45 protein-coding genes and 1 tRNA gene are annotated in these 49,574 nt (G+C 57.1%); 20 read left to right on the plus strand and 26 right to left on the minus strand.

From position 1 onward, the window contains the following. Window positions 1–214, plus strand: a 214-nt coding sequence (locus tag ACEW8J_RS11570) for a DUF2924 domain-containing protein (protein ID WP_373491797.1), incomplete at its 5' end; no start/stop codon positions are given. Further along, window positions 207–1,826, plus strand: a complete 1,620-nt coding sequence (locus ACEW8J_RS11575) for a recombinase family protein (protein WP_373491798.1) — start codon at window positions 207–209, stop codon at window positions 1,824–1,826. The genes ACEW8J_RS11570 and ACEW8J_RS11575, both read left to right, overlap by 8 nt. Window positions 1,827–2,505: 679 nt before the next feature. Here the strand turns inward: ACEW8J_RS11575 and ACEW8J_RS11580 are convergent. Then, window positions 2,506–2,581: transfer RNA gene (locus tag ACEW8J_RS11580), tRNA-Thr, on the minus strand. Window positions 2,582–2,808: 227 nt separating this feature from the next. Between ACEW8J_RS11580 and ACEW8J_RS11585 the strand changes: the two genes are divergently transcribed. Then, complete coding sequence (locus ACEW8J_RS11585) at window positions 2,809–4,146, plus strand: hypothetical protein (RefSeq protein ID WP_373491799.1); 1,338 nt, start codon at window positions 2,809–2,811, stop codon at window positions 4,144–4,146. Window positions 4,147–4,341: 195 nt separating this feature from the next. Further along, window positions 4,342–9,018 (plus strand): NAD-glutamate dehydrogenase, encoded by a 4,677-nt coding sequence (locus tag ACEW8J_RS11590; RefSeq protein WP_373491800.1) that lies wholly within the window; start codon window positions 4,342–4,344, stop codon window positions 9,016–9,018. Here ACEW8J_RS11590 and ACEW8J_RS11595 read toward each other — a convergent pair. From ACEW8J_RS11595 to ACEW8J_RS11620, 6 genes are all read right to left on the minus strand, one after another. After that, window positions 9,015–10,220, minus strand: coding sequence for a DUF445 domain-containing protein (locus ACEW8J_RS11595; RefSeq protein WP_373491840.1), 1,206 nt, complete (start codon window positions 10,218–10,220; stop codon window positions 9,015–9,017). The genes ACEW8J_RS11590 and ACEW8J_RS11595 overlap by 4 nt on opposite strands. Window positions 10,221–10,294: 74 nt before the next feature. Beyond that, window positions 10,295–13,720: an efflux RND transporter permease subunit gene (locus ACEW8J_RS11600; RefSeq protein ID WP_373491801.1), complete on the minus strand. Its 3,426-nt coding sequence runs from the start codon at window positions 13,718–13,720 to the stop codon at window positions 10,295–10,297. Window positions 13,721–13,747: 27 nt separating this feature from the next. Next, the gene (locus ACEW8J_RS11605; protein ID WP_373491802.1) at window positions 13,748–14,932 is read right to left on the minus strand and encodes an efflux RND transporter periplasmic adaptor subunit; all 1,185 of its coding nucleotides are present in this window, start codon (window positions 14,930–14,932) and stop codon (window positions 13,748–13,750) included. A 250-nt stretch (window positions 14,933–15,182) separates the two neighbouring features. Next, a complete protein-coding gene (locus ACEW8J_RS11610; RefSeq protein ID WP_373491803.1) occupies window positions 15,183–15,446 on the minus strand; it encodes a GlsB/YeaQ/YmgE family stress response membrane protein in 264 nt (87 codons plus the stop codon). A gap of 149 nt (window positions 15,447–15,595) precedes the next feature. Then, entirely contained in the window at window positions 15,596–15,895 is a 300-nt protein-coding gene (locus ACEW8J_RS11615) for a DUF1153 domain-containing protein (protein WP_373491804.1), read from the minus strand. A gap of 121 nt (window positions 15,896–16,016) precedes the next feature. Further along, window positions 16,017–16,343, minus strand: coding sequence for a hypothetical protein (locus ACEW8J_RS11620; RefSeq protein WP_373491805.1), 327 nt, complete (start codon window positions 16,341–16,343; stop codon window positions 16,017–16,019). Between the two features lie 195 nt (window positions 16,344–16,538). Between ACEW8J_RS11620 and mnmA the strand changes: the two genes are divergently transcribed. Further along, window positions 16,539–17,672 carry a tRNA 2-thiouridine(34) synthase MnmA gene (mnmA, locus tag ACEW8J_RS11625; RefSeq protein ID WP_373491806.1) on the plus strand — a complete coding sequence of 378 codons (1,134 nt, stop codon included), beginning with the start codon at window positions 16,539–16,541 and terminating at the stop codon, window positions 17,670–17,672. Window positions 17,673–17,794: 122 nt separating this feature from the next. Here the strand turns inward: mnmA and ACEW8J_RS11630 are convergent, their stop codons facing one another. Beyond that, window positions 17,795–18,079 (minus strand): hypothetical protein, encoded by a 285-nt coding sequence (locus tag ACEW8J_RS11630; RefSeq protein ID WP_373491807.1) that lies wholly within the window; start codon window positions 18,077–18,079, stop codon window positions 17,795–17,797. A 466-nt stretch (window positions 18,080–18,545) separates the two neighbouring features. Here ACEW8J_RS11630 and ACEW8J_RS11635 point away from each other — a divergent pair, with 466 nt between their 5' ends. Beyond that, window positions 18,546–19,382 carry a DNA topoisomerase IB gene (locus ACEW8J_RS11635; protein ID WP_373491808.1) on the plus strand — a complete coding sequence of 279 codons (837 nt, stop codon included), beginning with the start codon at window positions 18,546–18,548 and terminating at the stop codon, window positions 19,380–19,382. Next, window positions 19,379–20,701 carry a cation:proton antiporter gene (locus ACEW8J_RS11640; RefSeq protein WP_373491809.1) on the plus strand — a complete coding sequence of 441 codons (1,323 nt, stop codon included), beginning with the start codon at window positions 19,379–19,381 and terminating at the stop codon, window positions 20,699–20,701. Before ACEW8J_RS11635 ends, ACEW8J_RS11640 begins: the two co-directional genes overlap by 4 nt. A 183-nt stretch (window positions 20,702–20,884) precedes the next feature. Here ACEW8J_RS11640 and ACEW8J_RS11645 read toward each other — a convergent pair whose 3' ends face one another. Continuing rightward, window positions 20,885–21,187: a hypothetical protein gene (locus ACEW8J_RS11645; RefSeq protein WP_373491810.1), complete on the minus strand. Its 303-nt coding sequence runs from the start codon at window positions 21,185–21,187 to the stop codon at window positions 20,885–20,887. A 95-nt stretch (window positions 21,188–21,282) separates the two neighbouring features. On the opposite strand from ACEW8J_RS11645, the gene ACEW8J_RS11650 reads away from it, so the two are divergent. Further along, window positions 21,283–22,425, plus strand: a complete 1,143-nt coding sequence (locus tag ACEW8J_RS11650) for a serine hydrolase domain-containing protein (RefSeq protein WP_373491811.1) — start codon at window positions 21,283–21,285, stop codon at window positions 22,423–22,425. Window positions 22,426–22,448: 23 nt separating this feature from the next. On the opposite strand, the gene ACEW8J_RS11655 is transcribed toward ACEW8J_RS11650, so the two are convergent. Then, window positions 22,449–23,243, minus strand: a complete 795-nt coding sequence (locus tag ACEW8J_RS11655; protein ID WP_373491841.1) for a PhzF family phenazine biosynthesis protein — start codon at window positions 23,241–23,243, stop codon at window positions 22,449–22,451. An 11-nt stretch (window positions 23,244–23,254) separates the two neighbouring features. Next, window positions 23,255–23,830, minus strand: a complete 576-nt coding sequence (gene pdxH, locus ACEW8J_RS11660; protein ID WP_373491812.1) for a pyridoxamine 5'-phosphate oxidase — start codon at window positions 23,828–23,830, stop codon at window positions 23,255–23,257. A gap of 104 nt (window positions 23,831–23,934) precedes the next feature. Between pdxH and ACEW8J_RS11665 the strand changes: the two genes are divergently transcribed. The 7 genes from ACEW8J_RS11665 to ACEW8J_RS11695 all read left to right on the plus strand — a co-directional run bounded on the left by ACEW8J_RS11665 (window position 23,935) and on the right by ACEW8J_RS11695 (window position 31,635). Next, a complete protein-coding gene (locus ACEW8J_RS11665) occupies window positions 23,935–24,390 on the plus strand; it encodes an ABA4-like family protein (RefSeq protein WP_373491813.1) in 456 nt (151 codons plus the stop codon). Window positions 24,391–24,459: 69 nt separating this feature from the next. Continuing rightward, the gene (locus tag ACEW8J_RS11670) at window positions 24,460–25,380 is read left to right on the plus strand and encodes a DnaJ C-terminal domain-containing protein (protein WP_373491814.1); all 921 of its coding nucleotides are present in this window, start codon (window positions 24,460–24,462) and stop codon (window positions 25,378–25,380) included. Window positions 25,381–25,397: 17 nt separating this feature from the next. Then, on the plus strand, window positions 25,398–26,333 hold the full coding sequence (locus tag ACEW8J_RS11675; protein ID WP_373491815.1) for a YihY/virulence factor BrkB family protein: 936 nt from the start codon (window positions 25,398–25,400) through the stop codon (window positions 26,331–26,333). A 66-nt stretch (window positions 26,334–26,399) separates the two neighbouring features. Further along, on the plus strand, window positions 26,400–27,203 hold the full coding sequence (gene fabI / locus ACEW8J_RS11680; protein ID WP_373491816.1) for an enoyl-ACP reductase FabI: 804 nt from the start codon (window positions 26,400–26,402) through the stop codon (window positions 27,201–27,203). Between the two features lie 70 nt (window positions 27,204–27,273). Beyond that, window positions 27,274–28,341, plus strand: a complete 1,068-nt coding sequence (gene aroC, locus ACEW8J_RS11685; protein ID WP_373491817.1) for a chorismate synthase — start codon at window positions 27,274–27,276, stop codon at window positions 28,339–28,341. 149 nt (window positions 28,342–28,490) lie between these two features. Beyond that, window positions 28,491–30,290, plus strand: a complete 1,800-nt coding sequence (locus tag ACEW8J_RS11690) for an SLC13 family permease (RefSeq protein ID WP_373491818.1) — start codon at window positions 28,491–28,493, stop codon at window positions 30,288–30,290. A gap of 106 nt (window positions 30,291–30,396) precedes the next feature. Continuing rightward, window positions 30,397–31,635, plus strand: a complete 1,239-nt coding sequence (locus tag ACEW8J_RS11695) for a dicarboxylate/amino acid:cation symporter (protein ID WP_373491819.1) — start codon at window positions 30,397–30,399, stop codon at window positions 31,633–31,635. Window positions 31,636–31,641: 6 nt separating this feature from the next. Here the strand turns inward: ACEW8J_RS11695 and ACEW8J_RS11700 are convergent, their stop codons facing one another. The 5 genes from ACEW8J_RS11700 to ACEW8J_RS11720 form a co-directional block, all read right to left on the minus strand. After that, window positions 31,642–32,226: an NADPH-dependent FMN reductase gene (locus tag ACEW8J_RS11700; RefSeq protein ID WP_373491820.1), complete on the minus strand. Its 585-nt coding sequence runs from the start codon at window positions 32,224–32,226 to the stop codon at window positions 31,642–31,644. A gap of 18 nt (window positions 32,227–32,244) precedes the next feature. Beyond that, window positions 32,245–33,534: an adenylosuccinate synthase gene (locus ACEW8J_RS11705; RefSeq protein WP_373491821.1), complete on the minus strand. Its 1,290-nt coding sequence runs from the start codon at window positions 33,532–33,534 to the stop codon at window positions 32,245–32,247. A gap of 13 nt (window positions 33,535–33,547) precedes the next feature. Then, on the minus strand, window positions 33,548–34,663 hold the full coding sequence (locus ACEW8J_RS11710) for an ATP phosphoribosyltransferase regulatory subunit (RefSeq protein ID WP_373491822.1): 1,116 nt from the start codon (window positions 34,661–34,663) through the stop codon (window positions 33,548–33,550). A 64-nt stretch (window positions 34,664–34,727) separates the two neighbouring features. Continuing rightward, on the minus strand, window positions 34,728–36,311 hold the full coding sequence (gene serA / locus ACEW8J_RS11715) for a phosphoglycerate dehydrogenase (protein WP_373491823.1): 1,584 nt from the start codon (window positions 36,309–36,311) through the stop codon (window positions 34,728–34,730). A gap of 99 nt (window positions 36,312–36,410) precedes the next feature. Further along, complete coding sequence (locus tag ACEW8J_RS11720) at window positions 36,411–37,586, minus strand: phosphoserine transaminase (RefSeq protein ID WP_373491824.1); 1,176 nt, start codon at window positions 37,584–37,586, stop codon at window positions 36,411–36,413. A 318-nt stretch (window positions 37,587–37,904) separates the two neighbouring features. Here ACEW8J_RS11720 and ACEW8J_RS11725 point away from each other — a divergent pair, with 318 nt between their 5' ends. After that, entirely contained in the window at window positions 37,905–38,582 is a 678-nt protein-coding gene (locus tag ACEW8J_RS11725; protein ID WP_373491825.1) for an extensin family protein, read from the plus strand. A 49-nt stretch (window positions 38,583–38,631) separates the two neighbouring features. Continuing rightward, the gene (locus ACEW8J_RS11730; protein ID WP_373491826.1) at window positions 38,632–39,501 is read left to right on the plus strand and encodes a TIGR00730 family Rossman fold protein; all 870 of its coding nucleotides are present in this window, start codon (window positions 38,632–38,634) and stop codon (window positions 39,499–39,501) included. Between the two features lie 18 nt (window positions 39,502–39,519). Here ACEW8J_RS11730 and ACEW8J_RS11735 read toward each other — a convergent pair whose 3' ends face one another. Beyond that, the gene (locus ACEW8J_RS11735; RefSeq protein ID WP_373491827.1) at window positions 39,520–40,158 is read right to left on the minus strand and encodes a cytochrome c family protein; all 639 of its coding nucleotides are present in this window, start codon (window positions 40,156–40,158) and stop codon (window positions 39,520–39,522) included. Window positions 40,159–40,369: 211 nt separating this feature from the next. Between ACEW8J_RS11735 and ACEW8J_RS11740 the strand changes: the two genes are divergently transcribed. Further along, entirely contained in the window at window positions 40,370–41,269 is a 900-nt protein-coding gene (locus ACEW8J_RS11740) for a prephenate dehydratase (RefSeq protein WP_373491828.1), read from the plus strand. Between the two features lie 6 nt (window positions 41,270–41,275). On the opposite strand, the gene ACEW8J_RS11745 is transcribed toward ACEW8J_RS11740, so the two are convergent. From ACEW8J_RS11745 to ACEW8J_RS11770, 6 genes are all read right to left on the minus strand, one after another. Next, entirely contained in the window at window positions 41,276–41,611 is a 336-nt protein-coding gene (locus ACEW8J_RS11745) for a hypothetical protein (RefSeq protein WP_373491829.1), read from the minus strand. A gap of 16 nt (window positions 41,612–41,627) precedes the next feature. Then, window positions 41,628–43,112: an amidohydrolase family protein gene (locus ACEW8J_RS11750; protein ID WP_373491830.1), complete on the minus strand. Its 1,485-nt coding sequence runs from the start codon at window positions 43,110–43,112 to the stop codon at window positions 41,628–41,630. Between the two features lie 78 nt (window positions 43,113–43,190). Further along, a complete protein-coding gene (locus ACEW8J_RS11755; RefSeq protein ID WP_373491831.1) occupies window positions 43,191–43,754 on the minus strand; it encodes a manganese efflux pump MntP family protein in 564 nt (187 codons plus the stop codon). A 327-nt stretch (window positions 43,755–44,081) separates the two neighbouring features. Further along, window positions 44,082–44,402, minus strand: a complete 321-nt coding sequence (locus ACEW8J_RS11760) for a DUF6481 family protein (protein WP_373491832.1) — start codon at window positions 44,400–44,402, stop codon at window positions 44,082–44,084. Between the two features lie 192 nt (window positions 44,403–44,594). Continuing rightward, a complete protein-coding gene (locus tag ACEW8J_RS11765) occupies window positions 44,595–45,344 on the minus strand; it encodes a LytR/AlgR family response regulator transcription factor (RefSeq protein ID WP_373491833.1) in 750 nt (249 codons plus the stop codon). Beyond that, the gene (locus ACEW8J_RS11770) at window positions 45,341–46,480 is read right to left on the minus strand and encodes a sensor histidine kinase (RefSeq protein WP_373491834.1); all 1,140 of its coding nucleotides are present in this window, start codon (window positions 46,478–46,480) and stop codon (window positions 45,341–45,343) included. The genes ACEW8J_RS11765 and ACEW8J_RS11770 overlap by 4 nt, the downstream gene beginning before the upstream one ends. A gap of 229 nt (window positions 46,481–46,709) precedes the next feature. Between ACEW8J_RS11770 and ACEW8J_RS11775 the strand changes: the two genes are divergently transcribed. Then, window positions 46,710–47,261, plus strand: a complete 552-nt coding sequence (locus ACEW8J_RS11775) for a hypothetical protein (protein ID WP_373491835.1) — start codon at window positions 46,710–46,712, stop codon at window positions 47,259–47,261. Between the two features lie 10 nt (window positions 47,262–47,271). Here the strand turns inward: ACEW8J_RS11775 and ACEW8J_RS11780 are convergent, their stop codons facing one another. Then, complete coding sequence (locus tag ACEW8J_RS11780; protein WP_373491836.1) at window positions 47,272–48,171, minus strand: metal-dependent hydrolase; 900 nt, start codon at window positions 48,169–48,171, stop codon at window positions 47,272–47,274. A gap of 67 nt (window positions 48,172–48,238) precedes the next feature. Between ACEW8J_RS11780 and ACEW8J_RS11785 the strand changes: the two genes are divergently transcribed. Continuing rightward, window positions 48,239–48,835 (plus strand): TetR/AcrR family transcriptional regulator, encoded by a 597-nt coding sequence (locus tag ACEW8J_RS11785; RefSeq protein ID WP_373491837.1) that lies wholly within the window; start codon window positions 48,239–48,241, stop codon window positions 48,833–48,835. Window positions 48,836–48,943: 108 nt separating this feature from the next. Here the strand turns inward: ACEW8J_RS11785 and ACEW8J_RS11790 are convergent, their stop codons facing one another. Continuing rightward, window positions 48,944–49,378 carry a VOC family protein gene (locus ACEW8J_RS11790; protein WP_373491838.1) on the minus strand — a complete coding sequence of 145 codons (435 nt, stop codon included), beginning with the start codon at window positions 49,376–49,378 and terminating at the stop codon, window positions 48,944–48,946. Beyond that, window positions 49,368–49,574, minus strand: a 207-nt coding sequence (locus ACEW8J_RS11795) for a hypothetical protein (RefSeq protein WP_373491839.1), incomplete at its 5' end; no start/stop codon positions are given. The genes ACEW8J_RS11795 and ACEW8J_RS11790, both read right to left, overlap by 11 nt.

The following is a 49,574-nucleotide window of genomic DNA, read 5'->3' on the forward strand; positions in this document are numbered from 1 at the left end:
TTCGCTGAAGACCGGAACCAGGCTAGTTCGATCATGGAACGGCAAAAGCTATCATGTACTGGTATGTGATGACGGCTTTGAGTTTGTAGGTCGCCGCTATGAGAGCCTCAGCCATATTGCCCGGGAGATCACCGGAGCCCACTGGTCTGGTCCCCGCTTCTTCGGACTGAAGAAAAGCAGCAGTTACAAACCAAAGGCAATGGCCAATGGCTGACAAACCCAAAAAACTGCGCTGTGCGATCTACACGCGCAAATCCACCGAGGACGGCCTGGAGCAGGATTTTAACAGTCTGGATGCACAGCGCGAAGCCTGCGCTGCCTATATTCTCAGTCAAGCCAGCGAAGGCTGGGAAGCTGTGACGGAGTTCTACGATGACGGTGGTTGGTCAGGCGGGAGCATGAACCGACCCGCCATCACTCAGTTACTGGATGACGTGAAATCGGGAAAGGTCGATGTCATCGTTGTTTACAAGGTGGATCGACTGACGCGCTCGCTGGCCGACTTCGCAAAGATCGTTGAGATACTCGATGAGAACGAGGCCAGCTTTGTCAGCGTCACCCAGTCGTTCAATACGACCACCAGCATGGGACGACTGACGCTGAACGTCCTGCTATCCTTCGCCCAGTTCGAGCGCGAAGTTACCGGCGAGCGGATTAGGGACAAGATTGCAGCTTCCAAGAAGAAGGGCATGTGGATGGGAGGCCCTGTTCCCATTGGATATGATCTGGATGAACGGCGGTTGGTTATCAACCATGCTGAGGCAAAAGCGGTCCGGCACATGTTCAGGCACTACACGATCCTGAAATCTGTGCCGCAGCTGGTCGAAGAACTGGCTGCGGATGGCTATCGAACAAAACCCCGACTCTACAAGGGCGAACGGATTGTTGGAGACATTCCGTTCCGGGCAGGATCACTCACCAAACTCCTCCATAACCCGATCTATATAGGAAAGGTCCGGCATAAAGACGCCATCTATGACGGCGAGCATGATCCCATCATCGATGTGGCATTGTTTGATGAGGTGCAAAGCATCTTTGCTAACAATCGCCGCGACAATGCCCTCGGCAAGAAATCTGAGAACCCTAGTCTGTTGACTGGTCTAATCTCTGATCCCGAAGGCAGGCCCATGTCACCATCCCATGCGCGCAAGGGAGCAAGGCTCTACCGCTATTATACAACCCGGCTGGAGCCAGGCGAAAAGAAGAACACGGTTTGGAGGATGCCCTGCGGTGAAATCGAACGGATCGTGATGAATGCAATCGCGGGCGAGCTTGCTTCACTGCCAGCAGCGAACGGCAAAGATGCAGAAACTTTAGCGGGACTGATTGGTCAAAACGATCAGCTGGTGGCCGATCTCCCATTAATGAGTGTATCCAACAAACGGAAAATGCTGCTGGAGCTTGATGTGAAAGTGCAAGTAGCGGCTGACACCATCGTTATCGATCTGCTCCTCAATGACCGTGAAGAACGGCACAAGTTCAGTGTCGAAGCCAAGCTGGTATCGAGGGGTATCGAACGGAAACTTGCTATTGCACCAGATCAGGGTTCGGCAACATGCGATGCTGACCCTATCCTGCTCCGGCTCATCTCACATGCCTTTGCAGCACGAGATCATCTGATCCACAATATCCCGCAGCCGATGGTGTCGGATTATTCCGCGCGCCATTTGAACCAGCTTGTTCGGCTTAGTTATCTGGCCCCCGATATCATAACAGCGATCATCAACGGTACCCAGCCGCCGGAACTTACCGGCCGCCAGATCATGCGGAAGAACAATATCCCGCTGGACTGGGCCAGCCAGCGGATCATGTTCGGGTTCAACTGAGACAGAAAGTCAGGGGAAATTACCCCTGAAAATGATCTCTACGCCAAATCCATCCATCTGCATCTGGACTCCAATATTTGGGCCATAGAGATAATCCATGAAAACTCAGTATATCCGCGGCTTCCAGAGCGTCTCTGGCACCCGAGCCGTTGCACCAACGGCGCGCAACCCTCGGACATTGCGCGACAATATTCAGGTATCCCTCTACAGCTAAGTAGTTGTTTTTAAGGGATAAAAATGGTGGTGCACCATGAAGGAAACAAACTGTCAGCATCGCCTCGTTAACCCACTGTATTTACGGGATTTAATTGGGAGCAGCGCTTCCGAGAGACCAATTTTCAAAATAATAGCCGAAGGAGCTGAGCACAAGAAGGCAGAGAACCAAAAAAAGAACTCTGGATTCGTTTCGAATTGTATGGCTTGCTTAGCGTCGCAATGGTCAGAAGATCCGGAAAAAGCCTCCCCGAAAATGATCTCTACCCCAAAACTATCCATCTGCATCTGGACTCCAATATTTGGGCCATAGAGATAATCCATGAGAACTCAGCATATCCGCCGCTTCCAGAGCGTCTCTGGCACCCGAACGGTTGAACCAACGGCGCGCAACCCTCGGACATTGCGCGACAATATCCAAGTATGCCGCTACATCTAAGTAGTTGTTTTTAAAGGATAAAAATGGTGGTGCCGCTTAGAGGATTCGAACCTCTGACCCCCGCATTACGAATGCGATGCTCTACCAACTGAGCTAAAGCGGCATCGACGAAATGGTTCGGCATTTGCGTCACGCATTTTCACTGATCGCGGGCCATTACCAGCAGAGCTGTGCCGTGACAAGTCTGCGTGATCGTTATTTCAGCTCGGCGCTACAGGCCAGGCCGCCTCGTCCCCATGCGGCGTAACGGGGTCTGCCGGGAAATTTACCAGATATTTACCATGAGTGGTGCAGACCGATGTGGAATAGACGCAATCGCAATGGGGTAACATGGAAAACCTGCAGAATTACAGCGAACTTGGCGAACGGGACTTGGCTTCGGTTCCCGACTATATGTCCTATGCCGATGATGACGCCGCGGTTGAGCCGCCGCCAGTCGTCGGTCAGGATGAGCGCCGGATGCATGTGCGCGCCTATAATTTCTGGGCCGGTTTGCTCGGGGATCGGCAATTCCCCAGCGTGGAAGATCTGTCCCCCGAAGAGGATGAGGATTTTGGACCGAACAGCGTATTGCTCGACTTCACCAATGGCATCGAAAATCCGACCATCCAGTTTCTGGGTCGGGCATTGCGCGATGAATGCGATATCGATGCTTCGATCACCGCGGTTGCCGATGTACCCGCGCGTTCTCTGCTCTCGCGCATCACCGATCATTATCTGCAGATTATCGCCAATCAGGCGCCGATCGGTTTCGAGGCCGAATTCGTCAACCAGCGCGGTACCACGATCATGTATCGCGGTATTCTGCTGCCATTCTCTACAGATGATGAAACCATCGATTTCATCTATGGGGTGATCAACTGGAAAGAATTGGTCACCGATGCCGTCCGGCAGGAAATCGAGCAGGAAGCATGCGAAGCGATGCGGTCCGTTCCGCTGCGCAAAAGGGCAGGGCCGGTTTGGGAAGATGGACCGCACGCGGCCAATCTGGATGAGCTGGAGCTCACTCCGGCGCTGGAAATCAAGCCCGATGAGACCGAAATCATGAGGCCTGCCGAGCCTGCCGACGATGCAGGTTTGGCCGACTGGTTGTCCGCTGCCCGGAGCAGCGCTGATCTTGCAGCGCAATGCGAACTGCGCAGCCGTGGGGCCCTTTATGCCGCGATCGGCAAAGCCTATGACTTCTATCTGATGACCGAACAATATCCTGGCGATTACCGGATATTGCTCGAAGATTCCGGCCTGACAGTCCAGGAACGCGCGACCATGACGCCGATCGTCAAACTCGTGTTCGGTACGCGCTATGACAAGACCCGCCTGACCGAATATGCCACAGCGCTCAAATATGCACGGCGCAACGCGATTGAAAAAGGAACATTTGCAGACGTTCTCGGTCAGTATGACGGTGGCTTGAAAGCCATTGTCCAGGCCGAACGCAAGGCAAGCCGACCCACATCCCTGCCGTCCCGGTCACGCGTCATTGCGGATGACCTGCTGGCGAAATTGCGCGCGGCACCGTCGCGGCAATTGCGGGACATTGACGCCGGTGATTCCGAATTTGTCGTGCTGGTCGCGCGCAAGGACCTGAATGGTGAACTGACCATCGTCGGACCGGTGCGCGGCAATGATCGGCTGACCAGTCAGGCGCTGCAGCATACGCTATTCTGATCGTACGGACCATCGATCCGGAATGGTCGATCAGGCCATTATAGTTACATATGTAACCAAAATATCACTATCTCCAATATTCAACCCTGTAGATGGAAACAGGATCGGCTAATCCCTTGAGCGTATGCGCGAATAAGGGCATAGCAGAGGGATGCTGGCGGGCGCTTGACTCGTCTTGATCCCCTTGGAGTTTAAATGGCGGCCAATCGCGAAAAAAAGTCCACCCACACCAAATCTGAAACCGAAAGGCTGGAACAAGCGCTGGTAGCAGCCTTTCGGGGAAGCGCATTGCCGGGCGAGAATATCGGTTTTGACGAGCAGGCTTGCGAAGAAGCCGCGCGGTTCACCTTAGGCAGTGCGCAGGCTCGCGAAGGCAGCGAAGCGAACCTGTCGCTGGAAAGCGTCAGCGGCCAACAGGATCATCGGCATTTGCGACTGGCGATCGTCAACGACGATATGCCGTTTCTGGTTGATTCTGTCTGCGCAACCATCGCCGGTTTTGGATTGAACATCGAACGGCTGATTCACCCTGTTGTTGCCGTACGGCGTGACCCGGAAGGTCAACTGATCGCGTTTGTCGAGCAGGCAACCGGCGGCGAGAAGCGCGAATCGATAATCTATATTGAACTTGAACGAAGCGATGCGCGCATTCGCCGGGACCTGGTCAGAACGTTGCGCGCAAATCTGAAGGATGTTGCCGCGGCCGTTGCTGACTGGCTGAAGTTGCAAATCGTGCTGGGGGAAAAGGCCGATACCTTGCCAGAAGGAGAGGGCGCGACCCTGCTGCGATGGTTCCTGGATCGCAACCTCACTTTGCTGGGCCACGAGATCGTCAATCCAAAGGGTGAGCGAACCCAGCAACTCGGCATTGCCCGGATGCGGCCGCAACCAATTCTGACAGAAGAAAGCCGAAGACGCGCTTTTGACTGGTTCGAAAATGGCGGGAAAGCACCGCTTATCATCAAGTCCAATCAGCTTTCCACGGTCCATCGTCATGTACTGATGGATCTGATCATCGTGCCGGTCAGGAACAAGACGCAGATCACGGCTCTATCGATAATTTCCGGCATGTGGACCAGCGCCGCGCTGGCGGCACCTCCCGAGAATATTCCGGTATTGCGAACCCAGCTTGCCAGATTGTTCGATAAATTTGAATTTTCGACATCGGGCCATGCCGGGAAAAGCCTTACTCATGCGCTGACATCCTTGCCGCACGACCTTCTGATCACTTTTGCGCAGGACGACCTGGAAAAGCTCGCGCTGATCTCGATGTCCCTGATCGACCGCCCGCGGCCGAAACTGCACAGCGTGATCTCGCCACTGGCCCGGCACCTGTTTGTCTTCGTGTGGCTGCCGCGCGAGCAGCTGTCGACCGAACGCCGGCAGAATGTTGAAAAAATGCTGATGGAAGCGACCGGCGCTAAAATATTGAGCTGGTCCAATACGCTTGAAGAAGGCGGGGTCTCCTCCTTGCGTTACACGCTCGACATGGGGCCTGATGGGAGAATCCCGGACCCCGAATGGCTTGATCAGGAACTGGAAAATATGGTCCGGGGCTGGAAACCGGAAGTCGAACGCAACCTTAGGGAAGCCGGTCAGGAAAACCGTGCCGCCGTCCTCGCGCAGCGCTACGCCAATTGTTTTCCGGGACCCTATCAGACGACCTATGGCGCTCTGGAAGCAGCCAAGGATATCATGCGGCTGTTCCGGCTGGAACGCGGTGGTCAACGCTCAATCCGGCTTTACCGGCTTGCCAGCGATGCGGATGATCAGCTGCGGTTGAAAATCTATCATCTCGGCGGCGCGCTGCCGCTGTCTGACGCAGTCCCGACGCTCGAAAATTTCGGTTTCACCGTGGTCGAATCGGTCCCGACCCCGCTGGACAACGGCCGCTTGGGTTATATCCACGATTTCATGCTGGAACTGCGCTCCGAGGAGAAATGCGAAAACCTGATTGCCCGGTCGGAAGAAATAGAAGCGGCGATCACCAGCGTGCTCGATGGGGAGGCGGAAAATGATGCCTTTAACCAGCTGATCATTTCCGCTGGCCTTGATGCCCGCTCGACCGTGTGGATGCGCGCCTGGTTCCGCTATTTGCGCCAGACGGGTCTCAGCTATGGCCTGGTTACCGTCGTCGAGGCCTTGGCTGAGGCGCCCGATGTTACGGTCGCGATGATCAGGCTTTTTCGCATCCTGCATGACCCGGATTTCGGCGGGGATCGGTCGAAAGAGGCGATTGCGGCAAAGCAGGACGTCGATGCTGCATTGGTCAGCGTACATGCTATTGACGATGACCGCATTCTTCGTCTGTTCCGGGCGGTTGTTGAATCGATATTGCGGACCAATGCGTTCGCTTATCAGGCCGGGGAAGCCCTCGCCTTCAAGATCGAGAGCGCCAAGATTCCGGAACTGCCCGCTCCCTTGCCCTGGCGGGAAATATTCGTTTACAGCCCGCGTGTGGAAGGCATTCACCTGCGGGCCGGTCCCGTGGCCCGTGGAGGGTTGCGCTGGTCGGATCGCAGGGATGATTTCCGTACCGAGATACTGGGCCTGATGAAAGCCCAGCGGGTCAAAAACGCCGTGATCGTGCCGACCGGTGCGAAGGGTGGCTTTTTTGCCAAGCAATTGCCTTCTGGCGAGGACCGCGATGCCTTTATCGCCGAAGGCATCGAAGCCTATAAAATTTTTATCTCAGCGCTTTTGTCCGTGACCGACAATATCGTCGAAGGCAAAGTCGTACCACCTGCGCAGGTGGTACGTCTCGACGAAGATGATCCCTATTTTGTCGTGGCAGCAGACAAGGGGACCGCCAGCTTCTCTGACATCGCCAACAAAATCGCGATTGATCGCGGATTCTGGTTGGGCGATGCCTTCGCCAGTGGCGGCAGTAACGGCTATGATCACAAAGCAATGGGGATTACGGCTCGGGGTGCGTGGGTCTCGGTACAACGTCATTTTGCGGAAACAGGGGTCGATGTTCAGACCGCTCCGATAAAAGTTGTTGGTGTCGGGGACATGTCGGGTGACGTGTTCGGCAATGGCATGCTGCTCTCAAAGAGCCTGAAGATTGTGGCCGCTTTTGACCACCGGCATATTTTTATCGATCCCGATCCCGATCCCGCGACAAGCTGGATCGAGCGCAAAAGACTGTTCGATTTACCGCGGTCCAGTTGGGAGGATTATGACAAGAATGTAATCTCCAAGGGCGGTGCGGTATTTTCCCGCAGTTCGAAGACGATCAAGATCTCCAAGCAGATTGCCAAGCTGCTTGACCTGCCGGAAGATTCCGAGACCACACCGTCTAAATTGATGACCGCCATATTGGCATGCAACGCCGATCTGCTGTGGTTCGGCGGGATCGGCACCTATGTGAAGGCCGCGTCCGAGAATCATATCGAGGTCGGTGACCCGGCCAATGACAAGATCCGCCTCAACGCCGAGCAACTGCGCGTCAAGGTCATTGGCGAAGGAGCCAATCTGGGGGTTACCCAGGCAGCCCGGATCGCTTTCGCTACCAAGGGCGGGCGGATCAATACCGACTTTATCGACAATAGCGCCGGGGTGGATTGCTCGGATAATGAGGTCAATATCAAGATTGCGCTCAATGCCGAGCTGGTGAGTGGCAAGTTGCAGCCGGACGTCAGAAATGCGCTGCTGGAATCCATGACTGATGATGTTGGCGCGCTGGTGCTGGAAGATAATCGGCTGCAGGCATTGGGTCTCTCGATCGCCGAAATGGGTGGCGCTAAATCGCTACCGTCCTATGTTCGGCTGATTGATCAGTTTGAAGAACAGGGTCAATTGAACCGGGCCGTGGAAGGGCTGGCCAGCAATGAGGATCTGATCCGGCGCGGGCAGGAAAAACAGGGTCTGTACCGGCCGGAGCTGGCCGTGCTGGTGTCTACCGCCAAGCTGGTGTTGCAGGATGCGATCGAAAATAGTGACCTTGGCGATGATCCCGGTTTGAACAGCGAGTTGCTCAAAGCTTTCCCGCTCGCGATGCGGGAACGCCATGAATCTGCGATTCTCAATCATCAATTGCGCCGCGAAATCATTGCCACGAAACTGGCAAACCGGATGATCAACCGGTTGGGCCTGATCGACCCTTTTGAACTGGCTGAGGAGGAAGGTTGCTCATTGGGCGAGGTGGCCCGGGCGTTCGTCATGGCCGAGCGTCTGTTCCATGCCGACCGCATCTGGCATGCGCTGGAAGTAGCTAAAATATCAGAAGATATCAGGATAATCCTGTTTGATCGGCTTGCTTATGTCTTGCGCTCGCACATGGCCGACCTGATGCGCATTGGAGTCTCGGATGACCGGATCGGTGCGACCGTCGATATGCTGGCACCTGGTGTGACCATACTCAACGAGAATGTCGAAAACCTGATTACCGCCGAAGGGCGCTTGCAGGCCGCGAAACAGGTGAAGGATCTGGTCGAAGCGGGAGCAACTCCGGAAATCGCCAGGAAGATTGCCAATATCTACATGAATGATGGCGCTGCCGGCATTGCCTTTCTTGCCCATAACCGGGAAATTGACGCACTGGATGTCGCGCTGGCGTTTACCAAACTGGGCAGCGCGCTCGGTCTCGACTGGGCGCAAATGACCGCCACCCGGATCAATCCTTCCGATCCATGGGACCGATTGCTGGTCGCGGGACTGGCACGCGATTTTCAGCAGATGCGGCTCGATTTCCTGCGCCGCAGTCGGGGTAAGGATATGCAGCAATTTGTCGAAAACTGGTCTGAACGCAATATCGACCGGGTAGCACAGTTCCGAAAGATCATGGATAGAGCGCAGCAGACGTCAAGGCCATCGATTGCAATGTTGGCGCAAATTGCCGGGCAGGCGCGGTTGTTGCTGTCGCGCTAGATCCAGTAGCCGAGCAAATGCAGGGACACACCGACAAGCCCGCCGACCAGGGTGCCGTTGACCCGTATGAACTGCAGATCGCGGCCAACCGCATTTTCCACTCTGTCCGTGATTGTCTGCGTATCCCAGCCACGGATCGTCTCTGACACGAGCTTTACGATATTGTCGCCATAGCTGGCGACCACACCGATCACGGCGCGTCGGCCAAATCGGTTGATCTGGCGGTTGAGCTGTTTGTCCTGTTGCAGGCTGCTGCCCAACTGGGTCAGCGCGTCGCCAAACTGACCGGCAAGCGCAGCATCGGGATCACGGGCGGCCCGCAACAGCGCTTCGCGACCCTGTTCCCATATGCCGTCCAGCCAGGAAGCGATCGCCGGATTCTCGATGAGTTCGAGCTTCCATTCGTTCACCTTTTGCCGCAGTTCAGGGTCATGACGCAATTCCTTGGCCAATTGCTCCATGCTCTCTTCGGTCTTCGCCCGGACCGGATGGTGCGGGTCGGCCGCCATATCGGCGAGCAGCTTGTAGAGGCCATCGAGCACCTCGTTGGCGACCCGGTCGTCAAGGCCGGTCCAGCGCATCACCGCATTGGCTCGGTCGGTGACGATTTTGCGGATCACCGGTTCATTGGTATCCAATGTGCGATAGGCCCACCGAATGGAGGAATCGATCAGCGGGCCGTGCCGGTTTTCAGCCATGACCGCTTCCAGAATCTGTCCCATTGGCGTAGCGATATCGAGACCAACCGCCTGCTTTTTGACAGCACCCTTGAACATGGTTCCGAGACGATCCTTGTCGAGCGACGCAATGGCGTCGCCCAATAGCCGCGAAGCGCCAAATTTAAGTCGACCTTCGCCGCCACTTGGTGATTTGAGAAAGCGCCCGATGCCACTGGCCAGATCGACGTGCCGCATGCGTTGCGCAACCAGACGTGAAATCAGGAAATTATCCTTGAGAAAATTGGCCAGCGTGTCGCCAATCCGGTCCTTGTTGCGCGGAATGATCGCCGTATGCGGAATGGGCAGACCCATGGGGTGACGGAACAGGGCGGTTACGGCAAACCAGTCTGCCAGACCGCCGACCATCGCCGCCTCGGCAAAGGCGCGGACAAAGCCGAGCGCCGGATGCACCTCTTCGTAGCTTTTCGAAACGAAATAGATGATAGCCATGACCACCAGCATACCGGTGGCGATGATCTTCATGTCCTGACCGGCATTGCTGCTGTTGCCGGCAGAACTGGCTCTGCCGCCATCCGCTATCTGAGACGTTATCGGCTTCACTCGGCGGGTTGGACCTCTGCATCGGGCCGATCATGGCGATCATCGCCGGTCTTGTAGGTCAGCAGTTTGTTGCGCAACCACGGTCCGGCCCGGCGTTCGAATCCGTCCGCCAGGCTGAAGCCGGCGGGAACAATGACAAGCGTCAGCATGGTCGAGACGATGAGGCCGCCAATCACCACAATTCCCATGGGTGCGCGCCATGCACCGTCACCGGAAAGCGACAGAGCGGTTGGCACCATGCCAGCCGTCATCGCCACCGTGGTCATGACGATCGGTTGGGCACGCTTGTGTCCGGCGTCCATGATTGCCTCGAACTTCGGTACGCCTTTTGACATTTCCTCGATCGCAAAGTCGATCAGCAGAATGGAGTTTTTACTGACAATGCCCAAAAGCATCAGCACCCCGATCAGCACCGGCATCGAAATGGATTCGCCCCAGACCCAGACCAGGAATATACCGCCGAGCGGTGCCAGGGCCAGTGAGCCCATGTTTACCAACGGCGACATTATGCGCTTGTAGAGCAGGACCAGCGTCGCAAACACGAGCAAAATCCCGGCAATCAAGGCGATCACGAAATTGACCGCCAGTTCTTGCTGCCATTCATCTTCGCCAAAGGCCTCGTTCGAGACGCCTGTCGGCAAGTCCTTCATGATCGGCAATGCATAGATTTTTGTCATCGCTTCACCCTTGATCACCTCGGGCGCCAAATCCGCTCCGACAAAAGTCCGACGATTCTGGTTGTAACGCTGAATAGATGTCGGTCCGGAACCGAAGCTGACCGATGCGACCCGGCTGAGCGGCACAGTGCTGCCATTGGCGATCGGGATCGGCAGATTTTCTATGGTTGTCAGATCGGTTCGCGACTCGAGCGGTAACATCACGCGGATTGGAATTTGCCGATCAACGAGGGAGAATTTGGCTGCATTCTGATCGATTTCGCCAAGCGTCGCGATCCGGATCGTCTGGCTGAGTGCTGCCGTGGTGACGCCGAGTTCGGACGCCAGGTTCATATAAGGCGTAATGATGATCTCCGGGCGGCTGAGATCTGCTGCGATCCGCGGGGCCCGGATCAGATTGATCTCCTTCATCTGCTCGACCAGTTCGGCTGCGGTTTTTTCGAGCAGAACAGGGTCGGATCCGGTCAACATGATCGAAATGTCGCGCCCCGTGCCGCCGCCGCCACTTTGTGACTGGAAAGAAATCCGGGCGTCCGGAATTTTCTGCAGTTCGGGCAGCAGGCTGCGTTCGAATTCAATCGAAGTTTTGTCGCGATCCTCTTTCAGTGACACGAAAACGGTCGCGTTGGTTTCCCGCACCCGGGTCAAGGCGCGATCGACCTCCGGTTGCAAATACATCAAATCCGAAACACGATCCGCGATTCTTTCTGTCTGTTCCAATGTTGTGCCTGGCACGACTTCGATCTGGATACGGCTATTATCCTCGTTGATCGTCGGCTGGAACTGAGCGGGTGTGATTGCGAACAAAATCACCGTCAGGCCGAAAGCAACCAGGCCGACACCCATCATCCAGACGCGGTGGTCACGGCCGCGTGCCCGGAAGCGTCCGGATCGATAGGCATACCAGAGAGCAAAACGGTTACCAAAAATACCAACGACCTGTCTAACCGCCGTGGCCAGCAGCCAGGCAGCCAAGGTGCCAGCGGCGATCCCCGAAATCAGGCTCAATATGGCCCGCAGAAAATCGCTCGGGATCAACGCGGTGAGCCAGCCGTTGATGAAGAACCCGACCGTCCATGCAACCGCGCCGAAGGCGATCACGATCAAAGCGAACAAAAGCAAGCCGAACAGATATTGCCACCAAGCGGCTTTGGCGGGAACCAGCGTCTGCCGGATGCGATCGGCTTGCGAACGGTCCAGGACCCATTCCAGCAAGCGCATGTAGCGATCCATCCAGACGCCTTCGCCATGCTCTGCCTGGCCCTTGGCCTTGAGGAAATATGCGGCCACCATCGGCGTGATCATCCGCGCGACGGCCAGGCTCATCAGTACCGAAATAACGACGGTGATTCCGAAATTCTTGAAAAACTGGCCGGATATGCCCGGCATTAGCCCAACTGGCAGGAACACGGCGACGATGCAGAAGGAGGTCGCAACCACGGCGAGACCGATTTCATCGGCAGCATCTATGGAGGCCTGATAGGCCGTCTTGCCCATGCGCATATGGCGCACAATATTCTCGATCTCGACAATAGCGTCATCGACCAGCACACCTGCGACCAGCCCCAGCGCGAGCAGGGAGAGGAAATTGAGGTTGAAACCCAGCAAATCCATGAACCAGAAGGTCGGGATCGCCGACAGCGGGATGGCGATCGCGGAGATCAGGGTTGCGCGCCAGTCGCGGAGGAAGATGAAAACCACCACAACCGCCAATATTGCGCCTTCGATCATTGCAAGCATTGAACTTTTATATTGCGACCGCGTATATTCGACGCTTGTGCCGAGTGGAATGAATTCGATCCTGGTATTTTCCGCTTCGATCTTGTCCATGATTTCCAGCGCTTCGTCATAGACAGTGACATCGGAAGCACCGCGCGCGCGCGTCATTGCAAAGTTGACAACTTCGACGCCCTTGACCTTGCTGATCGAAGATCGTTCGCCAAAAGAGTCGTTCACATCCGCCACATCGCTCAACTTGACCGCTCGGCCATTGGACAAGGATATTTGCGTCTGGGAAAGCGCGTAGGCATCGTCTGCATTGCCCAATACGCGGACCGATTGCCGGGTGCCGCCAACTTCGGCGCGGCCGCCGGCAGCGTTAATATTCACCTGGCGCAGTACATTGTTGATCTGATTGGCGGTAACGCCGAGCGCCTGCATCCGCTCGGGTTTTAATATGACGCGGATTTCCCGGTCGACACCGCCGAACCGGTCGACTTCGGCCATGCCGTTCACGGTCAGCAATTGCTTGGCCACCGTGTCATCTACGAACCAGCTAAGCTGTTCGACGGTCATATCGTTGGCCTTGACGGCAAAATAGCCAATCGGGCCACCGACCGCATCAATTTTGGAAACTTGTGGTTCCAAAATACCTTCCGGCAAGGAACCGCGGATCTGATCCACCGCATTTTTCACTTCGTTAACGCTGTCGTTGACGTCCTCGCCAATTTCAAACTCGACAAAGGTGTTGCTGCTGCCTTCGCTTGCCGTTGAACTGATATTCTTGACGCCGCTGATCGACCGCACCGCAGCCTCGACCCGCTGGGTGATCTGGTTTTCAATTTCCGTAGGGGCTGCTCCCGGCTGAGCGATATTCACAGAAACGGCCGGGAACTCGACTTCCGGATTGTTCACCACGTCCATCCGGTTGAAGCTCAGCAGGCCGGCAAAAAGCAGTGCCGCAAACAGCACCAGCGGCACGACCGGGTTACGCGTGCTCCAAGCAGAAATGTTACGAAGATTCATCGATCAGGCCTCAAATTTCTGCACGAATCAAGCGCCGCCCGCTTTTTTCTGCACTTCTGGTCGAATGGTTTCACCGGGATTCAGGAAGCCGCCGGCACGCATTACCACCTTCTCGGTTCCGTTCAGGCCCGAAGTGACTGATAGCCCCGCGCTGGACACGGAACCGATGACAACGTCACGTCGCACTGCCTTGTTGTCCTTGCCTACCACATAGACAAAGCTGCCCTTGCTATCATATTGTACGGCAGATTCAGGGAGGACTGAAGCCTCCGACGTCCCGCTCTGAATACGGGCGCTGGCGAAGCCGCCTGGCCGCAAGGCGCTATCATATGCCAGTGCAATGCGGGCAATACCCTGACGAGATTGCGGATCGATCATCGGTGAAATCTGCCAGATTTGTCCAGTCAGTACCTTGTCGGTACCGACCGGGGTGACTTGTGTGCTGATGCCAACAGAGACATTGGCCAGATCACTTTCACCAAGCTGGGCCTGTAGTTCCATTTCTCCGTCTTGCGCCAGCAGAAATAAAACTCCGCTCCCCTGCGTCACCGTTTGTCCGGTTTCAACGTTGCGCTCGAGTACAAATCCAGCCTTGGGAGCGACAATGTTCAGCCGACTGTTCCGCGCCTGGGCCTCGTTCAACTGCGCCTGGGCTACCCGCACACGGGCCGCAGCGGCGTCACGGGTGGCGGTCAACCGATCGATATCCGCCTTGGAAATGAATCCGCGATCGACCAGCTGCTCGGCGCGATCCAGATTTGCCTGGGCGAGATTGAGATCGGCGCGCGAAACCCCGATTGATGCCTCGAGGCTTGCCGCTTGCTGCGATTGTACAGCGCGATCGATGCTTGCCATGATCTGGCCCTGCTTGACCCAGTCGCCCGCATCCACATAGACATTGGTCACCCGCCCGCCTTCACCGACGACACTGACCGGTATCTCCCGTCGCGCAGCCAGCGTGCCTGTCGCATTGATCAGGCGCGTGACTTGCTGTGTACCGGGAACCATGACTGTGACTGTCGGCGCCTGGCTAGCGGCATCATCGTCGCCGACGCCGGCACCGGCAGCAAAATAATTATAGGCGACATAGGCCAGCAGGAGCACCAAGACGATAGCGGCCGCGATCAATAGTCGCCGCCGGACCGTGGTGCGCGCTTCGGCATCGTCCAGAATTACAACATCTTCACTGGGGATGGTGGATTCATAGTTCATTTTGTTACTCTTCAGTCGGGCCCATATCGCATTTTCACATCGCGATACATAAAAGAATCACTGATTTACCGTCCGGTGCGGTTTCTTATCTACTGTGTTACATAAATATAGCACCGGCAGCAAGCCGGAACAGGATTCTTCGATTCTTGCAAGCCCCGGTTCGACCAACGGCCGACCTCATCTTACGAAAGGGCCGATTCGCGAACGAACCGGCCCCTAATATCATCAAACTTCTGCGAGGAAGGGGGTTTTAGCGGACCCGACCACGTTGAATGAGGTTCAGAATCAGCAACAGAACAACCGCACCAACAAACGCGGTGAACAGACCGATGATCGAAAATTCCTGAATACTGCCGCCAAAACCGAAATAGCTGCCGACAAAATTGCCGATGAATGAACCGATGATGCCGACAATGATGTTCAGGAAGACGCCCATGGAAGCGTCCCGCCCCATCACCATGCTGGCAAGCCAGCCTGCAACACCCCCGATAATCAATGCAATAATCCAACCCATAGAATCCTCCTGATATTAGCCGAACGTAAAATACTTACGTTCGTGATTTCAACTGCATACAGGATTATTGCCGTGACTTGAAGGAATAAAAAAGGCCGCCGGAACATGTCGGGCGGCCCTTTTGAGTTTTGGTGTCAGACACCTGAATGTCAATATTTTTGCTGGCGCTCGTACAAGTCGCGATAATGCTGGATCCGCGTGACCCGCAATCCCGGCATTCCGGAACGGTCGACGGCCCGTTGCCAGGAGGCGAATTCTTCCAGAGACAGATCATAGCGGTCGCAGACGTCATCCACGGACAGCAAGCCGCCGTTCACTGCGGCAACGACTTCCGCCTTGCGACGTACGACCCAGCGCGTGGTGCCGGGTTTCGGCAAATCATCAATGGTGAGTGGTTCACCAAGGGGCCCGACAACTTGCGCTGGTTTTATTTTTTGGTTTTCAATCATACTACCCTCAATTTTGCCTTTTCAGCATTTAGCCCCGTTTACCGCTACGTCTGGCCTTCGTACCGGCAGAGCTTTTCGATTACCTGAACTCCCAAGGTAAACATCCCGTTCATTAAATTAATTATCCATGCATCCTACTGGTTTTCCGCTGCGCCAGATCCGGCCGGAAACATCCGGTTCTGAACAATTTAGGTCCGCGGTGGCCGGGCAGTTCCGGACGAAACCGGCCGGCAAAAAAAGCCATGCGTTCATCCAGAAACGAAGCGCGTTCGGTCACTTTGATAGGTCTGACACCCAGACTGGCGGCGACATAGTCTTGCGCCGAAGGAGTGGACGCCTGCCTTGCGATAACGCGAGCGAGTAAGGTCTGGTGATCCGCCATGCCTGCGGGACCATCCGCGCCTTCATCAATCGCTGTCCGGGCCAGCATTTCGTGAGGAAAGTTCATATCCATAGCCATGGGTCTAGCAGCGAAGAGATAAGCTAGTGTAAAAGAGCCGTTCACATGACCTTAGGAGAGGTTAAGCAATTCTTTCTTGTTTCTGGCCGTTTCGTACCAAAATGGTCCAGATCAGCATGGAAAGCAGGTAATGTTCGCCGCGCTGGCGCTCGCAGCCGGATTTCTTTAAGGACATCAATTGATATGACGGATAGAATCGACGGAAATTTTCAACTGGGGGATGACCTTACGGGCAAGCGCATCGTCGTGGCCATGTCGGGCGGCGTCGATTCGAGCGTTGTGGCGGCTCTGGCAGCACGAACCGGTGCGGAAACGATTGGCATCACCTTGCAACTTTATGACCATGGTGAAGCCGTCGGGCGAGTCGGAAGCTGTTGCGCCGGACAGGATATTCGCGACGCCCGTGCCGTCGCTGACCGGCTTGGCATTGCCCATTATGTTTTTGATCACGCCAGCCGCTTCAAGGATTCGGTCATGGATGTTTTTGCCGACGAATATATGGCCGGCCGGACGCCCATTCCCTGCGTCCAGTGTAATATGGGAGTCAAATTCACAGACTTGCTGCAAATCTCTCGTGACCTCGGTGCCGACTGTCTGGCGACCGGTCATTATGTGCGACGCGTAGCGGGGCCAGATGGCGCAGAGTTACACCGGGCGCTCGACCCTGCGCGCGACCAGAGCTATTTTCTGTTTGCCACCACTCAGGACCAGCTAGACTATTTGCGCTTTCCGCTAGGTGATATGCCCAAGACCCAGGTTCGCGAAATTGCCGAAGACATGGGCCTGGCTGTGGCATTCAAGCCCGATAGTCAGGATATCTGCTTCGTTCCCAATGGTGACTATGCGAGCGTCGTCCGCAAATTACGGCCGGAAGCAGATGATGATGGCGAAATTGTCCATATCGACGGCAGGCCGATGGGGCGGCACAAAGGACTGATCCACTATACCGTTGGACAGCGCAAAGGCCTGGAAATCGGCGGTCAGGCAGAGCCGCTTTATGTTATTCGGCTGGAACCGGAGGGCAAGCGCGTCGTGGTTGGCCCGAAACAGGCCTTGGCGGTTGCTTCGGCCACGCTGCGGGATATCAACTGGATCGGCGGCGATTATTTCGGCCCGGTCGAGGTCAAAGTCCGTTCGATGGCCAAACCGACTCTGGCCCGGCTGGAAGGACAAGAGCTGCAATTCCACAATCCGGAATTTGGCGTAGCACCAGGCCAAGCGGCGGTTTTCTATCACAAGGGGCGGGTTCTGGGCGGTGGCTGGATCGAACGCACCGCAGCGGTTGCGCAGCAATGGCTGGCCGGCGTGGAAGCGTGATGAAATTCTCAACTGTCTAATGAGGCTACAAGAACTCCGGCCAGCGGTACAACGGTGCCAGGACAAAGTAAGGGCACGGCCGGTGTCAACTGGCCGTGCCTCGCTATAGGTTGGAAAAACTTCTACTGATCGGTTTGTCCATCCAGCATGGGTCTTTCTTCCGGTGTCATCGTCTCGCCTCTGATGCCCTTTTGCACAGTGCCATCCGGATTCATCCGATCACCGGCCGTATCAGGCATAGTCGCTCCTGGCACGGGATCAGTCAAAACCGGCTGTTCAGGCATGCCATCACTGGTGACCGTGCCGTCGCCCATGGCTTCAGATTCAAGCGTTGCATCGTCTGCTTGTTCAGCGCAGGCAGCCAGCGCGAACGCCGCGACAACGGGTGCGAGAATGAGCTTTTTCATAGATAATTCCTTTCCTTGCCACCGACCCGAAGCAGTCAAGCGCTACGGGCTATCTTATTTGCAACGAAGGTTGGGCCGGAAAGTTCCCAAATGGACATTTTTAGGTATAATCTCGGGCTGAGATGCTTCTCATCCGCTATACTTCTCGCCGATGTCAACCGCGTGCTTGTTGGAGGACGTTCCCTAGAGCAAATAAATCCAGTGGATCGCGGTCCGGCTTGCGTCAAATCAACTCGGGGACCTGACTCGAGAATTTCAGGGAACTCGACATGCTCATGACGCGTATGATGCATTGTGAATCCAGAAAACCCCACGTCCGAAAATCTAGCCCACGACCTGATTTACGTCAGTGACTCAGAGCCTGGAATTTTGCGCGTCAAACGAGGACGTGGTTTTCAATATCTGAAGGCCGATAGAGCGCCTTTAAATTCGAAGGTGCATCTCGAGCGCATAAAAAAAACTCGGATTGCCCCCCGCTTATTCCGATGTCTGGATCTGTGCGACCGCAGAAGGGCATATTCAGGCAACAGGATATGACAGCGCCTCGCGAAAGCAATATCGTTATCATGACGACTGGATAGAATTTCGGAACCGACAAAAGTTTGACCGGCTTGGCGAATTTGCCGGTTGCCTGCCGGGTATTCGTAGACAAGTCACGAAGCTTTTGAACAAGTCAGACGACACTGACAGATTTTCCAAAGAGATGGCTATTGCGGCTGTTGTGCGGTTGATTGACAATACTGCCATGCGCGTTGGTGGTCGTTCAAAGACCGCTCGAGGCGCAACGACATTGAGGATCAACAACGTCACATATAAGGATGGTAAGTTGCACTTGCGATATCGCGCGAAGGGTGGGAAACGCGTAGAATGCAGCATACGCGATACCAAGTTGCAGGCGATATTGGAAGAAATTGATGATCTCCCCGGCAAACAGTTGTTTCAATATATTGGCGAAGATAGCGAAGTACATCGACTGGATTCAGGAGATGTGAACCAATGGCTCAAGGAGTGCAGCAAGATGGACTACATCAGTGCAAAAACGTTCCGCACCTGGCATGGTAGCGTCGCTGCACTGGATTCGGTTTACAAAAATCCGGAGGCAAGCATCAAATCTGTCTGCGAGGCCGCAGCGCAGATTCTGTGTAATACTCCCGCCATTTGTCGCGCCAGCTATGTCCATCCGGAGGTCATTCGATTGATTGAGATGGACAGAAGCGGGCGCGAGCGAAAGCTCGGCAAGGCCCCTATGAAAATTTCTGGTCTGCGCGTTGCAGAGAATCGTTTTGCAGCGCTGATCTTGTGACGGCTCTGAACCTGATCATATTGGCAGCAACAGGCGGTACTGCGGCGTCCGATCCGTTGATGCAGAACGAAGTCGGCCGGGATATAGTGTCGCTCTACATGCCGTTGCTACTTGGGCTGGGTTTGCTGATTTTGATGGTGGCGTGGCTCCCCCTGATCTTGCGCCGACAGCCGTTGAGCCTGCCAATCATTTGTCTGGGTCTGGGCATGCTGATATTTTCCTGGCCGCCATTTTCCGATTATTCTCCGCATCCGACAGAAACGCCAGTGATTATCGAGAAAGCCACGGAACTGATTGTGATCATTTCACTGATGGGGGCAGGGTTGAAGATATCGCGGCCCTTTGGTCGCGATCGATGGGCCCTGCCAATTCGACTGCTCGGGCTGACTATGCCGCTTACGATCCTTTGTCTGGCATTTCTCGGCGGCTGGTTATTGGGACTTCCATTTGCTTCTGCCTTGCTTCTCGGAGCCTGCTTGGCGCCGACGGACCCGGTACTTGCCTCGGATGTCCAGATCGAACGTCCTGCCAACGCGGATGAAGATGAGGTACGATTCGCCCTTACGGCCGAGGCAGGACTGAACGACGCGCTGGCCTTTCCCTTCATCCATCTCGCCGTAGCCGCGAGCATCGCCGGTTTCGGATTGGATGTATGGAAAGAATGGGCGATCAACGATATCGCTATTCGCTGTCTGGTAGGCATAATTGTCGGAATCGTTCTGGGGAAATTATTGGGCAAGGCGATCTATAAGCTACCCTCCGATACACGTCTCTCGCGCACCGGTGACGGTTTCGTTGCTCTGGGTGTGACATTGATTGTTTATGCTTTGACCGAATATCTACATGGTTACGGCTTTCTAGCTGTATTTTTGGCCGGACTGAGCTTGCGCAGAGAGGCAGGCGACCATGAATATAACACCAGACTGCATGATTTCGCCGACGAAACCGAAAGATTGCTGATGATGATCTTGTTGGTATGTTTTGGTGGCATGATCATAGGGGGTGGACTGCTTCAGCAAATTGAATGGGGTCATGTAATTTTCGCGGTGCTTGCGCTATTAGTAGTCCGTCCATTCATTGGTTGGCTGAGCATGACAGGCATAAAGCGCTCCCGTCGGGAACGATTCATCATTTCTTTTTTCGGTATTCGCGGCTTGGGTTCTGTCTTCTATCTCGCCTACGCCTTGAATCATGGCGATTTCGGCAACGGGAACGATCTGTGGACCGTTGTTTCTCTGGTGATATTGGCCTCGATCCTGATGCATGGCATTGCGGTTACCCCCATGATGAGACGATTGGAGAAAAAACGATCGAGCTAGAGTCAGAAACAGATATCTGCTGTGCAGCCGATTGGAATATCGTCGGCAGCCACAAGACCTGATTGGCCGCTATGTGCAAACACATACCAGATCTGGCATCACTCAAGGCCTCCCAAATTACGAAGCAGAGTGTCCAATTACCGGAATAATGGCAGGTGACCGCGAAAGAACCAGTTTATTTATTCATTCTTCGTCCAGCTGGGTGTCGGTGAGCATTATACAGCCCCAGCCTTCACGAAATTCAGCCGTTGCAGAAGCGATCAACGGAACCGACGCCATCACCCTTTTGCGCTCATCATCGACAGTCAGGCCAATCAATTCCATGCCTGGTTCAAAATCTTTCCGGCAATCGTCGATGTCGCGTCCGCCCACATAGTGGCAGGAGCAGGCGACTCTTGCCCCATAAGCGGTACCGATATTCAGCTGACCCTTGATGAAAGCAAAATTATATAGCAGAACCGCGATCAGGATGAGCAGAAAAAGCATCCCGGCACATAAGGCCAGGCGCCTTTTGGTGGGCCGAGGTCTGGATGATCTTTTTACGGTTGCCATGGCGGCTTCTATTGGTGCAACGACGGCGCATGCACAAGATTAAACTCGCTATGATATCGGCCGTCACGATTGCGCTTTCCGGGTGTAGCGGGAATTCTGAACCTGATGCGGTACCGCAGAAAAGTCCAGCCGAACTCGCTTATATCTCGGATTCCAGCTCTATTGCCAAGGCGCGACTGGATACAGCGATCGCGCCGTTGTTCGACGATTCGGCAATGGCGGAAACGCGGGCTCTCATCGTGATGCACCAGGGAAAAATCATCGCCGAACGCTATGGCGAGGGCTATGACGAAGACACAAGATTCATCAGCTGGTCGATGGCGAAAAGTTTTACCGGAGCATTGATCGGGTTCCTCGTGGCTGACGGACGACTGGTGCTCGATGATCCCGCGCCGGTACCCGCATGGCAAAGGCCCGGTGATCCGCGCGGTGATATCACATTGCGGCATTTGCTGCACATGTCGTCCGGTCTCGACCATAGCGAAGTGGCCGAAGAAGGTATCAAAACCGTCTTCGAGGCTGACACCAATCGCATGCTGTTCCTGGATGGCGCACAGGATGTTGCCGCTTATGCCGAAGCCCGCACAATGGAAGCAAGGCCGGGTGAGCAATTTGAATATAGTACCGCCACCAGCATGATTCTGTCCGACATCATCACCCGCACCTTGACCAGAAGCACCGATCCGCAAGTCCGGCGCGAAGTCACCCTTCGCTTCATTCGGGGGCGTCTGCTCGAACCGCTGGGCATGGATGGCACCTATCCGGAATTTGATCCGAACGGCACATTTCTGGGTGGCAGTATCATTCAGGCGACAGCGCGCGACTATGCCAAGTTCGGCGAATTTCTGCGTCACAATGGCGCCCGCAAGGGAGCGCAGCATTTGCCGGTCGGCTGGGTGCGGTTCATGAAGACGTCATCGCAAAACGACCCGGCTTATGGTGGCCATCTGTGGTTGAACAAAAGACGGCCCGAGGGACGGAATCAGGTTCTCTTTCCGGACAACGGACCCGATACGATATTTGCGGCATTGGGCCATCTTGGCCAGCAGATCGTGGTATCGCCCGAACAGCAGTTGACGGTTGTCCGTCTTGGCAAGACGCAGGACGATGTGCTGGCCCCGATGAGCGCGCAGATTGGCCGGATAATGGCGCTGTTCCCGATAAGCAGCTGACCTTACCGCCCATCGCCGCTCGGCTAAAGCCTAAACACGCCTTCCACCACGGTCACACATTTCCCGCCCAGCCATGCGCGGTCACCGTCCAGACGGCAACTGACATAGCCTCCGCGCTGGCTCGCCTGATAAGCGGTGAAGGCATCGCGGCCCAATTGCTTTGCCCAATAAGGCGTCAGGACTGCATGAGCCGAGCCGGTTACGCTATCTTCATCAACTCCGCCGCCGGGTACAAAAACCCGGCTGACCACATCACTGTCCGTGCCTGGCGCGGTGCAAATAAATTGTGCATCGCCGAGCGCGGCCAGCGCCTTCAAATCGGGCTGTAGTGCCAGCACGTCGCTGGCATCTTCATAGCGAAGAACATGATAGCGCCCTTCGTGAAATGCAGTCTCGACCGGGTTGCCACCAACCCATGCGACAATGTCAGGCATGGCTTTTGGTGCAGGGGGATAGGCGGGAAGGTCCAGCGCATAGCCATTGCCGTCGCGAACCACGGTCAACAGGCCCGCCCTGCGCGTACGGAACGTGACTTGCTGCTTATGGGGGTTCTGTGACAATATGATATGGCCGCTGGCGAGAGTTGCATGACCGCAGAGCGCGATTTCCACGGTCGGGGTGAACCAGCGCAGCTCGTAATCCGCGTCTCCGCTCTCATCGGGCAGATAGAAGGCGGTTTCGGCAAAATTATTCTCTTCGCCAATTGCCTGCAGGACCCGGTCATCCAGCCAGCTATCCAGCGGCATCACGGCCGCCTGATTGCCGGTAAAGGGCTGGTCAGCAAAAGCATCGACATGATAATAAGTCAGATTTGTCATGGCCGGATTTGTCATGGATAGAGTAATCCTTCCGTCCAGTCTCCCGCGCTACAGACAAAGGCCCGCCGTTCGTGCAACCTGTGGGCCCGGTCCTGCCAGAATTCAAAACGCGCCGGCACCAGGCAATAGCCCGACCAGTGCGGTGGACGTGGAACATCGCTCCCTGCGAAACGCCTTGTCATTTCCTCGAACCTGGCTTCGAAGGTGGCCCGGCTATCCAGCGGGCGGGACTGGTCAGATGCCCATGCGCCGAGTTGTGAATCCCGGCTGCGGGTGGCATAATAATCATCCGCTGCGGAATCGGAAACCGGAGAGAGCGTTCCTTCGATCCGAACCTGACGGCGCAGGCTTTTCCAGTGAAATAATATCGCCGCCTGCGGATTCTCCGCAATATCGCCTGCCTTGCGACTTTGCCGATTGGTGTAGAAAATAAAGCCGTCGGGGCCGTGGCCCTTGAGCAATACCATCCGAGCAGAGGGCCGCCCGCTCGCATCGGCAGTAGCAATGGTCATGGCGTTGCTGTCATTTAGCTCGCTTGCACGTGCCTCGGCGAACCATTGGTCGAACAGGGAAAAAGGATCGGTCATGCCGCGTATCTAACATTGTCCGCCGGACCGGCAAACAAACAAAATTTTGTCCCGCGACAATGGGTCGCATTCTGCTAGAAGCGGAGCGGCAGAAAGGGGGTATCATGGCTTGGGACCTGATATTTGGCATCACCAATAGTTTCGCATTGCTGATGTGGCTGATTCTCGCATTTGCTCCGCGAAGCATGATGATATTGACCGGATTATTCTATGGCGGCGTCGGTCTTCTGGCTTTTACCTATGCGGTGATCATCATTCCCCTGATGACCGGGCTGATCAATGGCGGCGGGGCAGCTGCGGACTTTTCGACGCTGGCGGGAGTCCAGCAATTGCTCTCCAGCCCGGGAGGGGCAACGGTGGGATGGATCCATTATCTGGCCTTTGATCTTTTTGTCGGCATATGGGTGGCGCGCAATGCGGATAAATACGGGTTTGCACGATGGATACAGATACCTATCCTGCTGTTTGTCCTGATGCTGGGACCCTTGGGACTGATTCTCTATCTGCTGCTGCGTTTCACACGACACAACAAGGTTGCAGATGCCGTTATGCCCGAATAAGACAGCGGAGTTGAAAATCAGCGGAAAATTCCAATCTCTGCATGGTAAGGATTTGAAAAAGGGCAAATAATGATAGATCCCTATCAGGCATTGGGTATCGCCAAGGGCGCAAGTGACAAGGAGATCAAGACCGCCTATCGCAAGCTCGCCAAGGAACTGCATCCCGACAAGAACAAGGATAACCCGAAGGCAACCGAGCGTTTTTCCGATGTCACGAAAGCTTATGACCTGTTGCTCGACAAGGACAAGCGCGCGCAATTTGACCGCGGCGAGATCGATGCGGAGGGCAACCCGATGGCACCCTTCGGCTTTGGCGGTGGGGGCGGATATCAACGCGGCCCTGCAGGCCAGCAACATGATTTCGGCAATGCCGGAGCGGATTTCGGTGATATTTTTGAAGGTCTTTTTGGCGGCGGAGGTCGTGCTGGCGGATCGCCATTTGCTAACCGCCAGCGCAGCGCACCCCCCGCCAAGGGTGCCAATGTTGCCTATCGCCTGAAGGTTGAATTCATTGCTGCAGCGACGCTCCAGAAGCAACGCATCACGCTGGAAGATGGCAAAACCATCGACCTCAGTCTGCCCAAGGGTGTCGAAGAAGGCACGCAAATGCGACTCAGCGGAAAAGGCCGTGCCGGACCCGGCGGCAACGGCGATGCGATTGTGACCATATATATCAATCCCCATCCCTTTTACGAACGGGACGACGACAATATCACGCTGGAATTGCCGATCAGTTTGAAAGAGGCCGTGGAGGGAGCCAGGATCAAGGTACCCACAGTGGACGGACCGGTGATGCTGTCGATTCCTGCTGGATCGGATTCGGGCAAGACGCTGCGATTGAAAAACAAGGGCTTTCACGGTAAATCCGGGATCCGGGGAAATCAGCTGGTCACGTTGATGATCACCCTGCCGGAGAAGGATGAAAAGCTCATCGAATTTGTCAAAGACTGGAATCCGAAAGACAATCTCCGCGCCAGCATGGGTGTGTAGATTTGGCCGGCAATCCTATGTCCGAACTCTCCCCCGAGGCCCGGCGTCAGGAACAGCAAGAACCGGGTCGTTCCGCCAATCGCGCCAGCGAGAATCTGGCCGATGAAAGACCATTTCGTCGCGCCCTGATCATCATCGAACGCACCGCTGTCGGCGTTTATTATGATGGCTTCACCTTTGCGGGAAATTTTGCTTATCTGTCGCTGCTCGCTGTCTTTTCATTCTTCATCGTTGCCGCTGCGATTGTGGGAGCTTTTGGACAAACTGCTGTCGGCACCGATTTTGTCGAGGCTTTCCTGGTGACAGTCCCGCCTTCGGTTTCCGGGGCCTTGCATGATCCGATCCGCGATGCGATGACCGCGCGGACTGGGCCGTTGCTCTGGTTCAGCGCGATCGTCGGATTGTGGACCACAACCAGTCTGATCGAGACGATTCGGGAGATTCTGCACCGGGCCTATGGCGTTCAGGCGCAGCGCGCCTTCTGGGAATATCGCCTCACATCGATCATGCTGATTCTCTTTTCAGTGTTTTTTGCCATGCTGGCGTTGAGCGCACAATTTTTGGTGGCTGGCATCAGCGGATTTCTGGGCAATTATTTCCCGGCAGTCGAGCGCGGTGTGCTTTGGCTTTCACTGTCCAATGCGATCCCATTCCTGATTCTGTTCGCAACGCTCTATCTCCTGTTCCGCCTGCTCACCCCCCGCCAGTATCGACCGCGCCAATATCCGAAATGGCCAGGAGCGGTGTTTATCAGCGCCTGGTGGCTGCTGATTACGGGACTATTACCCGTTTTTCTGAAATATGCGGCAAATTACCAACTGACATACGGTAGCCTTGCCGGGGTGATCATCACGCTGATTTTTTTCTATCTCGTCGGCCTCGGCATGGTAATCGGGGCAGAGATCAATGCTGCTCTGGCTGAACGACCTACGAGAAACCAGATTAGCGAATGATCCGCTGGAAAATCATCCGCATAGCGTTTATCAGCACAGCTAATCTGATTTCAGGAGATAGCGGCGATGAGTGAGTTAATGAAAGGCAAGCGCGGCTTGATCATGGGACTGGCCAACAACAAGTCGCTTGCCTGGGGCATCGCCCAAAAGCTTGCCGGTGCTGGCGCCGAACTAGCCTTTTCCTATCAGGGGGAGGCGCTGGCAAAACGCGTCAAGCCGCTTGCCGCGGAACTGGGCAGTGACTTCCTGATCAATTGTGATGTTTCTGATATGGCAGCCTTGGATGCGGCGTTCGACCAGATCAAGGCCCGCTGGGACACGCTGGATTTTGTCGTTCATGCAATTGGATTTTCGGACAAGAACGAGCTGCGGGGCAAATATGTCGACACCAGTCTCGATAATTTCCTGATGACGATGAATATTTCCGCTTACTCGCTTGTCGCTGTGACGAAACGGGCGGCGGCGATGATGCCGGATGGCGGCAGTATCGTTACATTAAGCTATTATGGCGCCGAAAAGGTCATCCCGCATTATAATGTGATGGGCGTGGCAAAGGCTGCGCTCGAGGCCAGTGTCAAATATCTCGCCAATGACCTGGGGCCGGAGAATATCCGGGTAAACGCCATTTCGGCGGGTCCGATCAAGACCCTGGCAGCCAGTGGCATTGGTGATTTCCGCTATATCCTGAAATGGAATGAATATAACTCACCCCTGCGCCGCAATGTCACGATCGATGATGTGGGCGGGGCAGGCCTTTATTTTTGCAGCGATCTCTCATCTGGCGTTACCGGAGAAACCCATCATGTCGATGGCGGCTATCATGTCGTAGGGATGAAGCAGGAAGACGCACCCGATATCGCTCTGGATTGATCAACCCCATTTTTTTGTCAATGAGCCTATTCGAAAGTAGAATTGAGTTTATCAACGCGGAGAGCGAGTTTTGAGTTTCAACACATTCGGTCGCGTATTTCGTTTTTCCACTTGGGGGGAATCTCACGGACCAGCACTTGGCGCCGTCGTCGACGGCTGTCCACCGGGACTCACGCTGAGCGAGGCCGACATTCAGCCGTTTCTCGACGCACGGCGGCCTGGCCAGTCGAAATATACGACCCAGCGGCAGGAGCCGGATCAGGTCAAAATCCTCTCCGGCGTGTTTGAAGGCAGGACCACGGGTACACCGATTTCGCTGATGATCGAAAATATCGATCAGCGATCCAAGGATTATGGCGATGTCGCCAAAGCCTATCGTCCGGGCCATGCCGACTATGCTTATGACCAGAAATACGGATTTCGCGATTATCGCGGCGGAGGCCGGTCCAGCGCTCGGGAAACCGCTGCTCGGGTGGCTGCGGGGGCGGTGGCGCGGCTGGTGAGTCCGGAAGTGACGATCCGGGCCTGGGTCGCCGAAATTGGTGGCGATGCTATTGATCCGGCGCATTTTGATGCGAATGAAATCGGCAATAATCCTTTTTTCTGCCCGGATCCACAGGCGGCCAAACGTTGGGAAGCGCTGGTCGATGCGGCCCGCAAGGAGGGCAGCAGCCTGGGGGCGATAATTGCTTGCGAAGCTGTCGGTGTCCCGGCCGGATGGGGAGCGCCCGTTTATGGCAAGCTGGACAGCGAGCTTGCCGCTGCGATGATGACGATCAATGCCACCAAGGGTGTTGAAATCGGCGACGGCTTTGCCGCGGCCCGCCTGCGCGGCGAGCAAAATGCCGACGCGATGCGACCGGGCGAGAATGGTCCTGAATTTCTCGCCAATCACAGCGGTGGGACCGCTGGCGGGATATCGACCGGCCAGCCGGTTTTCTGCCGGGTAGCCTTCAAGCCGACCAGTTCGATTCTGACGCCAGTCGAAACCGTCACTCGTGAAGGCCTTGCCACCGAGATTATCACGAAGGGGCGGCACGATCCCTGCGTCGGGATTCGCGGCGTTCCGGTGGTCGAGGCGATGATGGCACTGGTACTGGCCGATCAGAAATTATTGCATCGGGCACAATGCGGGTGAGCCGGACCTTTGCCGCCCGCAACGCCCACCGGCTGCCGCTACTGCTTCTCGCCGACATAGCGGGAAAACCGAGTCTGGGCCGAACCATGTCTGATTTCCCAGCCGGGCTGGTCACGGCTATTGATGCTATCGAAGGCTGTTCCTGATCCATGATCGATCTCATTCTTCATATCATCAACAATTATATCCAGGACCACAAAGCTGTCATCGGCCTTGTTATCTTGGCACTCCTGTTCGCCGGGTTCATCATGGAGCGCTTTCCTGCAGCGGTTGTCGCGGTACTCGGCGCTTGCTTGTTCCTGTTTCTCGGCATCATCGATTCCGACGGCCTGTTTTCGGTTTTCTCCAACACCGCGCCGATAACTATCGCCGCGATGTTCATTCTCTCCGGCGCCTTACTGCGAACCGGTACGATTGATGCGATAGCGGGCTTCATCATCAAGCGCGCCAAGCGCCATCCCAAATTGGCGGTTGCGGAGATGTTTCTGGGCGGCTTTGTCGCTTCCGCCTTCATGAACAATACGCCGGTGGTGATCGTTCTGATTCCGATCATCCTGCGCCTCTCCCGGGCGACCGGCTATTCGTCCAAGAAGCTGCTGATCCCGCTGAGCTTCATCTGCATATTGGGCGGCACCACCACTTTGATCGGCACCTCGACCAACCTTATCGTCGACGCGGTTGCGCGCGATCAGGGCCTGGCCGGTTTCGGGATTTTCGAGATCACCCCATATGGTCTGATCGCTGCCGTCGCTGGCACGGTCATGATGGTATTGTTCAGCAGCTGGCTGCTGCCGGGCGGGGATGTCAAAGGGCATTTTGACAGCAATGATGAAAGCGATTTTCTTACCGAACTGACGGTCCGACGCAATGCCTCGGTGATCGACAAGAAACTGTCCGCTGTTCCGGAACTGCGGCGGGCCGGTATCAAGGTCACCGCGGTCAAGCGGCTCAGCAGCTATATCCGTCATGATCTCGATTATCACGAGCTGCGAGCGGGTGACCGGATCGTCGCGCAACTGGATCTCGCCGAACTTATCTCGCTGCGAAAATCGGAAGATTTCAAGGTCGGTATCGTCCACCAAGGCGATGCTGGCCCACTGGGCGAAGAGTTGGTCGAAGCCACGGTGGCGCCCAGCCACCCAAGCATTGGCAGCCGACTTTATGATATCCCCTTTCTGTCGCAACTCGATGTCAGAATATTGGGAATGACCCGCTACCGTAACCTGCCACGCTCGGACCTGACCAATGCGCGCATTCATGCAGCGGACCGATTGTTGGTGACGGGTTCCAGCGAAGATATCCGCCGCATGTATCAGAACCCGAATCTGTTCGGGGTAGGCCAGACAAAGATTCGCGCGTTTCGCCGTGATCGGGCACCGATTGCAATCGGCGCGTTGGCAGCCGTCGTTATTCTCGCCGCGCTCAATATCATCCCGCTGGCGGTGGCTGCAATTCTGGCGGTCGGTGCGATCCTGGTGGCGCGCTGCATCGACGCGGAAGAAGCATGGGGCTCGATCGACGGCAATGTGTTGGTGCTGATATTTGGCATGCTCGCGGTTGGATTGGGACTCGAGCAAGCGGGCAGCGTTGATCTTATCGTCAGCCAATTGACGCCCTTCCTGCGGGAAATACCACCATGGGGGCTGGTATTTGCAATCTATATCCTGTCGGTGATCATGACCGAAATTGTGACCAACAATGCCGTCGCCATCATCATCACACCGATAGCCATTGCCCTGGGCAATGATCTGGGTGTCGATCCCCGGCCTCTGGTGATTGCCGTGATGTTCGCGGCCTCCGCGAGCTTCGCGACACCCATTGGTTATCAGACCAACACTTTGGTATATGCAGCGGGCAATTACCGTTTCACCGACTTCTTCAAGGCTGGTATTCCGCTGACCTTCGGCGTCGGTCTATCGACCTGTCTGGCGATTAGCTTCTGGATGTAGCGCCGCCTGAACCCTATGCGAGATGGCCGAAACAGGGTCTAAACGCTTGCCGCGCCCTGCTGCTGACGATAGGCATGGGTCGGCACTAAATATCGGGGAACATCGCATGCTGGCATTCTGGTTCAAGATTCCGCTTTGGCAGCGGGTGATCGCCGCGCTCATTCTTGGAGTGGTCACCGGGCTATTGTGGGGACCGGAAGCCGAAACGATCAAGTGGATCGGTGATTTCTTCATCAAGTCGATCAAGATGCTGGTCGTGCCGTTGATTTTCTTCTCGCTGGTCGCGGGTGTCGCTGCATTGGGTGACCTCAGAAAATTGGGCAGCGTTGGTGGACGGGCGATGATATTGTTTGTCATCACCGGCCAGATCGCTGCCTGGCTGGGCCTCGCGCTCGGCACATTTTTCCAGCCCGGTAGCGGCGTGGATACCAGCGCCATCGAAATGGGCACCACGCCTGAGCCCAATCAGACCACAGCGGTCGACATGATCCTGTCGATAGTCCCCGACAGCCCGGTGCAGGTTATGGCCGATGTCCGGGTGCTGCCGCTGATCGTCTTTGCCCTCCTGATCGGCATCGGAATTTTAATGGCCAAGGAAGACGGCAAGCCGCTGGCCAAAATCTTTGATAGCGGTGCGGTGGTTATGCAGAAGGTCACGATGATCGTGATGGAACTGACCCCATTTGGCGTTTTTGCGCTGATGGCGTGGGTTGCGGGCACTTTGGGCATCGACGCTTTGGTGTCGCTCGCTCAGCTCGTCGGACTCAACTATCTCGGATGTCTGCTGATTATCGGGGTGATTTACTCCGGGATGATCAAATTTATCGCGAAGCTGCCGGTGATCGATTTCTTCCGCGGGATCATCGATGCAATCGCGGTCAGTTATTCCACCGCATCGTCCAACGCTACGCTCCCGGTCACGCTACGCTGCGTCGAACGCAACCTGGGAGTCAGCAATTCAGTAGCGAGCTTTGTGGTATCGCTAGGAGCGACGATCAATATGAACGGTACGGCGATGTATCTCGGTCTCGCCACCCTGTTTGGTGCACAGATTTTCGGTGTCGACTTGACCTTCGGCGATTATTTGATGATCTCGATCACCTCGACCTTGGGTGCGATTGGCGCGGCGGGCATTCCGGGCGCAGGCCTGATCATGATGGCGCTGGTCTTCGGCAGTGTCGGCGTCCCGCTCGAAACCATCGCCTTTGTCGCCGGTGTCGACCGGATCATGGACATGATGCGCACCACGACCAATGTCTCGGGCGATGCAGCGGTCGCGGTTACGGTGGCGGCGATGACGGGCGAGATTGACCGCGAGGAAATGATCTCGGCGGACGATGTTTGATATCGTCTAATATGGTGGGGAGCGCTTTGCACGCTGGGCCTGAGCGGCTTCTGCCCACCATCTGAGATCATCTGCAAATTTAGGAAAATTGCGTACCAGCCGTTTCCCGTCATCGCCGGTGGGCGCGCCTGTTTCATCAAAAGCTTTGTGTACGCTGCCGAGCGCCAATGGCATGGATGTGACGACCATGCCCATTTCCCCGAGTATCGCCCGCCAGTGCATCATCGCTCGCATGCCGGCGAACGGCCCGGCTGAATAGCTGGCAATCGCTGCGGGCCGCCAGAACCATTCTTCCAGAAAATGATCGGTGAGGTTTTTGAGGCCCGGTTGAACGCCCCAATTATATTCGCCTGCGACAAAGACAAAGGCATCTGCAGACCTTATGGTCGATGCGACTTTTCCCATCGCAGCGGGAGCGCTTCCCTCCGGATATTCCTTGTACATGCGATCAAGCATTGGAAGATTGACTTCCTGCGCGTCAATCAGGTCGACGCTATCTCCGTAATCCTCGAAGGCACGAGTGAGATATCGGGCATAGGCAATGCCATTGCGATCTTGTCGATAGGAACCGTAAAAAATCGCAATCTGCATTCCCCTGTCCTTCTGCTCTTAATCCGCGAACGGATCGGTCACCAAAATCGTATCTTCGCGCTCGGGCGACGTTGACACCAGGGCCACCGGGCACTGAATCAGCTCCTCCACGCGCCTTATATATTTGATCGCCTGTGCCGGCAAATCGGCCCAGCTGCGCGCGCCGGCGGTGGTCTCGTTCCAGCCTTCCATCGTTTCATATATCGGTTTGACGGCTGCCTGATCCTGATGATGGGGCGGCAGATAGTCAAAGGTCATCCCGTTCAGATCATAGCCAACACAGATTTTCAGTTCCGCAAACCCGTCGAGCACGTCCAGCTTGGTTAGCGCGATCCCGGCGACACCCGATACCGCCAAAGCCTGACGGACAAGCACCGCATCAAACCAGCCGCAACGCCGCTGACGACCGGTAACGGTGCCAAATTCATGACCACGCTCGCCAAGCCGCTGGCCGATCTCGTCGTCGAGTTCTGTCGGAAAGGGTCCCGATCCGACACGAGTGGTATAAGCCTTGGTAATGCCGAGGACATATCCGGTACCGGACGGACCGATTCCGGAGCCACCCGCGGCGGTTCCGGAAATCGTGTTCGAACTGGTGACGAACGGATATGTGCCGTGATCGACATCCAGCAGCACGCCTTGCGCGCCTTCGAACAAGATGCGCTTGCCGTCACGGCGAGCCTCGTTGAGGCGCTTCCAGACCGGCTGGGCATATTGCAGCACCGAATTGGCGATCTCTTTCAGATCACCCAGCAGCCTTACCCGGTCCACTGGTGGCTCGCCAAAACCGGCGCGCAAAGCGTCATGATGGGCGCATAGCCGGTCGAGTTGCGGACCCAGATCATCCAGATGCGCGAGGTCACACACCCGGATTGCACGGCGGCCGACCTTGTCTTCATAGGCCGGACCGATGCCGCGCCGTGTCGTGCCGATCTTGCCCTTGCCGCTGGCATCCTCGCGCATGGCATCGAGATCACGGTGGATCGGCAGGATCAGCGGGCAGGTTTCGGCAATAGCGAAATTGTCGGTGTTGATGGATACGCCCTGGCTTTCCAGCTTCTTGATCTCGTCGCGCAGATGCCAGGGATCGAGCACTACGCCATTGCCGATGATCGACAATGCACCGCGAACAATCCCCGAGGGGAGCAGCGAAAGCTTGTAGACAGCGCCATCGACGACCAATGTATGGCCGGCATTGTGACCGCCCTGAAAGCGGACCACGACATCGGCGCGTTCGGACAGCCAGTCGACAATCTTGCCCTTGCCCTCATCCCCCCATTGCGCGCCGATCACGGTTACATTGGCCATATCAAAGTCTTTCCTACAATGGTTCCGGCTGAGCGCCGTTCAATATATGCGAACACCCTAGTGCCCGCGCCAGATCCTTTTCCGACAGTGCTGCCACCGTCCGCCAGCCCGCTGCGCGCAGCTTGGCCGCAGCGTCTCGGTCATGTCCGAGCGGTAAAAAGATCTGATCATTGGCTTTGCTTCCAAAGCCCGCGTTGATCAGCGGGTCGGGATAGAGCGAGAAGCCGACCGCGGCTTCGGACGTGCCATCCGTCCGTGCGATCTGATAACTGCCACCGCGGCCCAGGGCGCCGATGAAACTTTCCGCGTAGAGCGTGAATCCGAACCAGTTCTGATATTCAAAGCCATGCCGCTCGGTGGGGTCGAGGGTCAAATCGACCTTGCCCTTTATGCTCTCGGCGATCCGGTCGACCCCATCCAGCCGCGAACCGAGCAACCCGTCACAGTCGAAGGCGCGAAGCTTTGCCATGGCCTCGTCAAACGGGCCGGTCGCCTCGATCAGCGGAAGATAGCCGGTCGCGCCGATAGCGGTGAGGCCGCCGGCATCCTTCATGTCCAGCTCGGCGCGTATTTCGGTAATCTGTGCAAGATTCAGTGGCAATGGCCCTGCCGCCAATATGTCGATCAGGTCGGGCATGGTGAAATCCACGGTGATCCCGCTAACACCGGCCCGTTCGAGCGCTTCGATTGCCATCGAGACAATCTCGCTGGCAGCGGTCACGCTGTCGTTGCCAATCAGCTCGGCCCCAATCTGCAGCCGGCTCCGCTCCGGTTGCAGTTGCCCGGAACGCAATTTCAGCACCTGTCCCGAATAGCTAAGACGGAGCGGCCGCGGCTGTTCTGCCAGACTGGTCGCCGCGATGCGTCCGATCTGCATCGTCATGTCCGGTCGCAATGCCAATGTGCGCTGTGATATGGGATCGACGAAGCGCATCAGATCATTGCGGGAAGCGCCCTGCATCCGTTCGGTCAGGCTCTCTTCATATTCCGCCAGCGGCGGGGTCACCCGGGCATAGCCATGGCTGGCCAAGGTATCGAGGACATCGCGTTCCAGTCGCGATGCCGCCTCGGCATAAGGCGGTAGCGCGTCATGGAACCCTTCGGGCAGGAGATTGGATGGCTTTCGCATGGCCCCGCTCATAGCCCAAGCACCGGCTCAGGCCATCCTTTTTCTTAGGTCTTTGCTGATCGAATTAAAACTTCAGGGCCTTGACCGTCTTCACCCCATTCAGCTGACAGATCGACCAGAGTACGGGCTCTTCCACCGGTGAATCGATCGACAGCAGCAGAACCGCCTCGCCACCCGGCGCATCGCTGCGACGACCCAGGTGGAACGTGCCGATATTGACCCCGGCTTCGCCCAATGTCGACCCAACGCTACCGATAAAACCAGGCTGATCCTGATTGACGATATACAGCATATCGCCCTCCAGATCGGCCTCAACCTTGATGCCGAACATTTCGACCAGTCGCGGACCGGACGATCCGAACAGGGTGCCAGCGACCGATTTTTCGCCTTCGTCGGTGGTGACGGTCACCCGGACAAGCGTGTGATAATCGCCTTCCCGCTCATGCCGGATCTCGCGGACATCGAGCCCGCGCTCTTTCGCCAGATAGGGCGCGTTGACCATGTTTACGGTATCGCTATAGGCCCGCATCAGACCAGCGAGCACCGCTGCCGTAATCGGCTTCTGGTCCAGTTCGGCCGCGGCACCTTCCACTTCCACAGCGACCCCCTTGATCTGGTCGGCTGCGAGCTGGCCCACAAGAGATCCCAACTGGGTGGCAAGCGCCATATAGGGCTTCAGTTTGGGTGCCTGCTCGGCTGACAGGCTGGGCATGTTGAGGGCGTTTTCCACGCCGCCGTTGACGAGATAGTCGGCCATTTGTTCGGCCACCTGAATGGCGACATTGACCTGTGCCTCGCTGGTGGAGGCGCCCAGATGCGGCGTGCAGATCAGGTTCGGCGCTCCGAACAGGGGATTTTCCTTCGCTGGTTCCTGGGCAAAAACGTCGAGGGCCGCACCGGCAACATGGCCGGATTCCAAGGCCTCCTTCAATGCTACCTCGTCGATCAGGCCGCCGCGGGCACAATTGATGATGCGTACACCGGGTTTCGTTTTCGCGAGGGCTTCGGCAGACAGGATATTGCGCGTCTGGTCGGTGAGCGGCGTGTGCATGGTGATAAAATCTGCGCGTGCCAGAAGATCATCCAGCGACACTTTCTCGACACCCATTTCCACCGCCCGTTCTTCGGTCAGGAACGGATCATAAGCGACAACCTTCATCCGCAAGCCGATCGCGCGTTCCGCGACGATCGAGCCGATATTGCCGGCACCGATCAGACCCAGGGTTTTGCTGGTGAGTTCGACGCCCATGAATTTGGATTTTTCCCATTTGCCGGCCTGGGTGGAAGCGTCGGCTGAAGGCAGTTGGCGAGCGAGGGCAAACATCAGGGCGATGGCATGTTCTGCGGTGGTGATGCTGTTGCCGAACGGTGTGTTCATAACCACCACACCCTTGGCAGAAGCAGCCGGGATATCGACATTGTCGACGCCGATACCGGCGCGGCCAACCACTTTCAGGTTGGTCGCGGCTGCCAGAATCTCGGCCGTGACTGTGGTCGAAGAACGGATGGCAAGACCATCATATTCGCCTATGATCTTCATCAGTTCTTCCGGCGTTTGTCCGGTGATTTCGTCGACTTCGCAGCCCCGTTCCCGGAATATCTGGGCGGCTTTCGGGTCCATTTTGTCGGATATGAGTACTTTTGGCATATTCTGGATTCCTTGTTGGGATCGTCCGGCCAACGCGGGCCGGTCTCCAAACCAATAACGCAATATCGATTTGGCCCCGGCATTACCGGGGCGATGCAATTACTGAGAAAGTTCGGATTTCACCTGAGCATAAGCCCATTCAATCCACTGCAGCAGACGGCGGATATCTTCTTCCTCGACGGTCGATCCGCACCAGATGCGCAGCGACGGCGGCGCATCGCGATAGCCGTTGAAATCATACGCGATGTCCATTTTTTCCAGCATTCCGGCGATTTTCTTCGGAACTGATGCTCTGTCCTCATCATTGAGGCCATCATACCAGTCGCCCTGAAACACCATGCAGACGCCGGTGTTGGTCCATTTCGCCGGATCGCTGACCATATTGCGCATCCACGGTGTGGCGGCGATCCAGTCGTGGACGATCTTCGCGTTGCGGTCGGCCCGGGCGTGCAGTTCCGGCAGGCCGCCGATCGACTTGGCCCATTCCAGCGAGGCGATATAATCCTCGGTCGCCAGCATCGATGGCGTGTTGATCGTCGCGCCTTCAAAAATGGCCAAGTTGAGCTTGTCGCCCTTCTTCACCCGGAAAATTTTCGGCAGCGGCCAGGATGGCGTGTAGCTTTCAATTCGTGCAACGGCGCGGGGACTGAGGATCAGCATGCCGTGACCGGCCTCTGATCCCATCACCTTTTGCCAGCTGTAGGTCGTGGCATCGAGCTTGGACCAGTCCATCGGCTGGGCAAAGACCGCGCTGGTTGCGTCGTTGATCGTCACGCCTTCACGGTCGTCGGCGATCCAGTCGGTATCGGGAATTTTGGCGCCCGAGGTTGTACCATTCCAGGTGAAGACAATATCGTCACCCTTGTCGATCGTCGTCAGATCGGGAATTTCGCCATAATCGGCTTCAAGAACGGTCAGATCGGCAAGCTTGAGTTGCTTGACAGCGTCCTGGATCCAGACATTGCCAAAGCTTTCCCATGCGGCAACCGTGACCGGACGCGACCCGAGCATGTTCCACATCGCCAGTTCAACCGCGCCAGTGTCGGAGGCGGGTACGATGCCGATCAAATAGTCGTCGGGAATACCGAGCAACTCGCGGCTCAGGTCGATGGCATATTTCAGCCTCGCCTTGCCGGTGGCGCTGCGATGCGAGCGGCCCATGGCGATGGTATTGATTTTGTCGAGGGACCAGCCGGGAAATTTGGCTGTCGGACCCGAAGAGAAATTCGGGCAGTCAGGACGCAATTCTGGCGCCGGTATAGTCGTATCAGTCATTTAACGCTTCTCCTTACAGAGAGCTCGCGCGGCGTTGGGACCGCGTGGCCCGGCGCCGCTTTGTATGGTGCGACGCAGCATGTCAAGCGCGTTTCTGGTTGCAAATGGAACCGGCTATTGCTTGCCGATCTATTGCCCAGAAGTCCGGCAGATCGTTTAACTGACGCAAATGGGTGCAGGAGTGATTCATGATTATTGCGGCTACGCTGGTCCAGAACGAACCGGTAGCACGCTGTATTTATCACGACCGACCGACTTTTACTTGCCACGATATTAGGCCGATTTTAACCATCTTCTGTCACGGCATGGAATATGAGTATGAGGAACGACAGAGACCGTCCGATGCGCAATATGGTTGCGCTGGGGATTTTTTCGATCCTGCTCAGCGCTTGCGGTGCCATCCCGGGCGGACGCGGCGAGCCGGTTCAGCGTCCCGCAACTTCAGCCGGTATCGGTGTCTTCGATCCCAGCCCCGCCGCCCGTCAGTGTTTTACCGAGCTTGGCAAGGCCAATGTCCGCTTTTCACCCTTGCCCAACCGGCAATTTAGCGGCGGTTGCAGCCAGATTGACAGCATCAAGCTGCTTGATGTTGGTGCCGACGTCACCAATCTGGGACCGGTCAAGTGCGAGCTGGCCGGCAAATTCGCTGCCTGGACCGAATATGCGGTGAAACGCGCAGCCCGCAAATATCTCGGCAGCGATCTGCTGCGGATCGAAACGATGGGCAGTTACAGTTGCCGGAACATTGCAGGTTCGGGAAGGCTGTCGGAGCATGCCCATGCCAATGCGATCGACGTGTCGGCTTTTGTGCTGACCGATGGTCGCCGGATAACGGTCGAGAATAACTGGAAAAGTGGGCACCGGGAAATGCTATTCCTGACCGCGATCCATGACAGCGCCTGCAAGCGTTTTGGCACCGTTCTCAGCCCCAATTACAACGCTGCGCACCGCGATCATTTGCATCTGGATATGAGCGGCAACGGTTATTGCCGTTAGCAGACCAAGGGCTCTGGCCAGCTTCAAATCTTTGCTTTAGGGCGAAGCCATGACCAACAAAGATCTCCACGACAACCGGTTTTACCGCGCCAAGGAAGAAGCCGAATTTGCCGAGAAGGCAGCAATCGGCACACCCCAGACTCAGGACCCGGCCTATCGGCTGGCCTTTCAGGACACCGACTTCCTGCTCCGCGAGGAGCTGCGTCCGGTCCGCTTTCAGCTCGAATTGCTCAAGCCGGAGATGCTGCTCGACGAAGCCGGCATTGGTTCGACCCTGGTGATGTACGGGTCGGCTCGGATTCCGGAGCCGGACAAGGCCGATTCGCTGATCGAGGCGGCGGTGGACGACGAATCGCGCAAGATTGCCGAGCGGTTGAAAGACAAAGCCAAATATTATGACGAAGCCCGCCAACTGGCGCGGCTGGCGAGCGCCTGCGGCCTTTCCGCAAACGGCAAGCGCGATTTCGTTGTTTGCTCCGGCGGCGGACCGTCGATCATGGAAGCAGCCAATCGCGGCGCAGCGGATGCCGGCAAGGAGTCGATCGGGCTCAATATCGTCCTGCCGCACGAGCAGGCGCCGAATGAATATGTCACCCCTTCGCTGAGTTTCCAGTTTCACTATTTCGCGCTGCGCAAGATGCATTTCCTGCTGCGCGCGCGAGCAGTAGCAGTCTTCCCGGGCGGCTTCGGTACGCTGGACGAGTTTCTCGAACTGGTCACTCTGGTCCAGACCGGCAAGATGGAAAAGCTGCCGATCCTGCTGTTCGGCGAAGCCTTCTGGAACCGGGTGATCAATTTCGAGGCGCTCGCCGAAGAGGGCACGATCAGCCGTGCCGACCTCGATCTGTTCCAGTTTGTCGAAACCGCCGACGAGGCTTGGGGCGTCATCAAGCAATTTTACGATCTGGATTGCGGCTGAGGCAATCCGGTGGCGGGCTTATTCTGCCGCTGCCGCCGTGCTTGCTTCTGCTGCTTCCTGCGCTTCGCTATCGGCACCGGCTTCGCTGGCTGCCTCAGCGGCAGCGTCTTCAGCCGGAGCTTCTTCGACAACCGGTGCAGCCGGCAAGGGCAGGTTCGAACCCTGAGCGTTCAGATAGGCCATCAGATTGGCACGGTCTTCCGGCTTGCCGAGACCGGCAAAGGTCATTTTCGTGCCATCGGCATATCTGCGCGGTGAGGCCAGCCAGGCATCCATATTGTTCCAGTCCCAGACACCCGTTTTGCTTTTCAGCGCATCGCTATAGGCGAATCCGGCGACATGGGCGTGCGGCTTGCCCATTGATGCCCACAGATTCGGACCGATGCCATTGGCACCGCCCTGATTGATCGTGTGACAGGCAGCACATTTGCCATAAACCTTTTCGCCGGCAGCGGCATCGGCGGTTTGCATCAGCGCTTCAACCGACGGGCCGCTGTCCGCGGCACCGGCGGTTTCGACGCCTTCGATGACATAGCCCATGACTTCCGGACGCTGATCCTTGCCGGCGTGGAAATATTTGTCGCTGAGAATAGAAAAACCGAGGGCTGCAATGCCGCCAGCCAGAACCCAACCTGCGATGGTATTATTGTTGCTCATAAATTGTCTCAAACCCCTGAGTGAGCGGCGGCCATGGGCCTGCCAAATTTGTGCTGTCTGTAAAGAGCGCAGGGGAGCAACGCAAGGCTTCAATTGCCGGAATTTGCGGCAAGGCCGAGAGCGCGGGAAGACCAGCTCGGCGGACAGGCCACTTCCCTCTTGCCCCGCCGCGTCCGGTTCGACTATCGCAGCAGCGCAAAAGAGGGACGAGATGGACAGCTTTCCGAAAAACGCGTTGGGCATGGTCAAGAAAATGACCGAAAAAGGTGCGGAGCAGCCGGAAAAGGCGATCGCCTTTCAGGGCGCACCTGGCGCCAATTCCCATCTCGCTGCGCTCGACTATGCACCGGAAGGCCTGCCGGTGCCCTGCTTTTCCTTCGAGGATGCGATTGACGCGGTGAAGCTGGGTACAGCGGGCAGCGCGATCATCCCGATCGAAAATTCGCTGCATGGCCGGGTGGCGGACATCCATTTTCTGCTGCCCGAATCGGGTCTGCATATCGTCGACGAATATTTCATGCCGATCCAGCATTGTCTGATGGCGCGATCGGCGGACGCCGTCATCCACACGGCGATGAGCCATCCGCAGGCGCTTGGCCAGTGCCGCCATTATCTGCGCAAGCGCGGGATCATCCCCGTCGCCTATGCCGATACCGCTGCCGCCGCCGCCTTTGTCGCCCAGCAGGACGATCCCCATGCCGCGGCGATCGCGCCGAGGCTGGCGGCGCAAATTTACGGCTTGCAGCCAATCGAGGAGGCGATTGAGGATTCGCCGGACAATATCACCCGGTTCGTGGTGCTGGCACCGGACGCGGCGATACCGGAAGCCAATGGACCGGTGATGACGACCTTTGTTTTCGAGGTCAAGAATATCCCCGCCGCGCTGTACAAGGCGATGGGCGGTTTTGCCACCAATGGCGTCAACATGACCAAGCTGGAAAGCTATCAACAGGGCAGCAGCTTTGCCGCGACCGAATTTTTCGCCGATATCGAGGGTGCGCCCGGCGATCCGGCGGTCGACCGGGCACTGGCGGAGCTCGGCTTCCACTGCAATAGCGTTCGGATATTGGGTACCTACCGGCAAGCCCGGCCACGGACGGTGAGCGTCTAGGGGGCTTTAGCGGTTGGGCGGATCGCGCGGCCGGATCGAGATCGGAGATATCGATATCCTCCGGATCCATGGCGGCAGTCCGCTCGCGTTCGCGGAGCAGGCCAAGCCTGCTGGCCAGTTCCTGATCATCCAGCCCGGCGATCCCTGCCGGCGCGGCGGGTGCGCGGCGCTCCTGCCGGTCGAGCATGGCGGTGCAATCCTCGCCTTTGCCGATCGCTTCGACAATGTCTCAAAATCGGCGGCGGCCTCGCGGGAAAGGTCGCCCGCGATATCCATGCCATCGGCCCTGGCATCGAGCCGCGCCCAGCCGGCGACAATGGCGCTCCTTCTGAATTCGGACATAGATTGCTGCAGCGCCCTAAAGCTCCTTCGAAACGCTGCTTTTCGCAAAACCCCACAAGAGACGAACCCAGTTCGCCGGATTGTTTGCTTCGGCCTTGGTAAAGTCCAGCAAGGCGTCAAGTCGCTGCCGGTCATGGAGCCGCCCTGCCAGCCAGACAGCTCGTATCGTCCGGGTGTTTTGGATATTTTCCAGAGGATTGGCCGTCAGCAAGACTAGGTCGGCCCGTTTGCCAATGGCAATGGAGCCGGATTCCAAGCCAAGGCCGGCATAGCGGGCTGCGTCAGTCGTGGCCGCGCGAAGCACATCGGCGGGGCTCATCCCCGAGCGAACAAGATGCGCCATCTCGTCATGATAGCGAAAGCCACCGATGGCCGTATCGGTGCCGATCAATATGCCCACACCCGCTTGGTGCGCCTTGCCAGTCAATTCCAATCCGCGCGCAAAATATGCCTTGAGCGCATGCGTCCCCCGCCTATCGGGAAAGCGCGTGGCCGTTGCCTTCTGATCATCGGTAAAGGCCCAGCGTGACATGGGGTCGAGATAATCGAGCCGTGGGTCGTTCAGGAAAACATCATCGGTCGAAAGCGCATCCTCTTCGCGAGTGACATGCGTCGGCACGAACCACGCACCGGCGGCCTGCATCGCGGCGAAATGGTCGGCGCAAATCTTTGGATCATGTGCGCGAACCATGCGCTCCAAAAGGACATTTGGCGTCAGACCGTCCAGCTTTCCGGCCCGCCAATCCTCCGCCTCGGTAAAGCATTGCTCTAGTAGAAGACGGGCATGTTCGAAACTATCCTGCCCGGCCTTGATTGCGGTTTCTAGACTGACCTGTTTTGGCAAATGACCGACAAGCCGCATATCCATCTTTACAGCAGAACGAGCAAGGGCGGCATATGCCTCGGGCGTCAGGCGGTTGTAGACCTTGAACGCATCGATATCCCGCTCGGCGTAACGACGGGCGCGGTCCTTCACTTGCGACACGGTCATGTCTGGCCGTTCAAAATAGAAGCTGGCAATCTCGACAATTTTCGGGGCGGTGAGCTTGCCCGCATCCACAGCAGCAGCCCAGCGTCGCTTGTCACCGACGCATGCGATCAAGCTGTCCGTCAGTTCGGGGCAGTCCATCATATCACGGACACTTGTCACGCCATTTGCAACGAACAGCGGAAAGTGGAATTGCGGGGACAGCTGGAAACTATGCATGTGCATGTCCCAGAAACCCGGCACGAGAAAGCCGCCGCGCCCATCGACTGCCATGCCGGCAAGCCCCTCAGCGCCCGGCCCAATAGCGGCTATCCGGCCGTCCCGGATGGCAATGGAGACGGATGGCCCGAATGAACCAGCTTCGACATCGAGAATCTTCACATTGTGGATGACGTATCGGGTCTGCTGGTCAGGCAGCGGTGGCTCGGACGGCGGCGTCAGAATGGAATAGAGCGCGAATAATGCGATCAAGCCTATGATCGAGGCCAGAACCGCCGTTATCTTCTTCAACATTTCGTTCCCGATCCAACGACTAGCCCCCCTATCCTAAAGGGATTTGGTTATACCGTATAGCCAGTTTATGTCGCACCCTCAGCCCCCAAAAAACTGATGCTCGATGAAGATCTTCAGGCCGAGCGCGATCAGCACGAGGCCGCCGGCGATCTCCGCGACCTTGCCGATCCGCTTGTTCGCCGATCCGCCGACAAGCACCCCCCAGGCCGAGAGCAGCGCGGTGATCAGCGCGATCGCGATACAGGTCTGCAGCACCGGCAGACCGAAAGCGGGAAAGGTGAGGCCGGCGGCCAGGGCGTCGATACTGGTCGCGATTGCGGCAACGGCCAGGCTCCAGCCGGAGAGCATCGCTGGCCGCTCGTTTCCGGTCAGGCCGCGCGCCTCCCACAGCATCTTGAGACCCAGTCCGACGAGCAGGATCAGCGCGATCCAGTGATCGAATGCGCTGATCTGTGCCAGGAAGGCAGCGCCGAGCATCCAGCCCAGGAGGGGCATGATGCCCTGGGCCAGTCCGAAGACCAGCCCGATCCGGATCGCATAAGATCGGGAATCATGCCCGGCGGCCCCTTGCGCTACCGCGACGGCAAAGGCGTCCATGGCGAGGCCGATGGCGACAGCCATTATGATGATGAATGTTTCCATGGATATGATGCTTTCAATCGCGCCCGGTGGTGATGTCTTCCAACCCGATATGGGCCAGCCTGACGGCCCTGGTCAACCGATCGAAAGGGTCCCCTGCGGATTGCAAGCGTCCGGTGCGTCCCATGAAGATCCCGATTTTTCCGGGTCGCCTTGATTGGCAGGGCGGCAGCGGAAACGCTTGTCCAGCAGCGGCATTGGTCTGGCCCGGAGGTTGACAGGCGAACCTTGTCGAGATACGAAAAATATTCGCATATCGGCTATATTGCCTGAACCCGCTTCAGGATAGTTTGCATGACTAGCGAATCGGCCTGAGCCGCCTGATGTCGCCTAGCGCTTGCGCTTCTTGCGCTGGGCGTAGCGTTCGTCGCGGGCGATCTTTTTCTCGGTTTCGGTCAGACCGAGGGCGAGCTTCGGCCTGGCCTGTTCCTTCGCCGCCTTGCGCTCGGCCTTTTCCTGCTCGAAAGCGGCGCGCTTCTCTTCGCTCGCCTTGGCCTGTTTCTGCTCGCGGGCCAGTTCAGCGGCCTTGCGCTCTGCGACGACTTCCGGGCTGAGCGGCTTTTTCGCCTTCAGCTTCTTGAGGGCAGCCTGCCTGGCTTTTGCGGCCATTTGTGTGCGTTCCTGAAAGGTCGGTTGTGTAAATGGCGGCATATGGTCTATAATTCCTTGCTAATGATATCGGCCCCGGCTCGGCGGTGACCCGAGAGACGTTTCTGTTCCCTTACAAATACTGGTTTGATCGGGCAAGGCCCAAGCAATTCGGCGAGCGGTGCGGCAGGAGTTGCTCTTAGGATCAGGATGCGGCGGCGGACAAACAGGCCGGGAGCGAGCGGATTGTTCCTCCTACCGCCCGGCCAGCTTTTTTGCTTCCGCCAGATGGGTGCGGCCAATGCGGATTTCAGTGCCGCATTTGAGGCAGGCGATCCAGACGCCGCCACCGTCGTGGCGTAGGCCGGCAATCCAGTCGCGGCGCACCAGATGCGAGCGGTGCAGGCGGATGAACTCTGCCGGATCGAGCCGTTCCTCCAGACCGGTGATGGTCTGGTGCAGCAGATAGCTGATGCTGCCGACGTGCAGCCGCATATAGTCGCGTTCGGCCTCGACCCGCTCGATTTCGGTGGCGACGATGCGGCGCAATTCAGATTTATAGGGGACCCAGAATTCTTCGGCCCAGGGCGAGTTGTCCGACTCACCGGCGCGCGGTTCGGCCGTCCGATCGCGGACCCTAGAAATCGCCAGCGTCAGCCGCTCGTTTTCCACCGGTTTCAGCAGATAGTCGATTGCCGCCACGTCAAAGGCCTCGACCGCAAAGCGATCAAATGCGGTGACAAAGATGATCGCCGGGGCATCGGGCTGGCCGGACAAGGCCCGGGCGACGTCCAGTCCGTCCTTGCCGGGCATGGCGATATCGAGCAGCAGCAGGTCTGGTTTCAGTTGCTGGGTGAGGCGCAGCGCCGCTTCGCCATCGCTGGCGGTGCCGATCAGATCGATATCCGGTTGCCGGGCGCAGAGCAGTTGCAGGCGTTCGATCGCCAGCGGCTCGTCATCAACGATCAGCGTGGTCAGCGGCCGGGTTTCGTTTTCTTCAATCATGAATTGTCCAGCATCAAGGGCAGAGTCAGCTGGGCAATATAGCCTCCTTCCAGCGGACGTACAGTCTGCAGGCTGGCCTGCCGGCCAAAGCGCGTTTCGAGCCGGTCGCGGACATTGGCGAGGCCTATGCCGCTGCTGGTGCCCTTGTCTTCCAGATCGACCGGCCGCGGATCGCCATCGTCGGCTACCGTGAGGATCAGATTGTCGCCATCCGAGCGCGCGCTGATCGTGATGGTGACCGGGCGTTTGCTGTGCGCGACGCTATGCTTGATCGCATTTTCCACCAAAGGCTGCAGGATCAGTCCCGGCACCAGTACGCCGAGCAGTTCGTCGGGAATATGCACCCTGGTTCGCAGCCGCTCGGGGAAGCGGACCGCTTCGATATCGAGATAGAGATTCTGCAGATGCACCTCTTCCGACAAGGGCACATCCTCGAGCGGATCGCCGGACAGGCTGGTGCGATAGAATTTCGACAGGTTGAGGATCATTTCCTCCGCTTCTTCAGGCTGGCGGCGCATCACCAGGGTGCTGAGGCTGTTGAGCGTGTTGAACAGGAAATGCGGGTTGACCTGATAGCGCAGCGACCGCAGCTCCGCATCCTGAGCGGCCTGGGCGAAGCGGGCGGCCTTGCGCTCGACCTGGCGGACCTCACCGGCATAGCTCAGGGTCAGATAGAGCGAGGCCCAGCTGATGATGAAGAAAAAGCGGGATGTGGCGTCTTCGGAAATCGACTTGAGGGCAAAATTCTCCTGCTCCATATATTTGCGCATTTCCTCGACATGCGCCTCGTCCCAAAGATTTTCAGGATAATAGATATTGAAAATATAATGATTGCACCCCGCAATCAGGATCGCGCAGGGAATCGCGGCGGCGAAGGCGGTGATGATGCGGGTCGACAGGGCCTTGTCCTCGAACTGCCGGAGAAACAGATAGAGCAGATAGGTGATGCCGATGCCGAATATCGTAACGACCAGGCGGCGCATCGCCATTTCGCCCTGCGCCGGCCAGTCGCCGATCGAGGCGCGCAGCGTCAGGATGATCACGTAGAAAAGCCAGAATCCGAGAATCGACAGGATCGCGACCTGATGACCGACCGACGGCTTGTGATTTCCCAGTTCGAATTTTTTCATGTGCATTCAATTCTTCATTTCGAAACAGCTTAGGGCAATATGCTATCCATTGTCTCTAGGCGAATCGTGCCCGGTCGAAACAGGCTTGCGGTTGGTCGAAACTTTCTGAGTCTGGCGCGCAATTTTTCGAATTTTGGCGGGCAGGAGCGCAATTATTCCGGTCATGTTTAACCAATTGCTAACCATGTTTGGGGCAATGTTCCGGTGGGATGAAATGAAAAGGAGTCCCGAGAGCATGACCAAGGAAACAAGACCCGTCCCCGGTGCGATGACGCTGGCCGAAATGAAAGAATTTGCGAGCTTCAGCTCCGCGGCGCAGCGCTATATCCGCCGGTCGCTGGATGTCGGTCTCGACCGCTCCGATGCGATCGAGACCTGGTCGCGCGATGCAGTCGAGGAAGCCGGGATCAAGGTTCAGATGGCCCTGTACCGGCGGCTTGCCGAGATCCGCAAGGCAATCCCTCAGGATTGCGCGATCGACAGTATCGAATCGTTCATGCCCTCGCTGATTTCGCTCGCTGCCTATGATCTGGGGCAGGGGCGTATCCACAGTTTTCCGGCATTCCGCTTTCTCTACGAACGGCTGCTCGGCCCGGATTCGCGGCCCTGGCTGCCCGGCGCCTTTTGCGCGGCGGCGGCGCTCCCGCATCTCCATCCGAAGACCCGCAAGGGCCTGCTGCAATCGATCAGCGAAGCCGCCGCGACCGCGCCCGGCTGGTCCAACCGCGAACCGAGCTTCTTTCCGGAATGGGTCGAAAAAGTGGACATGAGCAAGGCGGCGCACTGACCGCCGCCAATCAGCTGGTCGCCGGCCGCCCGGTTATCGCCGCTTCATAATCGCTGTCGGCCCGCCGGATCAGATGCCGGTCGTCCTCGTTCCACGGATGAAATCCGGGCAGGAAGAATTTGCACCAGGGGATGATGATCGCCCGCGCGATGCCCGGCTTGACCAGCAGGAATTTTGCCAGTTTGATCTTTACCCGCCATCCGGCCATGCCGTCCTGGGCGAGCAGGTCGAGCGAGTCCTTCCAGCGGTTGCCCCAGAAATTCCGGGTGATGACCAGCATCATCAGCGCCTTCACCTTCCAGCGCTGCCAGCGGCTCCAGTCGCGGGTCGCATAGAGCCAGGTGTCATAGGCGACGCCCTTGTGCTCGATCTCTTCCAATGCGTGCCAGCGCCACAGATCGGCGGTTTCCGGATCGGAATCCTGCCAGTGCTTGGGATTGGCGAGAAATTGCTGGGCCATTATCGCGGTGAAATGTTCGAGAATCATCGTTGCGGCGAGATTGGTGATCTTTGGTCGGTCCTTGGTCATCGCAAGCGATTCGGTAATCCGGGTCTCGATCCGGCTGGTGTCATAGCCCTGTTCCTCGACCCGGCGGTTCAGCGCCAGATGCTCGCGGCTGTGGATCACCTCCTGCTGGACGAAGGCGCGGATTTCCCGTTGCAGCTTTGCCGGGGTGTGATCGCGGAACTGCTTCAGGCTTTCGATGAAAAACGCCTCGCCGCGGGGGAATGTGAGCGACAGGCAATTGTAGAAGGCGGTCGCGACCGGATCGCCATTCTGCCAATATTTGCCGGGCTGATGGCCTGCGTCGCGACCGAAACGGCGGTCGCGGGGGGTGATTTCATGACCCGCAGGCGTGGGAGTGACAATCGGTTCCGGTTCGGCGTTGACCGAGCTAAGCATATTCATCAGATGTTTCCATTATGCGAAATGCCGACTATGGCTAACATCAATGACAATAAGGTTGCTTACATAAATGTCAATAGCGAAACGCCGCCTCTCCCCGGAAGAAAGCCGCAGCATGGCGCTGGCGGCGGCCCGGGACCTGCTGATCGAAACCGGCCCGCAAGCGGTGACGCTGAAGGCTGTGGCGTCGCGGATCGGCCGCACCCATGCCAATCTCCTGCATCATTTCGGTTCGGCCTCCGGCTTGCAAAAAGCGCTGGCCGTCTATCTGTCCGACGAGGTCTGCGGCATGATCGCGCAGGCGATCTTGAAGTCGCGCACCGGCGAAGGCAGCGTGCGCGACATTGTCGACCTGACCTTTGACGCGTTCGACAAGCAGGGCGGAGCGGCGCTGTGGTCGTGGATGATGCTGACCGGCAACGAAGATGCGCTCGACCCGATCGTCGATGCCATCCACTCGCTGGTCGACGATATTGGCGAAGACGGGCATGCCGACCAGGCAAAGCATGAAGACACGCTGGCGCTGGTGCTGATGGCGCTGGGCGATGCGCTGATCGGCGAGCGCCTGTCCGGCTCGCTGGAACTGCCCCGCAATTCCGCCCGCGACATGGCCGAACGGCAATTGCAGGATGCGCTGGATCGCTGGAAAAGCGAGCATGAAGGCTAGGGCGGGGTTGGTCTGAGCGTTATACACGGGGTTCTTGGCCCTTCTCCCTCACGGGAGAAGGAGAATCAGACCGTCCTTAGCCAGGCTCAGGATGGCGAGGGCGGCTGATCAGTCCGTGGCGAAAAGCTGATCGTCGCTGGCAAAGGCCTTGAATTCGAGCGCATTGCCGCTCGGGTCGTGAAAGAACATCGTCGCCTGCTCGCCGGTCTGTCCCTGGAAGCGGATCGTCGGCGGGATGACAAAGTCGATAGCGGCGGCGGTCAAGCGGTCGGCGAGCGCGTGCCATGCGGGCATCGTCAGCACGACGCCGAAATGCGGGACCGGTACCTGTTCGCCATCGACCGGATTGATCAGGGGGTGAGGCGCAAAATTCTCGTCGAGATGGGTAACAATCTGGTGGCCGTAGAGGCTGAAGTCGATCCAGTGGCTGTCGCTGCGCCCTTGTGGGCAACCGAGCAGCTTCCCGTAAAATGCGCGGGCCGCTTCGAGATCATGGACCGGAAAGGCAAGATGGAACGGGCGCAGGGGGGAATCAATGGTCACTGCGTGGCTGCTTCTGTTCGGGTGCGGCCAAGGTGAAGCAATGGTCGAAATCCAGATCCGAACCCAGGCCTGCCGTTTCCCGCGTTCGGGCATCGGCCAACATCGCTTCGCGGCCCTGGGTCAGCAAAATGTCGCTTTCGGTTCCGCTCAGGCCCTCGGCCCGCATCTGGTCGCGGGCGCGGCTGTCGAGCACGGC

It is taken from the genome of Parasphingorhabdus sp. (assembly GCF_041748495.1).
GTDB lineage: Bacteria > Pseudomonadota > Alphaproteobacteria > Sphingomonadales > Sphingomonadaceae > Parasphingorhabdus.

Bases quoted from the DNA above. Each gene is read 5' to 3' on its own strand.
- ACEW8J_RS11575 (WP_373491798.1), top strand. From the start codon at position 207: ATGGCTGACAAACCCAAAAAACTGCGCTGTGCGATCTACACGCGCAAA.
- ACEW8J_RS11585 (WP_373491799.1), top strand. From the start codon at position 2,809: ATGGAAAACCTGCAGAATTACAGCGAACTTGGCGAACGGGACTTGGCT.
- ACEW8J_RS11590 (WP_373491800.1), top strand. From the start codon at position 4,342: ATGGCGGCCAATCGCGAAAAAAAGTCCACCCACACCAAATCTGAAACC.
- ACEW8J_RS11595 (WP_373491840.1), bottom strand. From the start codon at position 10,220: ATGAAGATCATCGCCACCGGTATGCTGGTGGTCATGGCTATCATCTAT.
- ACEW8J_RS11600 (WP_373491801.1), bottom strand. From the start codon at position 13,720: ATGAATCTTCGTAACATTTCTGCTTGGAGCACGCGTAACCCGGTCGTG.
- ACEW8J_RS11605 (WP_373491802.1), bottom strand. From the start codon at position 14,932: ATGAACTATGAATCCACCATCCCCAGTGAAGATGTTGTAATTCTGGAC.
- ACEW8J_RS11610 (WP_373491803.1), bottom strand. From the start codon at position 15,446: ATGGGTTGGATTATTGCATTGATTATCGGGGGTGTTGCAGGCTGGCTT.
- ACEW8J_RS11615 (WP_373491804.1), bottom strand. From the start codon at position 15,895: ATGATTGAAAACCAAAAAATAAAACCAGCGCAAGTTGTCGGGCCCCTT.
- ACEW8J_RS11620 (WP_373491805.1), bottom strand. From the start codon at position 16,343: ATGAACTTTCCTCACGAAATGCTGGCCCGGACAGCGATTGATGAAGGC.
- mnmA (WP_373491806.1), top strand. From the start codon at position 16,539: ATGACGGATAGAATCGACGGAAATTTTCAACTGGGGGATGACCTTACG.
- ACEW8J_RS11630 (WP_373491807.1), bottom strand. From the start codon at position 18,079: ATGAAAAAGCTCATTCTCGCACCCGTTGTCGCGGCGTTCGCGCTGGCT.
- ACEW8J_RS11645 (WP_373491810.1), bottom strand. From the start codon at position 21,187: ATGCTTTTTCTGCTCATCCTGATCGCGGTTCTGCTATATAATTTTGCT.
- ACEW8J_RS11650 (WP_373491811.1), top strand. From the start codon at position 21,283: ATGCACAAGATTAAACTCGCTATGATATCGGCCGTCACGATTGCGCTT.
- ACEW8J_RS11655 (WP_373491841.1), bottom strand. From the start codon at position 23,243: ATGACAAATCTGACTTATTATCATGTCGATGCTTTTGCTGACCAGCCC.
- pdxH (WP_373491812.1), bottom strand. From the start codon at position 23,830: ATGACCGATCCTTTTTCCCTGTTCGACCAATGGTTCGCCGAGGCACGT.
- ACEW8J_RS11665 (WP_373491813.1), top strand. From the start codon at position 23,935: ATGGCTTGGGACCTGATATTTGGCATCACCAATAGTTTCGCATTGCTG.
- ACEW8J_RS11670 (WP_373491814.1), top strand. From the start codon at position 24,460: ATGATAGATCCCTATCAGGCATTGGGTATCGCCAAGGGCGCAAGTGAC.
- ACEW8J_RS11675 (WP_373491815.1), top strand. From the start codon at position 25,398: ATGTCCGAACTCTCCCCCGAGGCCCGGCGTCAGGAACAGCAAGAACCG.
- fabI (WP_373491816.1), top strand. From the start codon at position 26,400: ATGAGTGAGTTAATGAAAGGCAAGCGCGGCTTGATCATGGGACTGGCC.
- ACEW8J_RS11690 (WP_373491818.1), top strand. From the start codon at position 28,491: ATGATCGATCTCATTCTTCATATCATCAACAATTATATCCAGGACCAC.
- ACEW8J_RS11695 (WP_373491819.1), top strand. From the start codon at position 30,397: ATGCTGGCATTCTGGTTCAAGATTCCGCTTTGGCAGCGGGTGATCGCC.
- ACEW8J_RS11700 (WP_373491820.1), bottom strand. From the start codon at position 32,226: ATGCAGATTGCGATTTTTTACGGTTCCTATCGACAAGATCGCAATGGC.
- ACEW8J_RS11705 (WP_373491821.1), bottom strand. From the start codon at position 33,534: ATGGCCAATGTAACCGTGATCGGCGCGCAATGGGGGGATGAGGGCAAG.
- ACEW8J_RS11710 (WP_373491822.1), bottom strand. From the start codon at position 34,663: ATGCGAAAGCCATCCAATCTCCTGCCCGAAGGGTTCCATGACGCGCTA.
- serA (WP_373491823.1), bottom strand. From the start codon at position 36,311: ATGCCAAAAGTACTCATATCCGACAAAATGGACCCGAAAGCCGCCCAG.
- ACEW8J_RS11720 (WP_373491824.1), bottom strand. From the start codon at position 37,586: ATGACTGATACGACTATACCGGCGCCAGAATTGCGTCCTGACTGCCCG.
- ACEW8J_RS11725 (WP_373491825.1), top strand. From the start codon at position 37,905: ATGAGGAACGACAGAGACCGTCCGATGCGCAATATGGTTGCGCTGGGG.
- ACEW8J_RS11730 (WP_373491826.1), top strand. From the start codon at position 38,632: ATGACCAACAAAGATCTCCACGACAACCGGTTTTACCGCGCCAAGGAA.
- ACEW8J_RS11735 (WP_373491827.1), bottom strand. From the start codon at position 40,158: ATGAGCAACAATAATACCATCGCAGGTTGGGTTCTGGCTGGCGGCATT.
- ACEW8J_RS11740 (WP_373491828.1), top strand. From the start codon at position 40,370: ATGGACAGCTTTCCGAAAAACGCGTTGGGCATGGTCAAGAAAATGACC.
- ACEW8J_RS11745 (WP_373491829.1), bottom strand. From the start codon at position 41,611: ATGTCCGAATTCAGAAGGAGCGCCATTGTCGCCGGCTGGGCGCGGCTC.
- ACEW8J_RS11750 (WP_373491830.1), bottom strand. From the start codon at position 43,112: ATGTTGAAGAAGATAACGGCGGTTCTGGCCTCGATCATAGGCTTGATC.
- ACEW8J_RS11755 (WP_373491831.1), bottom strand. From the start codon at position 43,754: ATGGAAACATTCATCATCATAATGGCTGTCGCCATCGGCCTCGCCATG.
- ACEW8J_RS11760 (WP_373491832.1), bottom strand. From the start codon at position 44,402: ATGCCGCCATTTACACAACCGACCTTTCAGGAACGCACACAAATGGCC.
- ACEW8J_RS11765 (WP_373491833.1), bottom strand. From the start codon at position 45,344: ATGATTGAAGAAAACGAAACCCGGCCGCTGACCACGCTGATCGTTGAT.
- ACEW8J_RS11770 (WP_373491834.1), bottom strand. From the start codon at position 46,480: ATGCACATGAAAAAATTCGAACTGGGAAATCACAAGCCGTCGGTCGGT.
- ACEW8J_RS11775 (WP_373491835.1), top strand. From the start codon at position 46,710: ATGACCAAGGAAACAAGACCCGTCCCCGGTGCGATGACGCTGGCCGAA.
- ACEW8J_RS11780 (WP_373491836.1), bottom strand. From the start codon at position 48,171: ATGAATATGCTTAGCTCGGTCAACGCCGAACCGGAACCGATTGTCACT.
- ACEW8J_RS11785 (WP_373491837.1), top strand. From the start codon at position 48,239: ATGTCAATAGCGAAACGCCGCCTCTCCCCGGAAGAAAGCCGCAGCATG.